This window comes from uncultured Modestobacter sp. (genome assembly GCF_947486615.1).
GTDB lineage: Bacteria > Actinomycetota > Actinomycetes > Mycobacteriales > Geodermatophilaceae > Modestobacter.
This window is the reverse complement of sequence record NZ_CANKUD010000001.1, coordinates 452,730-508,162: the sequence shown is the minus strand read 5'-3', so window position 1 is coordinate 508,162 and position 55,433 is coordinate 452,730. Positions and strand designations below refer to the sequence as shown.

General features: G+C 74.7%; 56 protein-coding genes and 1 riboswitch (1 of these 57 only partly in view). Of the genes, 30 read left to right on the top strand and 26 right to left on the bottom strand.

Annotated elements, in window-relative coordinates:
- Nucleotides 1–20 precede the first annotated feature (20 nt).
- Nucleotides 21–314: a hypothetical protein gene (locus tag Q1A09_RS02450; protein ID WP_299951692.1), complete on the top strand. Its 294-nt coding sequence runs from the start codon at nt 21–23 to the stop codon at nt 312–314.
- A 100-nt stretch (nt 315–414) separates the two neighbouring features.
- Here the strand turns inward: Q1A09_RS02450 and Q1A09_RS02445 are convergent, their stop codons facing one another.
- The 3 genes from Q1A09_RS02445 to Q1A09_RS02435 all read right to left on the bottom strand — a co-directional run bounded on the left by Q1A09_RS02445 (nt 415) and on the right by Q1A09_RS02435 (nt 3,728).
- Nucleotides 415–2,151, bottom strand: a complete 1,737-nt coding sequence (locus Q1A09_RS02445; RefSeq protein ID WP_299951690.1) for a pyruvate dehydrogenase — start codon at nt 2,149–2,151, stop codon at nt 415–417.
- 223 nt (nt 2,152–2,374) lie between these two features.
- Nucleotides 2,375–3,286 (bottom strand): Dyp-type peroxidase, encoded by a 912-nt coding sequence (locus Q1A09_RS02440; protein ID WP_299951688.1) that lies wholly within the window; start codon nt 3,284–3,286, stop codon nt 2,375–2,377.
- A gap of 49 nt (nt 3,287–3,335) precedes the next feature.
- A complete protein-coding gene (locus tag Q1A09_RS02435; protein WP_299951686.1) occupies nt 3,336–3,728 on the bottom strand; it encodes a cupin domain-containing protein in 393 nt (130 codons plus the stop codon).
- A 185-nt stretch (nt 3,729–3,913) separates the two neighbouring features.
- On the opposite strand from Q1A09_RS02435, the gene Q1A09_RS02430 reads away from it, so the two are divergent.
- The 5 genes from Q1A09_RS02430 (at nt 3,914) to murF (ending at nt 8,474) form a co-directional block, all read left to right on the top strand.
- Nucleotides 3,914–4,336 carry a DUF5709 domain-containing protein gene (locus tag Q1A09_RS02430; RefSeq protein ID WP_299951684.1) on the top strand — a complete coding sequence of 141 codons (423 nt, stop codon included), beginning with the start codon at nt 3,914–3,916 and terminating at the stop codon, nt 4,334–4,336.
- Nucleotides 4,337–4,448: 112 nt separating this feature from the next.
- A complete protein-coding gene (locus Q1A09_RS02425) occupies nt 4,449–4,991 on the top strand; it encodes a universal stress protein (protein ID WP_299951682.1) in 543 nt (180 codons plus the stop codon).
- A gap of 4 nt (nt 4,992–4,995) precedes the next feature.
- Nucleotides 4,996–5,649: a methyltransferase gene (locus tag Q1A09_RS02420; protein WP_299951680.1), complete on the top strand. Its 654-nt coding sequence runs from the start codon at nt 4,996–4,998 to the stop codon at nt 5,647–5,649.
- Between the two features lie 172 nt (nt 5,650–5,821).
- Nucleotides 5,822–5,986, top strand: a riboswitch (cyclic di-AMP (ydaO/yuaA leader).
- Between the two features lie 16 nt (nt 5,987–6,002).
- Complete coding sequence (locus Q1A09_RS02415; RefSeq protein WP_299951678.1) at nt 6,003–6,908, top strand: transglycosylase SLT domain-containing protein; 906 nt, start codon at nt 6,003–6,005, stop codon at nt 6,906–6,908.
- 252 nt (nt 6,909–7,160) lie between these two features.
- Nucleotides 7,161–8,474, top strand: a complete 1,314-nt coding sequence (gene murF, locus Q1A09_RS02410) for a UDP-N-acetylmuramoyl-tripeptide--D-alanyl-D-alanine ligase (RefSeq protein WP_299951677.1) — start codon at nt 7,161–7,163, stop codon at nt 8,472–8,474.
- A 62-nt stretch (nt 8,475–8,536) separates the two neighbouring features.
- Here the strand turns inward: murF and Q1A09_RS02405 are convergent, their stop codons facing one another.
- The 7 genes from Q1A09_RS02405 to Q1A09_RS02375 all read right to left on the bottom strand — a co-directional run bounded on the left by Q1A09_RS02405 (nt 8,537) and on the right by Q1A09_RS02375 (nt 15,155).
- Nucleotides 8,537–9,160: a DUF6518 family protein gene (locus Q1A09_RS02405; protein WP_299951675.1), complete on the bottom strand. Its 624-nt coding sequence runs from the start codon at nt 9,158–9,160 to the stop codon at nt 8,537–8,539.
- Between the two features lie 171 nt (nt 9,161–9,331).
- Complete coding sequence (locus tag Q1A09_RS02400) at nt 9,332–10,012, bottom strand: response regulator transcription factor (protein ID WP_299951672.1); 681 nt, start codon at nt 10,010–10,012, stop codon at nt 9,332–9,334.
- The gene (locus tag Q1A09_RS02395) at nt 10,009–11,286 is read right to left on the bottom strand and encodes a sensor histidine kinase (protein WP_299951670.1); all 1,278 of its coding nucleotides are present in this window, start codon (nt 11,284–11,286) and stop codon (nt 10,009–10,011) included. The genes Q1A09_RS02400 and Q1A09_RS02395 overlap by 4 nt, the downstream gene beginning before the upstream one ends.
- Nucleotides 11,283–12,287, bottom strand: a complete 1,005-nt coding sequence (locus tag Q1A09_RS02390) for an acyltransferase (protein WP_299951668.1) — start codon at nt 12,285–12,287, stop codon at nt 11,283–11,285. Before Q1A09_RS02390 ends, Q1A09_RS02395 begins: the two co-directional genes overlap by 4 nt.
- Nucleotides 12,284–13,333 carry a D-alanine--D-alanine ligase family protein gene (locus tag Q1A09_RS02385; protein WP_299951666.1) on the bottom strand — a complete coding sequence of 350 codons (1,050 nt, stop codon included), beginning with the start codon at nt 13,331–13,333 and terminating at the stop codon, nt 12,284–12,286. Before Q1A09_RS02385 ends, Q1A09_RS02390 begins: the two co-directional genes overlap by 4 nt.
- Nucleotides 13,330–14,538 carry an alanine racemase gene (gene alr, locus Q1A09_RS02380; RefSeq protein ID WP_299951664.1) on the bottom strand — a complete coding sequence of 403 codons (1,209 nt, stop codon included), beginning with the start codon at nt 14,536–14,538 and terminating at the stop codon, nt 13,330–13,332. Before alr ends, Q1A09_RS02385 begins: the two co-directional genes overlap by 4 nt.
- Nucleotides 14,535–15,155: a M15 family metallopeptidase gene (locus tag Q1A09_RS02375; RefSeq protein WP_299951662.1), complete on the bottom strand. Its 621-nt coding sequence runs from the start codon at nt 15,153–15,155 to the stop codon at nt 14,535–14,537. Before Q1A09_RS02375 ends, alr begins: the two co-directional genes overlap by 4 nt.
- 277 nt (nt 15,156–15,432) lie before the next feature.
- Between Q1A09_RS02375 and Q1A09_RS02370 the strand changes: the two genes are divergently transcribed.
- Both Q1A09_RS02370 and mftD read left to right on the top strand, forming a co-directional pair.
- Nucleotides 15,433–16,032: a YceI family protein gene (locus Q1A09_RS02370; RefSeq protein WP_299951660.1), complete on the top strand. Its 600-nt coding sequence runs from the start codon at nt 15,433–15,435 to the stop codon at nt 16,030–16,032.
- Between the two features lie 138 nt (nt 16,033–16,170).
- Nucleotides 16,171–17,346 (top strand): pre-mycofactocin synthase MftD, encoded by a 1,176-nt coding sequence (gene mftD, locus Q1A09_RS02365; RefSeq protein WP_299951658.1) that lies wholly within the window; start codon nt 16,171–16,173, stop codon nt 17,344–17,346.
- Between the two features lie 62 nt (nt 17,347–17,408).
- Here mftD and Q1A09_RS02360 read toward each other — a convergent pair whose 3' ends face one another.
- From Q1A09_RS02360 to Q1A09_RS02345, 4 genes are all read right to left on the bottom strand, one after another.
- On the bottom strand, nt 17,409–18,026 hold the full coding sequence (locus Q1A09_RS02360) for an FMN reductase (RefSeq protein WP_299951656.1): 618 nt from the start codon (nt 18,024–18,026) through the stop codon (nt 17,409–17,411).
- Complete coding sequence (locus Q1A09_RS02355; protein WP_299951653.1) at nt 18,023–19,168, bottom strand: LLM class flavin-dependent oxidoreductase; 1,146 nt, start codon at nt 19,166–19,168, stop codon at nt 18,023–18,025. Before Q1A09_RS02355 ends, Q1A09_RS02360 begins: the two co-directional genes overlap by 4 nt.
- A 148-nt stretch (nt 19,169–19,316) precedes the next feature.
- Nucleotides 19,317–20,456, bottom strand: a complete 1,140-nt coding sequence (locus Q1A09_RS02350; protein ID WP_299951651.1) for an acyl-CoA dehydrogenase family protein — start codon at nt 20,454–20,456, stop codon at nt 19,317–19,319.
- A gap of 7 nt (nt 20,457–20,463) precedes the next feature.
- Nucleotides 20,464–21,639: an acyl-CoA dehydrogenase family protein gene (locus Q1A09_RS02345; protein WP_299951649.1), complete on the bottom strand. Its 1,176-nt coding sequence runs from the start codon at nt 21,637–21,639 to the stop codon at nt 20,464–20,466.
- Between the two features lie 242 nt (nt 21,640–21,881).
- Between Q1A09_RS02345 and Q1A09_RS02340 the strand changes: the two genes are divergently transcribed.
- Nucleotides 21,882–23,996 (top strand): bifunctional diguanylate cyclase/phosphodiesterase, encoded by a 2,115-nt coding sequence (locus Q1A09_RS02340; protein ID WP_299951647.1) that lies wholly within the window; start codon nt 21,882–21,884, stop codon nt 23,994–23,996.
- Nucleotides 23,993–24,823, top strand: a complete 831-nt coding sequence (locus Q1A09_RS02335) for an HDOD domain-containing protein (protein ID WP_299951645.1) — start codon at nt 23,993–23,995, stop codon at nt 24,821–24,823. The genes Q1A09_RS02340 and Q1A09_RS02335 overlap by 4 nt, the downstream gene beginning before the upstream one ends.
- A gap of 212 nt (nt 24,824–25,035) precedes the next feature.
- Here the strand turns inward: Q1A09_RS02335 and Q1A09_RS02330 are convergent, their stop codons facing one another.
- A complete protein-coding gene (locus Q1A09_RS02330; protein WP_299951644.1) occupies nt 25,036–25,980 on the bottom strand; it encodes a LysR family transcriptional regulator in 945 nt (314 codons plus the stop codon).
- A gap of 135 nt (nt 25,981–26,115) precedes the next feature.
- Between Q1A09_RS02330 and Q1A09_RS02325 the strand changes: the two genes are divergently transcribed.
- The 3 genes from Q1A09_RS02325 (at nt 26,116) to Q1A09_RS02315 (ending at nt 28,316) form a co-directional block, all read left to right on the top strand.
- Nucleotides 26,116–27,126: an NADP-dependent oxidoreductase gene (locus Q1A09_RS02325; RefSeq protein ID WP_299951642.1), complete on the top strand. Its 1,011-nt coding sequence runs from the start codon at nt 26,116–26,118 to the stop codon at nt 27,124–27,126.
- 1 nt (nt 27,127) lies between these two features.
- Entirely contained in the window at nt 27,128–27,601 is a 474-nt protein-coding gene (locus tag Q1A09_RS02320; protein ID WP_299951640.1) for a nuclear transport factor 2 family protein, read from the top strand.
- A 265-nt stretch (nt 27,602–27,866) separates the two neighbouring features.
- Entirely contained in the window at nt 27,867–28,316 is a 450-nt protein-coding gene (locus tag Q1A09_RS02315; RefSeq protein WP_299951638.1) for an ASCH domain-containing protein, read from the top strand.
- A 52-nt stretch (nt 28,317–28,368) separates the two neighbouring features.
- Here Q1A09_RS02315 and Q1A09_RS02310 read toward each other — a convergent pair whose 3' ends face one another.
- A complete protein-coding gene (locus Q1A09_RS02310; protein WP_299951636.1) occupies nt 28,369–30,090 on the bottom strand; it encodes an amidase in 1,722 nt (573 codons plus the stop codon).
- Nucleotides 30,091–30,227: 137 nt separating this feature from the next.
- On the opposite strand from Q1A09_RS02310, the gene Q1A09_RS02305 reads away from it, so the two are divergent.
- Nucleotides 30,228–31,073 carry a hypothetical protein gene (locus Q1A09_RS02305; RefSeq protein WP_299951634.1) on the top strand — a complete coding sequence of 282 codons (846 nt, stop codon included), beginning with the start codon at nt 30,228–30,230 and terminating at the stop codon, nt 31,071–31,073.
- 1 nt (nt 31,074) lies between these two features.
- Here the strand turns inward: Q1A09_RS02305 and Q1A09_RS02300 are convergent, their stop codons facing one another.
- On the bottom strand, nt 31,075–32,151 hold the full coding sequence (locus tag Q1A09_RS02300) for a DUF3616 domain-containing protein (protein ID WP_299951632.1): 1,077 nt from the start codon (nt 32,149–32,151) through the stop codon (nt 31,075–31,077).
- Between the two features lie 135 nt (nt 32,152–32,286).
- Between Q1A09_RS02300 and Q1A09_RS02295 the strand changes: the two genes are divergently transcribed.
- Complete coding sequence (locus tag Q1A09_RS02295) at nt 32,287–33,354, top strand: SDR family oxidoreductase (RefSeq protein ID WP_299951630.1); 1,068 nt, start codon at nt 32,287–32,289, stop codon at nt 33,352–33,354.
- Between the two features lie 16 nt (nt 33,355–33,370).
- On the opposite strand, the gene Q1A09_RS02290 is transcribed toward Q1A09_RS02295, so the two are convergent.
- On the bottom strand, nt 33,371–34,210 hold the full coding sequence (locus tag Q1A09_RS02290) for a hypothetical protein (RefSeq protein ID WP_299951628.1): 840 nt from the start codon (nt 34,208–34,210) through the stop codon (nt 33,371–33,373).
- Nucleotides 34,211–34,315: 105 nt separating this feature from the next.
- Here Q1A09_RS02290 and Q1A09_RS02285 point away from each other — a divergent pair, with 105 nt between their 5' ends.
- Together Q1A09_RS02285 and Q1A09_RS02280 are read left to right on the top strand one after the other, a co-directional pair.
- Nucleotides 34,316–34,978: a hypothetical protein gene (locus Q1A09_RS02285; protein WP_299951626.1), complete on the top strand. Its 663-nt coding sequence runs from the start codon at nt 34,316–34,318 to the stop codon at nt 34,976–34,978.
- A gap of 23 nt (nt 34,979–35,001) precedes the next feature.
- A complete protein-coding gene (locus tag Q1A09_RS02280; RefSeq protein ID WP_299951624.1) occupies nt 35,002–35,352 on the top strand; it encodes a hypothetical protein in 351 nt (116 codons plus the stop codon).
- A gap of 1 nt (nt 35,353) precedes the next feature.
- On the opposite strand, the gene Q1A09_RS02275 is transcribed toward Q1A09_RS02280, so the two are convergent.
- Complete coding sequence (locus tag Q1A09_RS02275) at nt 35,354–36,871, bottom strand: acetyl-CoA hydrolase/transferase family protein (protein ID WP_299951622.1); 1,518 nt, start codon at nt 36,869–36,871, stop codon at nt 35,354–35,356.
- Nucleotides 36,872–37,030: 159 nt separating this feature from the next.
- Nucleotides 37,031–38,824, bottom strand: a complete 1,794-nt coding sequence (locus tag Q1A09_RS02270; protein ID WP_299951620.1) for an alkaline phosphatase — start codon at nt 38,822–38,824, stop codon at nt 37,031–37,033.
- Nucleotides 38,825–39,070: 246 nt separating this feature from the next.
- Between Q1A09_RS02270 and Q1A09_RS02265 the strand changes: the two genes are divergently transcribed.
- Nucleotides 39,071–40,495, top strand: coding sequence for an NADP-dependent succinic semialdehyde dehydrogenase (locus Q1A09_RS02265; RefSeq protein WP_299951618.1), 1,425 nt, complete (start codon nt 39,071–39,073; stop codon nt 40,493–40,495).
- A gap of 39 nt (nt 40,496–40,534) precedes the next feature.
- On the opposite strand, the gene Q1A09_RS02260 is transcribed toward Q1A09_RS02265, so the two are convergent.
- Genes Q1A09_RS02260 through Q1A09_RS02245 form a run of 4 tightly spaced genes read right to left on the bottom strand, consistent with a single transcriptional unit; the run spans nt 40,535 to nt 42,635 of the window.
- The gene (locus Q1A09_RS02260) at nt 40,535–40,936 is read right to left on the bottom strand and encodes a hypothetical protein (protein WP_299951616.1); all 402 of its coding nucleotides are present in this window, start codon (nt 40,934–40,936) and stop codon (nt 40,535–40,537) included.
- On the bottom strand, nt 40,933–41,094 hold the full coding sequence (rpmF, locus tag Q1A09_RS02255; RefSeq protein WP_222195170.1) for a 50S ribosomal protein L32: 162 nt from the start codon (nt 41,092–41,094) through the stop codon (nt 40,933–40,935). Before rpmF ends, Q1A09_RS02260 begins: the two co-directional genes overlap by 4 nt.
- Before the next feature lie 3 nt (nt 41,095–41,097).
- The gene (locus Q1A09_RS02250) at nt 41,098–41,349 is read right to left on the bottom strand and encodes a type B 50S ribosomal protein L31 (RefSeq protein ID WP_299951613.1); all 252 of its coding nucleotides are present in this window, start codon (nt 41,347–41,349) and stop codon (nt 41,098–41,100) included.
- Nucleotides 41,346–42,635 (bottom strand): ribosome hibernation factor-recruiting GTPase MRF, encoded by a 1,290-nt coding sequence (locus tag Q1A09_RS02245; RefSeq protein WP_299951611.1) that lies wholly within the window; start codon nt 42,633–42,635, stop codon nt 41,346–41,348. The genes Q1A09_RS02250 and Q1A09_RS02245 overlap by 4 nt, the downstream gene beginning before the upstream one ends.
- A gap of 84 nt (nt 42,636–42,719) precedes the next feature.
- Between Q1A09_RS02245 and rpmB the strand changes: the two genes are divergently transcribed.
- The 12 genes from rpmB (at nt 42,720) to Q1A09_RS02185 (ending at nt 53,881) form a co-directional block, all read left to right on the top strand.
- Nucleotides 42,720–42,989, top strand: coding sequence for a 50S ribosomal protein L28 (gene rpmB / locus Q1A09_RS02240; RefSeq protein ID WP_299952063.1), 270 nt, complete (start codon nt 42,720–42,722; stop codon nt 42,987–42,989).
- On the top strand, nt 42,989–43,156 hold the full coding sequence (gene rpmG / locus Q1A09_RS02235; RefSeq protein WP_299951609.1) for a 50S ribosomal protein L33: 168 nt from the start codon (nt 42,989–42,991) through the stop codon (nt 43,154–43,156). Before rpmB ends, rpmG begins: the two co-directional genes overlap by 1 nt.
- A gap of 1 nt (nt 43,157) precedes the next feature.
- On the top strand, nt 43,158–43,460 hold the full coding sequence (gene rpsN / locus Q1A09_RS02230) for a 30S ribosomal protein S14 (protein WP_299951607.1): 303 nt from the start codon (nt 43,158–43,160) through the stop codon (nt 43,458–43,460).
- Nucleotides 43,457–43,681, top strand: coding sequence for a 30S ribosomal protein S18 (gene rpsR, locus Q1A09_RS02225; RefSeq protein ID WP_299951605.1), 225 nt, complete (start codon nt 43,457–43,459; stop codon nt 43,679–43,681). Before rpsN ends, rpsR begins: the two co-directional genes overlap by 4 nt.
- 134 nt (nt 43,682–43,815) lie before the next feature.
- The gene (locus Q1A09_RS02220; RefSeq protein ID WP_299951603.1) at nt 43,816–43,953 is read left to right on the top strand and encodes a hypothetical protein; all 138 of its coding nucleotides are present in this window, start codon (nt 43,816–43,818) and stop codon (nt 43,951–43,953) included.
- Nucleotides 43,954–44,012: 59 nt separating this feature from the next.
- On the top strand, nt 44,013–45,578 hold the full coding sequence (locus Q1A09_RS02215; RefSeq protein ID WP_299951601.1) for an ABC transporter substrate-binding protein: 1,566 nt from the start codon (nt 44,013–44,015) through the stop codon (nt 45,576–45,578).
- A 3-nt stretch (nt 45,579–45,581) separates the two neighbouring features.
- Nucleotides 45,582–46,538 (top strand): ABC transporter permease, encoded by a 957-nt coding sequence (locus tag Q1A09_RS02210; RefSeq protein WP_299951599.1) that lies wholly within the window; start codon nt 45,582–45,584, stop codon nt 46,536–46,538.
- Nucleotides 46,535–49,006, top strand: coding sequence for an ATP-binding cassette domain-containing protein (locus tag Q1A09_RS02205; RefSeq protein WP_299951597.1), 2,472 nt, complete (start codon nt 46,535–46,537; stop codon nt 49,004–49,006). Before Q1A09_RS02210 ends, Q1A09_RS02205 begins: the two co-directional genes overlap by 4 nt.
- Nucleotides 49,003–49,806: a class I SAM-dependent methyltransferase gene (locus tag Q1A09_RS02200; protein WP_299951595.1), complete on the top strand. Its 804-nt coding sequence runs from the start codon at nt 49,003–49,005 to the stop codon at nt 49,804–49,806. Before Q1A09_RS02205 ends, Q1A09_RS02200 begins: the two co-directional genes overlap by 4 nt.
- A gap of 93 nt (nt 49,807–49,899) precedes the next feature.
- Nucleotides 49,900–50,505, top strand: a complete 606-nt coding sequence (locus Q1A09_RS02195; RefSeq protein WP_299951593.1) for a PadR family transcriptional regulator — start codon at nt 49,900–49,902, stop codon at nt 50,503–50,505.
- Nucleotides 50,502–51,230: an ABC transporter ATP-binding protein gene (locus Q1A09_RS02190; protein WP_299951592.1), complete on the top strand. Its 729-nt coding sequence runs from the start codon at nt 50,502–50,504 to the stop codon at nt 51,228–51,230. Before Q1A09_RS02195 ends, Q1A09_RS02190 begins: the two co-directional genes overlap by 4 nt.
- Nucleotides 51,227–53,881, top strand: a complete 2,655-nt coding sequence (locus tag Q1A09_RS02185) for an FtsX-like permease family protein (protein WP_299951590.1) — start codon at nt 51,227–51,229, stop codon at nt 53,879–53,881. The genes Q1A09_RS02190 and Q1A09_RS02185 overlap by 4 nt, the downstream gene beginning before the upstream one ends.
- 108 nt (nt 53,882–53,989) lie before the next feature.
- On the opposite strand, the gene Q1A09_RS02180 is transcribed toward Q1A09_RS02185, so the two are convergent.
- The gene (locus Q1A09_RS02180) at nt 53,990–54,868 is read right to left on the bottom strand and encodes a metal ABC transporter permease (protein WP_299951588.1); all 879 of its coding nucleotides are present in this window, start codon (nt 54,866–54,868) and stop codon (nt 53,990–53,992) included.
- Nucleotides 54,862–55,433, bottom strand: the 3' portion of a protein-coding gene (locus tag Q1A09_RS02175) for a metal ABC transporter ATP-binding protein (RefSeq protein ID WP_299951586.1). It continues 139 nt past the right edge of the window; the window shows 572 of its 711 coding nt (coding positions 140–711); the start codon falls outside the window, past its right edge; its stop codon occupies nt 54,862–54,864. Before Q1A09_RS02175 ends, Q1A09_RS02180 begins: the two co-directional genes overlap by 7 nt.

Below are 55,433 nucleotides of genomic sequence, written 5' to 3'. Positions count from 1 at the left end.
CCTCTGCCGATAAGAGCAGCGTGACCCGTCATCACCTGGCAGAGGGCTCGTCGCGGAGCCCGCAGTGGTTCGACTCGGCGCACCAGGCCGACATCCTCGCCGCGTTCGACAGTCAGCTGGCTGCCGGGCTGCACGACCGTGGTCCGCACAGCCCGCGACCGGAGCGGGTGCGTGAGCTCGGCCAGCTGGCCGCGGCGAGCGCCCTCCCGGCCCGCGCCGCGCTGCTCCGCTGGGGTGCGCTGCCCGGATCGGTCCGCGCGCACCTGCTGACCAGCTGGTACGGCACCCCGATCGCCCGGAGCTCGGCCGCCTGAGTCGCCACCGGCGGCCTCCGGGCCATCGGGGTCAGTGCCGGCCCTACGTGTTGGCTGCCGGACCCGGCGCCGCAGCCGGCGCCGACTGCGGGCGCTCGTCTCAAGGGCGGGGCACGTTGCGCAGGTTGGCGCGCGCCAGGTCGATCATCTTGCCGACGCCGCCGCCCAGCACCATCTTCGACGCCGAGGTTGCGAACCCGCGGATCTGCTCACCGGTGATCGCCGGCGGGATGGACAGCGCGTTCGCGTCGGTCACGAACTCCATCAGCACCGGCCCCGGCCGGGAGAGTCCCTCGGCCAGCGTGTCCCGCACCGCGGCCGGGTCCTCCACCCGCATCGACGGGATGCCCACCGCCGCCGCGATCGCGGCGAAGTCCGTCGGCTCGTGGTCGGTCTCGAAGTCCGGGATGCCGTCGACCAGCATCTCCAGCTTCACCATGCCCAGCGAGGCGTTGTTGAACAGCACGATCTTCACCGGCAGCCGGTGCAGCCGCACCGTGATCAGCTCACCGAGCAGCATCGCCAGCCCGCCGTCCCCGGACATCGACACCACCTGCCGGCCGCGGTCGGCGAACTGCGCGCCCACCGCGTGCGGCAGCGCGTTCGCCATCGACCCGTGCCGGAACGAACCGATCACCCGTCGCCGTCCGTTCGGGGTCAGGTAGCGCGCCGCCCACACGTTGCACATCCCCGTGTCGACGGTGAACACGGCGTCGTCCGCAGCCAGGTCGTCCAGCTGCGCGGCCACGTACTCGGGGTGGATCGGGCGCATCTTCTCCACCCGGTCCGTGTAGGCGTCCACCACCTTCTCCAGCGACTCGGCGTGCTCGCCCAGCATCTGGTCCAGGAAGCTGCGGTCGGTCTTGCGCTGCAACAGCGGCAGCAGCGCCCGGATGGTCTCCCCGACGTCCCCGTGCACGGCCACCTCGATCGGGGTGCGCCGGCCCAGGTGTGCGGCGTCGGCGTCCACCTGCACCGTCCGTGCCTGCGGCAGGAAGTTGACGTAGGGGAAGTCCGTGCCCAGCAGCACCAGCAGGTCGGCCTCGTGCGTCGCCTTGTGCGCGGCCCCGTAGCCGAGCAACCCGCTCATCCCGACGTCGTAGGGGTTGTCGTACTGGATGACCTCCTTGCCGCCCAGCGCGTGCCCCACCGGCGCCAGCACGTGCCCGGCCAGCTCCATCACCTCGTCGTGCGCGCCCGCGCACCCGGCACCGCAGAACAGCGTGACCGTGCCCGCGGCGTTGATCGCGTCCGCCAGCGCCTGCACCTGCTCGGCCGGCGGCCGCACCGGGGAGGGCGCGGACACCATCGCGCTGGGCACGGTCGGCCCCCCGGACTCCTCCGCGGCCAGGTCACCGGGCAGCACGACGACCGAGACGCCGCGACTGCCGATCGCGGTCTGGATCGCCACCCGCAGGTTGTGCGGCATCTGCTTCGGGGTGACCACCTCGCACCAGTGCGAGCACTCCTGGAACATCCGCTCGGGATGGGTCTCCTGGAAGAACGCCATCCCGATCTCCTGGGACTGGATGTGCGAGGCGATCGCCAGCACCGGCGCGCCGCTGCGGTGCGCGTCGAACAGGCCCTGCACCAGGTGCGTGTTGCCCGGCCCGCACGAGCCCGCGCAAACAGCGAGCTTCCCGGTGACCTGCGCCTCGGCCGCGGCGGCGAACGCGCCGCCCTCCTCGTTGGCGACGTGCACCCACTCGATCCCGTCGGTGTGCCGGACGGCGTCGACGATCGGGTTCAGGCTGTCGCCCACCACCCCGTAGATCCGTTCGACGCCGGCGTCCCGGAGCATCTCGACGAGCTGCCGGGCAACGGTGGGGTGGGCCATGGGGACTCCTCAGCTCGGCGGTGGTCGTTCACTGCCCTCCTACCCGACGGAGGTGTCCCAACCCTGGGAGCTCAGTCCCAGATCTCGCCGCACGCTGCGCACCGGCCGTCCGCCGTTCGCTCGGTCAGCCGGCCGCAGACGGGGCACACCTGGTCCAGCCAGCACGCCGGGTCGCCACCCTCCGGCTCGGGCGGGGAGCGGTCGGGTTCCTGGTCCACCGCGGTCAGTCCCCCTCCTGCGGGGCGAATCGGGCGAGCGCGTCGACCGACGGGCACGTGTAGTACGCCCCGCTCAGCGGCGTGAGGTAGCTGGTGAGCCCGTCCCGGATGCCGTCGGTCGCCCCGGCCATCCGGCGGAGCATCTCGTGCAGCCGCCAGCGGTCCTGGGCGAAGCCGACGAACGCCGTCCCGTGGTCGGTGACGCCGCCGTAGGCGACGTTGCGCCGGAAGACCTGCTTCTCCTCGCCGTCCACCTCCAGGGTGGTGCGGGCGACGTGCGCGCTGGGCAGCATCACATCGGCGGGCAGCTCCACGCTGTCGGGCTTGGTGCGGCCCATGTTCATCTCCTGGCCGTACGTGCCGAGCGACTCCCAGGTCGCGCTGTCGTGCCGCCACACCTGGTAGAGCACGATGCTCGCCCCGGCGCCGGGCGCCCCGTCGGGCACGGCAGCCACGCGGGCGGCGGTCAGCAGCGAGGGGTTCTCCGTGCCGTCGACGAAGCCGGTCAGGTCGCGGTCGTGCCGGTACAGCCAGCCGGTGACCTCGGTGGCCACGGCGGCTGTCCCGGACAGCGCGGCCAGCACCGCGCGGGCGTTGTCGAACACCGCCGTCCGGTTGCCGCCGGCGACCCACACCCAGGCGTCGTGCTGGGTGGCGGGCATCCGGTAGCGCCCGGCGCCGACGACGTCCTCGGCGAACCCGGCCGCGTCGGCCGGGGAGTCGGCGGGAGCGACCGAGGCCCAGAGCTCGGGACGGAAGCCGACGACGAGGTTGACCCCGCCGGTCGACGACAGCGGCCCGGTGAGCCCGGCCACCCCGCGGACGAGGTCCTCCGCGGTGCGGCCGGGCTCGAGGTCGAGCTCCAGGTAGCAGTGCTCGGGGGTGCCGAGGGCGTAGATGCCGGGCTGCGAGCTCACGCCCGACACCCTGCCCGACGCCCTGCCCGTCGACCTCGTGGCGCTGCTGTCAGTCGGAGGTCGGCGGCTCGTCCTTGCCGGCCTCCTCGAGGGCGTCGGCCTCCTCCTTGGTCTTGTGCACCGCCTTGTCGGCGTGCTCCGGCGGGCCGTAGACGGTGTAGAGCACCAGCGGGTTGACCCCGTCGTTGACGAAGTTGTGCTTCTTCCCGGCCGGGACCACGACCAGGTCGCCCTGGGCGACCTTCTTCTCCTGGCCGCCGACCTTGGCCTTGGCGGTCCCGCTGACGAAGGTGAGGATCTGGTCGACCTCGTGCACCTCCTCGCCGATCTCCCCGCCCGGCGGGATCGTCATGATCACCAGCTGGGTGTGCTCGCCGGTCCACAGCACCCGACGGAAGTCGGCGCTCTGCTCGGCGACGGTGGCGATGGTGAAGTGCTCCATGGCTGCCGTTCCTCCTCGATCACTCGTTGCGCTGCCGGCGCGTGCCGGCTCATGATCATTCAAGGCCAGACCGGCCCACGGCGCGATCCGAGACCCCTGGTCGCCGGGTGGCGCGGGGAGCAGACTGCGCCGGCGGGCTCACCGGGGTGCCCGGGTCAGCAGCGTGGACGACGGAGGAGCACCAGATGCGCAGCCAGCACGACGGCACCGACCCGCAGACCCTCGCGTCGGTCTCCGACACCCTCGAGGTGGAGACCGACGACGACGCGGCCGGCTTCTCACCGGCCGACCGCCCCTGGGCCTCGGACGACTGGGGCACCACCGAGCGCGAGGAGGAGGCCGGCGAGAGCCTGTCCGGCCGGCTGGCCCGCGAGCTCCCGGACGGCAGACGGGACGACGGGGACGGGCTGGGCGACGCCAGCGACACCGACGGCGAGCTGCTCGACGACGAGGTCGGCGACGACCGGGCCGGCCGGCTGGCCGACGGGAACACCTCCGACGACGGGGGCCTGACCGACCGCGAGGCGGAGCTGTACGCCGAGGACGAGGGGGTGGACGGCGGTGCGGCGTCGGCCGAGGAGGCCGCCGTCCACGTCGTCCGGGACTGACCCGGTCAGGGGAACCGCCGGTCCGGTCGCGCCGTTCGCCACGGCAGTAGGACAGGCTGTGCGGAGCAGACGGCGTCCTGGTGCCACCGGGACCGAGGAACAGGAGACGGCGTTGACGGACCAGCCAGGCGGAGCGGTGCACTCGGGTGATCTGGACGAGGCGGCGGCGGAGCTGACCGCCGCGGACGGCGACGTGTCCACCCGCGCGGTCGTCCGGGGCGGCGTGGTCGTCGGCCACGACGGTTCCGACTGCGCCCAGCAGGCGCTGCAGTGGGCCGCCGCGCTGGCCGAGCGCGCTTCGTGGCCGCTGCACGTCGTCCGTGCCTGGCGGATCGCCACCGCCCCCCAGCCGGCCAGCTGGGAGCCCGGCTACGTGCCGCCGATGCGGGAGTACGAGCAGGCGGTGCAGGCCGACCTGGAGGCCGACGTGCGTCATGCGCTCGGCGCCGACCGGGCCGCCTCCGCCACCTGTCACGTGGTGCACGCCGCGCCGGTGCGCACCCTGATCGAGGCGGCCGAGGGCGCCGACGTCCTGGTCGTGGGGGCCCGCGGCCGCGGCGGCTTCGCCGGCCTGCTGCTCGGGTCGGTCAGCGACCAGGTCACCCACCACGCGCCCTGCCCGGTGACCGTGGTGCGCACCGACCGCGAGCACTGAGCCGGTGCCGGTGCCGGACCAGCCCACCCGGATCACCTCGGACTTCCTCCGGGCGCACACCCGGCTCGCCCGGCCGACGCTCGTGCCCGAGGTGCAGCTGCACGTCGCCGACGACGTCGTCGCGCTGTGGGAGGCGATGGAGACCGAGGGCGGGGGAGCGGGGCAGGACCCGCCGTTCTGGGCCGCGGCCTGGCCCGGCGGGCAGGCGCTGGCCCGGCACGTCCTCGACCACCCCGTGCTGGTCGCCGGCCGGCGGGTGCTCGACCTGGGCGCCGGCAGCGGGCTGGTCGCGGTCGCCGCACTGCTGGCCGGCGCCGCCTCGGTGCTGGCCAGCGACGTCGATCCGTACTCGCACGCCGCGGTCGCGCTGAACGCCGAGGTGAACGGGGTCTCCGGCATCGAGATCGCCGGTGACGTGCTGGACGAGGAGCCCGCCGTGGACGTCGTCCTGGCCGGGGACGTCTGCTACGACCGCGAGATGACCGCCCGGGTGCTGCCCTTCCTCGGTGCGGCCTGGCTGCGCGGGGCGACCGTGCTGCTCGGCGACCCGGGCCGGGCCTACGTGCCCAAGGAGGGCCTGCTCGCCCAGGCCGAGTACGACGTCCCGGACGCGGACGGCGGCCAGGTGCGCCGGACGACGGTGTGGCGCCTGCCCTGAGCCGGCCGACCCACCCGTCACACGGGTCACACGAGGCGTTCCACACCTCGCCGTCCTGGGCAACGCGTGTCAGGTCACGACGAAATCCGGCCCCGAGCATTGTCACGCCCCGGTAACGGCCTCTACGTTGGCCAGGTCCGGTCGGACGTCAGGTCCCCAGCCGGGGAGCCCGCACCGGATGCCGCCGAGTCGTTGCGTGCAGGAGTCGCTGCCCGCAGTGAGCCGGGGACCCACCGCACCACTGGGGTGAATCCCGTCCGGGCACGTGCCCGGCCGGGTAGGGCGACTTCCCGCCCGAACCCGTCAGCTGACCCGGTAGGCGGCCACGGAAGACCCACGGAGCCCTTCTCTCAATGTCCCGTCGCACCACCGCGCACACGTCGTCCTCGCCGGAACCGGTCACCGAGGTCCTCGCACCGGCCGCCGAGCTGCCGACCGAGGTCCTGGCGGTCCCGTCGGGCAGCGCACCCCGCCGCCGGCTGACCCCGGGCGGGCTGCGTCGTCCGACCCTGTACCTGTCGGTCGCCGCGGCCGGCGCGATCGCGGTCAACGTCGTCCTCGGCGGTGGGCCGGACGCCCAGGCCGAGCCCGCCGCGCAGTCGGTGGTCATCGCCGACCGGCTCGGGCTGAGCTCGCAGCAGACCGAGACCGCGGTCGCCGACGGCGCGCTCACCGAGCGGCTGGGCGAGATGGCTGCCAACCGCAGCCAGCGGGAGGCCGAGCAGGTCGCCGCCGCCCAGGCCCAGGCCGCCGCCGACCAGGCCGCGCTCGAGGCGAAGGCCGCCGAGGAGGCGCGGCTGGCCGCCGAGGCGAAGGCCGCCGAGGAGGCCCGGCTCGCTGCCGAGGCAAAGGCCGCCGAGGAAGCGCGCGCCGCCGAGCAGGCCGCCGCCGCGGCTGCAGCGGCCGCCGCAAAGCCCGCCGCACCCGAGCCCGCCGCACCCAAGCCCGCCGCCGCGGCGTCATCGGGCAGTGGCTCCTTCCAGGACTACGCGCTGGGCAAGCTCGGTGGGGACACCAGCGAGTTCTCCTGCCTGGAGAGCCTGTGGGGCAAGGAGAGCGGCTGGAACCCCGACGCGCAGAACCCCCGCAGCACCGCCTACGGCATCCCGCAGTTCCTGGACTCCACGTGGGCCGGCACCGGGATCGCCAAGACCTCCGACGGCTACCGGCAGATCGACGCCGGGCTGATCTACATCGACAACCGCTACGGCTCGCCGTGCGGCGCCTGGTCGCACTCGCAGTCCACCGGCTGGTACTAGGGCGGTCACCTGGGTGAGAGCCCAGGTCACGACGACATGAGTGAGGCTCCGCCCGATTCGGGTGGGGCCTCACTCATGTCCCCCAGGGGGACGGCGGCGGCGCGGGGTCGCTGCGCCGGGTCACGGGAGCAGCCCCGGTTGCGGCCGGTGCACCGGGGGTCCACCTGGGGTACCGGGCGCCTGTCCGTCCGGCTCGTCCTGCGCCACCTGCGGTGGATCCCTGAGGCCGGTCGCGGGGGAGAAGCTGCTGCCATGCTGCCGATGACCCTCGCCGAGATCGCCGCGACCGTGGGTGGGCGGATCGACGGCGACCCCGCCGTCCTGGTGACCGGCCCCGCCTACCTGGACAGCCGCCGACCGGTGGACGGCGGGCTCTTCGTCGCCCTCACCGGTGCCCGGGTGGACGGGCACGACCACGCCTCCGCAGCGCACGCCGTGCTCGGCACGCGGCCCACCGGCCGGCCCGCGGTGCTGGTCACCGACGCCGTGGTCGCGCTGGGCCGGCTGGCGCGGCACGTCGTCGCGACGGTGCGGCCGCGGGTCGCGGTGGTGACCGGCTCGCACGGCAAGACGACGACCAAGGACCTGCTCGCGGGCCTGCTGCCCGGCGCGGTGGCCACCGAGGGCAACCTGAACAACGAGCTGGGGGTGCCGCTGACCTGCCTGCGCCTGCACCGGGGGGACCGTGACCTGGTGCTGGAGGCGGGAGCCCGGGGCGTGGGGCACCTGTCCTACCTCGCCGACCTGGCCCGTCCGCACATCGCGTGCGTCACCGGTCTGGGGTCGGCGCACCTGGGGGCCTTCGGCTCAGCTGCCCTGCTCGCCGAGGCCAAGGGGGAACTGGTCGAGGCACTGCCCGCCGGCGGGGTGGCGGTCCTGCCGGCAGAGGAGCCCCGCGCAGCGGCGATGGCGGCACGCACCCAGGCCGACGTGCTGACCTTCGGCCGCGACCGGGGCGAGGTGTCGGCCGGTGAGGTCACCCTCGACGACCTGGCCCGCCCGGCCTTCCTGCTACGCCACGACGGACGGACCGCCCCGGTGCGGCTCGCCCTCGTCGGCGTCCACGCGGTGCACAGCGCCCTGGCCGCCGCGGCCTGCGCCCTCGCCGCGGGGCAGGCGCTGGAGGACGTCGCCCATCGGCTGACCGACGCCCGGCCCGGGGCGGCGCACCGCCTGCAGCCGCGCCGCCGTGCCGACGGGCTGCTCGTCCTGGACGACACGTACAACGCCAACCCCGAGGCCGCTCTCGTCGCGCTGCAGGCGCTGGCCCACGTGGCCCGGCAGCGAGGTGGACGGGCGGTGGCGGTGCTGGGCCCCATGCACGAGCTGGGGCCCAGCTCGGCGGCCGCCCACGCCGCGGTCGGGCGCGCCGCGCGCTCGCTGGGGGTGGCCGTCCTCGGCGTCGGCGCCGGAGCCGACGGCTACGGCGGTGAGTGGGTGGCCGACCAGGACGGCGCGACGGCCCGGCTGCAGCACGTCGGGTCCACCGACACGGTCCTGGTCAAGGCGTCCCGCAGCGTGCGGCTCGACCTGCTGGTCGAGGAACTCCTGCGGGACGCCGGCTGAGTCGTTGCTCGGGACCGCCCAGGGGCCGGTCGACCCCCGGTGCCCGGCGCGTCAGGGGCGGGTCACTCGAGGAGCAGCCCCACGACCGCATGTCCGGCTGCCCCGGCGACGAGGGCCGGCACCAGCCACCGCGCGAGAGCGGGGTACTGGCGCCGGTGCCACCCGAGGCCGACCGCCAGGAGCAGGGCGATGGTGCCGAACAGCCACGCTGACGAGGTGTAGCCCAGCCGGAAGTGGTACGCGACCACGGCCTCACTCGCATACGCCGCGACCAGCAGCGCCGCACCCAGACCGGCCGGCGCCGCGCGCCGCCAGGCGTGGCCCGCTGCCCCGAAGACCGGGCCACCCACGACCGCGCACAGCGACCAGAAGACGACGTAGGTCATCGAGACGCCGAAGCCGCGCAGGTCTGCGGTGACGTAGTAGGCGACGACCTCGAGCGCGGTCGCGGCGACCCCCGCCAGCACCGCGGTCGAGAGCCGCGCCTGCAGGGCGCCCGCGACGAAGGCGGTCGTCACCCACGGGCTCGCGGCGTTGACCAGCGCCAGCCACGGGTAGTCCAGGTGTGCCTGCAGCAGCGACGTGAGCACACCGACGACGACTCCCAGGCCGAGGGCGAGGAGCACCGGACCGAGGCGGCGTCGTCGTTGCAACGAGTAACTCCCGGGATGAGTCAGCGCCTGCATGAGGCGAACGTAGTGAGCTGCCGCCCTCGTGGGGCCCCGCATGTGCGGGACACGCCCTGCGGGCGGCGGCTGTGGGGCGGGTGTCGACAGGAGTGGTCGAGCCAGCGGACGAGCCGGTGCTCGGCTGCCCCGCGGGTCGCGCGACGTCGTGCGCGGGCTCGCGTGGACGGCTCAGACGAGGTCGTGCGCGTGGGCGAAGACGACGATCTGCACCCGGTCCCGGAGGGCGAGCTTGCGCAGGATCGCCCCGACGTGGGTCTTGACGGTGGACTCCGAGAGGAAGACCTGGCCGGCGATCTCGGCGTTGGACAGCCCGTGGGCGACGGCGGCGAACACCTCCCGCTCCTTGTCGGTGAGGCCGAGGTAGGCGGCCGGCGCCGGCGACCGGGCCGTGAGGTGGCTGTTCAGCAGCGTGCCGAGGTCAGCCGGGGCAAGGACGGCGTTGCCGGTGTGCACGGTGCGGATCGCATCCCGCAGCCGGGCCGGGGTGGTGTCCTTGAGCAGGAACCCGCTGGCGCCGTGGCGGATCGCCGTGGCGGCGCGGTCGTCGAGGTCGAAGGTCGTCAGCACCACCACGCGCACCGGCCGGGCACGCCGGACCACCCGCTCGGGGTCGAAGAGGCGGCGGGTCGCCTCCACCCCGTCCAGCTCCGGCATCCGGATGTCCATCAGCACGACGTCGGGTTCGAGTTCGTCGACCAGCCGGACCGCCTCGTGCCCGTCCCCGGCGACGCCGACGACGTGCATGCCCTCCTGGGCGTCCACGATCACCCGGACGCCCTCGCGGAAGAGCTCCTGGTCGTCCGCCAGCAGCACCCGGATGCTGCCGGCTCCGTCGACGGCCGCGGTCATCGGCGGACCGGCAGCCACGCCGTGGCGGTGAACGAGGTGGGCGCGACGACCACGTGCAGCCGCCCGCCGACCGACGTCAGCCGGTCGCGCATCCCGGGCAGGCCCCGCCCCCCGTGCTCCCTGGCGCCATGCTCCCTGGCGCCGTCCTGCGTGGCGCCGTCCTGCGTGGCGCCGTCCTGCGTGGCGCCGTCCTGCTCCGCGGGCGACGTCGTCCCGACCACCTCGTTCACCACCTGGATCCTCAGCTCCTCGCCCCATGCCCGGTCCACGACGACGGGGGTGTCCCGCCGTCCGTGCCGGATGGCGTTGGTCAGCATCTCCTGCAGCACCCGGTAGGCGACCTGGGCCAGTTCAGGAGGCAGCGGTTGCGGCCGGCCGGACTCGGTCGCGACGACCTGCTGGCCGCTGCGGCGGGCCCCCTCCAGCAGCTCCTCCAGCGAGCGGGAGCGGTAGGCCGTCGCCCCGGTGGCGTCTGCCGGGGCCAGCACCGCGCGCACGTCCTGCAGCGAGGACCGGGCGGACGTGGCGATGGTCGCCAGGGTCTGCTTGAGCCGCGCCGGGTCGTCGTCCGGGAGGTACTGGCCCGACTCGGCCTGCGCCAGGACGACCGCCAGCGAGTGCCCGACGACGTCGTGCACGTCGGCGGCCAGCCGGGCCTGCTCGCTGCGCAGCCGGGCGATCTCCGCGGTCTGCGCCTCGCGTTCCTCCGCCGCCAGCTGAGCGGCCCGGGAGGCACGCGCCCGGGTCTGGTACCGCACCGCCAGACCGGCCAGCCACGGTGCGCCGAGCAGGAGGAACCCGAGGCCGAGGACGCCGAGCCGCAGAGCGTCCAGCACTCCGGCCAGCGGGTCCAGCAGCACCCCCAGCCGGTCGCCGATGGCCGGTACGTAGCGCCCGCCGTACAGGGCGAGGAAGCCGATCAGGATGCCCAGCGGGACCGAGGCGCCGCTGATCAGCACGGTCGGGGTGCGCCCCCACCGGGCGCCGCCGTAGAACACCAGCGCCAGCGCCAGCTGGACCAGCAGCGGAGGGAGACCGGCCAGCAGCTGCCACGTGCCGATCAGCCAGACCAGGGCCAGAGCTGCGGCCGGCGCCCGCCGGGAGAGTGCCACGGCCGCCGCAGTGACCAGGGCCAGGACGGCCAGCTCCGGGCCGAAGCCGGGCAGTGCGGTGTCCGACCGGGCGACCTCCAGCAGGCCGAAGACGGCGACCACCAGGCCGACCGCCCCCTCGGGGCCGACCTCCCGCAGCCGGGCAGATGCCGACGTGCTCACCCGATGACCCTGCTGCGCAGCCGGCCCAGGGGGCGCTCGACCCACCGCCAGCTGGCTGCCGCGGCGAGCACCGTCAGCACCGCCGCGAGCGTCTCGCCCCACGGGACCGGGCGCAGCCACAGCGTCAGCGGGTAGTTCCAGAGGTAGGCGCTGTAGGAGACGGTGCCCAGGCGCACCAGCCAGGTCAGCGGCACCGGTCGCACCTCCGTCCACGACGTCCAGGCCAGCAGCAGCACGACGGTCAGCCCGGCGATCACCGGCCCACCCACCAGGTAGGTGAGCGAGTGCCCGCGTAAGGGGATCACGGACAGCGCGCCCAGGGCGAGCAACGCGGCCGGTACCGCTGCCCGCGGGATGCGCAGCCGGTGTCCGTACAGCCGGGACGCCGCGCCGATGACGAAGCACACCGCCCAGGAGGTCGGCAGCGCGTAGGCCACCTCGGGTGCGTCCGCCGACCACACGACGGTGGCCAGCAGCACCGCCCCCGTTCCCGCGGCCGCGGCGCCGACCGCCCGGCCCGGCCGCGCCCGACCGATGCAGAGCACCAGCAGCACCGGCCAGAGCAGGTAGAACTGTTCCTCCGTGGCCAGCGTCCACAGGTGGAACGTCGCCCCGTTCGGGGTGAGGTGCGGCAGGTTGCCGGTCCAGGTGAGGGCGACCAGCAGGTCGCGCGGCAGGGTCGCCCGATCGCCGAGCGGGTCCAGCCACCAGGTCACCACGGTGACCGCGGCCAGGACCACCAGCAGCGGGGGCACGAGCCGCCACGCCCGCCGTGCGTAGAACCGGCGGAGGTCGACCCGACCCGTCCGGGTGTGCTCCTCGGTCAGCAGGCCGGTGATCAGGTGACCGGACAGCGCGAAGAACATGACCACGCCCACGACCCCGGCGCCGGGGAAGACGTCGGGCAGGGCGTGCCGCAGCATCACCAGGCCGACGGCCACGCCACGGAGCAGGTCCAGCCCCTGGACCCGGAGCCGGTGCTCCACCGTCACCTGCGTCATGCCGGCACCGGGGTCCGATCCGGCCGGCCGAGTCCGGCCACGGTCCAGAGGGCGGCGGTCCCGGTGGGAGCCGTCCCGGCGACGGCGTCCCCGATGAGCAGGTCCAGCAGCGCCGGGTAGGGGAGGCCGGCAGCGGCGAACATCCGCGGCACCTGCGACGCAGGCGTGAAGCCCGGCGTGGTGTTGACCTCATTGAGCACCGGCCCCTGCTCGGTCCAGAAGAAGTCGACCCGGGCCACCCCCCGGCAGCCCAGGGCGTCGTACACCGCGACGGCCGCCCGCTCCAAGGTCGCCGCGACGTCCGTGCCGAGGTCTGCAGGCACCCGGAAGTCCGCGGTGCCGCCGTACTTGGTCCCATGGTCGAACAACCCGTCGCACACGATCTCCAGCGCGGGCGAGACGAGTCGGGTGCCGTCGGGCCGGCCGACCACGGCGATGTCGACCTCCCGCCCGACCACCGCCTCCTCGACCAGCACCCTGTCGTCGACGGTGAACGCCGCGGTGAGTGCTGCCGGGAGCTCCTCCGGTGCCCGGACCAGGGACACCCCGTGGCTGGACCCCGCCGCCACCGGCTTCACCACCACCGGGCGGTCCACGGTGTGCCCCGCCGCGGTGGCGGCGGTGAGGAGCACCCCCGGAGCGACCCCCAGGCCCAGGGCGGCGGCGACCAGCTTGGTCACCCACTTGTCCATCGCGACCGCGCCGGCGCCCACGCCGGACCCGACGTAGGGCACGTCGGCGAGGTCGCACAGCGCGGCCAGTGTGCCGTCCTCCCCGGCGGGCCCGTGCACCATCGGCACGACGACATCGCAGCTGCGCAGCGTCGCCACCGCGCCGGCCAGCCCCACCGGGCGGCCCTCCCGCTCCCGCCAGCCGCCGTCCCGGTCGATGGTCAGCCGGACGACGTCGTAGCGGGCGGGGTCCAGGGCTGCGGCGACGGCGGCGGCCGAGGCGAGGGACACCTCGTGCTCGCAACTGCGGCCACCGCCGACGACGGCCACCCGGGTGCGGGTGGTGGAGAGCGGCGAGGTGGTCGGCGCGGTCATCGGGTGCTCCTGGGAGAGGTGGGCGAGGCAGCGGGGGACGGGGCAGTGGTGGGTGGGGTGGTGCGTCGGAGCACTCGCGCCGGCGCGGAGCCGAGGCCGGTGACGACCTCGTGCTCGAGCGTCTGGGACCAGGCGGCCCACTCGGCCGCGGTTGGGGCACCGCCGGCTCCGGTGCCCAGGACGGTGGCGGTCTCCCCGACGGCCACCGTGCGGTCGGGGCCGACGTCGACGACGACCTGGTCCATGGAGATGCGGCCGACCACCGGGCAGCGCCGGCCGGCCAGCAGCACCTCGGCCCGGCCGGAGGCCACCCGCGGCAGCCCGTCGGCGTAGCCGACCGGCAGGAGGGCCAGTGTGGTCGGCTGCGGTGCGACCCAGGTGTGCCCATAGCCGACGCCGGTGCCGGCGGCGACCCGGCGAACGCTGACGACCGGCGCGGTGAGGGTCATCGCCGGGTGCAACGTCGTGCTGCCGGAGGGGTCGATCCCCACCAGGCCGGCGCCGACGCGCACCATCGTGTGGTGGGCCAGCGGGTCGGCCAGGGTCGCCGCGGTCGCGGCGAGGTGCCGGTGCACCGGGCGCAACCCCAGCGCCCGGGCGATGCGCAGCCCGCGGTCGAAGGCCGCCCGGCCGGCGGCGTTGGCCGGGTGGCCGGGCTCGTCGCTGCGCGCCAGGTGGCCCATGACCCCCACCACCCGCAGTTGCCCCCGCGCCTCGGCCAGCCGGGCCGACCGGCACAGCGCCGCCCACTCCTCGGGCGGGGCGCCGTCCCGGGCGAGGCCGGTGTCCAGGTGCAGGTGCACCCGCGCGGGCCGGTCGGGGTAGGCGCCGGCGATGGCGTCGAGGTGGGCGATCGAGGGGACGGCGAGGTCTATGCCGGCCTGGACGGCGGCGGCGAAGTCCGCGCCGAGCGGGTTCAGCCAGCTCAGCAGGGGAGCGGGCAGGCCGGCCTCGCGCAGCGCCAACCCCTCCGACAGGGCGGTGACCCCGAGCCAGGTCGCGCCGTTGTCCAGCGCGGTTCGGGCCACCGCGGCGGCGCCGTGGCCGAAGCCGTCGGCCTTGACCACGGCCATCAGCTCACCCGCCGCGCGAGCGGCCAGCAGGCGGCAGTTGGCCGCCACGGCAGCGAGGTCGACCGACAGCACGGCCGCGGCGGCACCCAGGTCGGTGTCCGGCTGCTGGCGGATGAGCGCCGGCGCGCTCATCGGTCGACCTCGGGCACCGGGCCGTAGAGCCCCGCCGGTGCGCCGGTGGACAGCGCCCAGTACCGGTCGCCGAAGCTCCAGTGCCACCACTCGGTGGGGTAGTTGACCAGACCGGCCTCGCGCAGCACCGACGCGAGCAGCTCGCGGTGCGCCCGGGCCGCCGGGCTGATGTCGGCTGCGTCGGTGAAGCAGCGGCCACCCGACTCCTCGGGGGTGGCGTCGATGGCGGTGCCCAGGTCCAGCTCCGCGCCGGTGCCGGCGTCGGCCAGTGTGAGGTCGACCGCGGCACCGGCCACGTGCGGGGCCACGTCGACAGGGGAGACGAAGCGGCTCACCAGGTGTCGCTGCTCCTCGGCCGAGGCATCCGGGTGTGCCTGGGCGACCGTCGCCGCATAGCCGGAGATGATGGCCCGCTGGCGGGTGACCGGGCGGTGCCCCTCGACGACCTGCAGCCGCACGGCCGGGGGGAGCAGCGCTGCGGCGGTGGCGAGCCGATCGGCCAGTCCGGTGCGCACCCGGGCCCTGGCCGGACCGAACCGGGCGTCGAGGGTGCACAGCCGGTCGTCGCTCCGGGCGAGGGGAACGGCGGCGACGCGGGGGTCGCTGAGCAGGATCACGAGATCACCCTCGGTCTCGACCAGCGTCCTGCGGATCCACCTCGGGTACCGGGTCACTGCCCGCTGGGCTCGTCCTGCGGTACCGGCGGCGGACCCCCGGGTGCCGGGTCGAGGCGCCGGCGCCCCCTGTTCGCCGCCCACCTCGCTGTCTCGGGTCCACCGGTGCGCCGGGCCACCGGACGGGGCCGTCCGCACTCGACGCGACACCTCCCGCCCACCCGGGCGGGGTGATCGGGCACCATCGAGGGGTTGCACCCCGAGAGAGGAGCGTTGAACCGTGGGCAAGCACCGCGCACCCGAGAGTGCCTCGACGGACTTCGACGCCGCCACCACCGCACTGGCCGACGTCACGGGCGACTACACCGTCGACGCCGCGCACACCCGCATCGGCGTCCGCGCCCGGCACGCCATGGTGACCACCGTCCGTGGTGCGTTCACCGAGTTCGCCGGCGCGGCGCACCTGGACACCGCCGACCCCGGTGCCAGCCGGGTCAGCCTGCGGATCGCCACCGCCAGCATCGACACCGGCAACCAGGACCGGGACGGCCACCTCCGCTCCCCGGACTTCCTGGACGTCGAGCAGTACCCCGAGATGCTCTTCAGCTCCACCCACGTCGAGCAGGTCGACGCCGACGTCTACCGGGTCACCGGCGACCTGACCATCAAGGCCGTCACCCGGCCGGTGTCGGTCGACTTCACCCTCACCGGCTCGGCGCTGGACCCCTTCGGCAACACCCGGGTCGGTTTCGAGGGCGCGCTGGCGATCAAGCGCAGCGACTGGGACCTGACCTGGAACGCCGTGCTCGACACCGGCGGGGTGCTGGTCAGCGACCGGATCCAGATCGAGTTCGACGTCTCGGCGATCAAGCAGGGCTGACCCGGCAGCTGTGCGCTGCGCCACGTCCCCGCGGCTAGGGTGGCACTCGGTGCCACGCCCCGGTGCACGCCGGGTCGCGGACGCCCCGGCCGGGCGACGGCGCCCGGCCGGACGGGGCGAGCAGCAGGGGGTCCGCAGGTGGCGAACGCGTGGTTCGAGTCCGTGGCCGAGGCGCAGCGGCGCGCGAAGCGGCGGCTGCCCAAGGGGGTCTACGGGGCGCTGGTCGCCGGTTCCGAGCGCGGGCTCACCGTCGACGACAACACCGCCGCCTTCGCCGAGCTGGGGTTCGCCCCGCACACCGCCGGGCTGAGCAACGAGCGCCGGCTCGGCGTCACGGTGATGGGCCAGCAGGTCTCGATGCCGGTGCTGATCAGTCCCACCGGCGTCCAGGCGGTGCACCCCGACGGCGAGGTCGCCGTCGCCCGGGCCGCCGCGGCCCGGGGAGTGGCGATGGGGCTGTCCTCCTTCGCCAGCAAGCCGGTCGAGGAGGTCGTCGCCGCCAACCCGCAGACCTTCTTCCAGATGTACTGGGTCGGCACCCGCGAGGAGATGCTGGGCCGGATGCAGCGGGCGAAGGACGCCGGGGCGGTCGGCATGATCGCCACGCTCGACTGGTCGTTCGCCTACGGCCGCGACTGGGGCAGCCCGTTCATCCCGGAGAAGATCGACTTCGAGGCCGCGCGGCGGTACGCCCCGCAGGTGCTCGCCCGGCCCCGCTGGCTGCTGGACTTCGCCCGCACCCGGGCGCTCCCCGACCTCACCGTGCCCAACATGGTGGCCACGCCCGGCGAACCGGCGCCCACCTTCTTCGGCGCCTACGGCCAGTGGATGAACTCCCCGATGCCCTCCTGGGACGACGTCGCCTGGCTGAGCGCGCAGTGGGACGGGCCGTTCATGCTCAAGGGCGTCATGCGGGTCGACGACGCGAAGCGCGCCGTGGACGCCGGCGTCTCGGCGATCTCGGTGTCCAACCACGGCGGCAACAACCTGGACGGCACCCCGGCCTCGATCCGCGCCCTGCCGGCGGTGGCCGAGGCGGTCGGTGACCAGGTCGAGGTGCTGCTGGACGGCGGCATCCGCCGGGGCGGGGACGTGGCCAAGGCGCTGGCCCTGGGCGCGAAGGCCGTGATGATCGGCCGGGCCTACCTGTGGGGACTCGCCGCGAACGGCCAGGCCGGCGTGGAGAACGTGCTGGACCTGCTGCGCGACGGGCTGGGCTCGGCGCTGATCGGCCTGGGGCACGAGTCGGTCGACCAGCTGCGGCGCGAGGACGTCGTCGTCCCGCCGGGGTTCGAACGGCGACTGGGTGCCTGATCCCAGGCGTCGGCCGCGGTCCCCGGGGCGGCCATGTTCGCGAACATGACCGCCCCGAGCCGTCAGTTGCCCTTGAGGAGCTCCTCGAAGGACGTCGTCGGGTCGGCGAAGGGGTCGTCCGGGCGGGTCGCCGCGGGGCGGCCGGTGACGACGTCGGCCAGCTCCCCGGCTGCCCGGTCGATCCGGCCGGACAGGGCGCCGCTGCCGCCGCCGGCCCAGTCCTCGGCCGCCGCGAACACCCCGGTGGGCACCGGCAGCGCCCGCAGGTAGGCGAACAGCGGGCGCATGGCGAACTCGATGGCCAGCGAGTGCCGCGCCGTCCCGGCCGTGGCGCCCAGCAGTACCGGGGTGCCGATCAGCGCGTCCTTGTCCAGGACGTCGAAGAACGTCTTGAACAGCCCGCTGTAGGAGGCGGAGAACACCGGGGTCACCGCGATCACCGCGTCGGCGCCGACCACCGTGTCGATCGCCGCCTGCAGCTCGGTGTTGGGGAACCCGGTGACCAGGGCGTCGGCGAGGTCGCGGGCGTGCCCGCGCAGCTCCACGACCTCGACGGTCGTGTCGTCGCCGCGGGCCCGCAGCGCCTCGACGGTGGCGGTGGTGAGCCGGTCGGCCAGCAGCCGGGTCGAGCTGGGGTTGCTCAACCCGGCGCTGACCACGGCCAGCGTGCGGGTGGTCACGCCTGCGCCGCCGTCTCGACGGTCCGGCCGGTGACGTCGTCGGCGGCGTGCACGGTGCTCATCCGCCCGCCGCCGGCGGCGGCCACCAGGCTGGCGTGGGTCGGGGCGTCCGGCACGTGCGCCGGCTTGAGCGCGGCGAACTCGCGCCGGAGCACGGGCACGACCTCCTCGCCGAGGATGTCCAGCTGCTCGAGCACCGTCTTCAGCGGCAGCCCGGCGTGGTCGATGAGGAACAGCTGCCGCTGGTAGTCACCGACGTAGTCGCGGAAGCCCAGCGTCCGCTCGATCACCTGCTCCGGGGACCCGACGGTCAGCGGGGTCTGGCTGGTGAACTCCTCCAGCGAGGGGCCACCGCCGTAGACCGGGGCGTTGTCGAAGTAGGGCCGGAACTCCCGGACGGCGTCCTGGCTGTTCTTCCGCATGAAGACCTGGCCGCCCAGCCCGACGATCGCCTGGTCGGCGCTGCCGTGGCCGTAGTGCTCGAAGCGGCGGCGGTAGTACTCCACCATCCGCTGGGTGTGCTCGGCCGGCCAGAAGATGTGGTTGTGGAAGAAGCCGTCGCCGTAGTAGGCCGCCTGCTCGGCGATCTGCGGGCTGCGGATCGACCCGTGCCAGACGAACGGCGGGACGCCGTCCAGCGGGCGCGGGGTGGAGGTGAAGCCCTGCAGCGGGGTGCGGAACTGGCCGGTCCAGTCGACGACGTCCTCGCGCCACAGCCGGCGCAGCAGCTGGTAGTTCTCCACCGCCAGCGGGATGCCGTCGCGGATGTCCTTGCCGAACCACGGGTAGACCGGGCCGGTGTTGCCGCGGCCCATCATCAGGTCGACGCGGCCGTCGGAGACGTGCTGCAGCGTCGCGAAGTCCTCGGCGATCTTCACCGGGTCGGTGGTGGTGATCAGCGTCGTGGACGTCGACAGGACCAGCTTCTCGGTCTTGGCGGCGATGTAGCCCAGCGTCGTGGTGGGGGAGGAGACCACGAAGGGCGGGTTGTGGTGCTGGCCCTGGGCGAAGACGTCCAGGCCCACCTCCTCGGCCTTGAGCGCGATCGCGATCAGCGACTTCACCCGCTCGGCCTCGGTGGGCGTGCGGCCCGTCGTCGGGTCGGGCGTGACGTCGCCGACGGTGAAGATCCCGAACTGCATGGCGTGCTCCCTCTCGTCTGAGCCGCACTGGTTGAGAGTGCAACTACTGGCCGGTGGAACCGTACCCGACCACGGTCCATTCCCCGGCCCCCGGAGACGACGAACGCCCCTCCGGTCGGGGAACCGGAGGGGCGCTCGTCGCCTGCGTTCAGGACCGCAGCGGGTCGACCGTCTCGTGCTCGCCGACGGTGCGGGAGAGCCGGGCCAGGGCCCAGTCGCCGTCCCCGAGCAGGTGGTCCAGCGCGGTGAGCCGGGAGGTGTAGTGGCCCACCGAGTACTCGGCGGTCACCCCGATCCCGCCGTGCAGCTGGATCGCCTCCTTGCCGATGTGCCGGCTCGCCCGGCTGGCCTGCAGCCGGGCGCGGTCGGCGGCCGCGACCACGTCACCGTCGGCGTCGACCACCAGGGTGGCCCACATGACGGTGCTCCGAGCCAGCTCCAGCGACACGTACATGTCCGCGGCCCGGAAGGTGAGCGCCTGGAACTTGCTCAGCGGGACGCCGAACTGCTTGCGCGTCTTGAGGTACTCCGCCGTCGTGGTCAGCGCCGTCTCCATCGCCCCCAGCGCCTCGTGGCCGTAGGCCACCCGGGCCCGCGCCTGCGCCTTCTCGATGGCCGCCGCCTGGTCGCCGGCGCCTTCGCCCAGCGGCTGGGCGGGAGTGCCGGCGAACTCGACCCGGGCCGACCGGGTGCCGTCGTGGTTGCGGTGGCCGGTGCGGGTCAGGCCCGCCGCGTCGCCCTGCACCAGGAACAGCCGGGTGACGCCCTCGGCGACCGCGCTGACCACCAGCAGGTCGGCGCGGGCACCGTTGGGCACCGGCTCCTTGACCCCGGTCAGCGTCCAGGACCCGCCGTCCTCGGTCGCGGTCACCGCACGGGCCGACGGCTCCCAGCGGGTGCCGACCTCGGCGTGCGCGAAGGCCGGCAGGAGCGTGCCCTCGGCGAGCGCCCCGAGCACCTCGGCCCGCTGCGCGTCGGTGCCCAGGTCGGACACCAGCCCACCGGCGAGCACGACCGCCTCCACGAACGGCTCGGGCGCGAGCACCCGGCCGATCTCCTCGGCGACGATGGACACCTCCACCGGGCCGGCCCCCATGCCGCCGTCCGCCTCGGCGAACGGCAGGCCCAGCAGGCCCATCTCGGCCAGCCGGCTCCAGGTCTTCTCGTCGAAGCCGGGGTCGGTGGCGACCACCCGCCGGCGCTGCTCGCTGTCGGAGTAGGCGCGGGCCAGCAGCCCGCTCACCGCCTCGCGCAGGCCGTTCTGCTCGTCGTCGTAGCTGAACTCCATGGTCAGATCACAACCCCAGGATCGAGCCGGCGATGATGGTGCGCTGCACTTCGTTCGAGCCCCCGTAGATGGAGACCTTCCGGTAGTTCAGGTACGACGGCGTCGACACCTGGGCCCACTCCGGGACGTCGGACCCGTCACCGGTGAACGAGGGCACCGACAGCGGCCCGGCCACGTCGACCAGCAGCTCGGTGGCCGCCTGCTGCAGCTCCGACCCGCGGAGCTTGAGCACCGAGGACGCCGGGTGCGGCTTGCCGCCGACGGAGTTGGCCACCACGCGCAGCGCGGTGAGCTCCAGGGCGAGCAGCTCGTTCTCCAGCTCGGCGATCCGGGCCCGGAAGAACGGGTCCTCGGCCAGCGGGGCGCCGCCGGAGGTGATCTGCCGGGCGTGGGACTTGGCGTCGGCCAGCATCCGCTTGGTCGAGCCGATCCGGGCGATGCCGACCCGCTCGTTGCCGAGCAGGAACTTGGCGTAGTCCCAGCCGCGGTTCTCCTCACCGACGAGGTTCTCCGACGGCACGCGGACGTCTTCGAAGAAGACCTCGTTGACCTCGAAGCCGCCGTCCAGCAGCTCGATCGGCCGCAGCGTCACCCCCGGGGTGTCCATCGGGAACAGCAGCAGCGAGATGCCCCGCTGGCGCTTCTCCGCGGTCGGGTCGGTGCGCACCAGGCAGAAGATCCAGTCGGCGTGCTGGCCCAGCGTCGTCCAGGTCTTCTGGCCGTTGACCACCCAGTCGTCGCCGTCGCGCACCGCGGTGGTGCGCAGCGAGGCGAGGTCGGACCCGGCGTCGGGCTCGGAGAACCCCTGGCACCACCAGATGTCCAGGTTCGCGGTGGCCGGCAGGAACCGCTCCTTCTGCTCCTGCGAGCCGAAGGTGGCGATGACCGGGCCGATCATGCTGGTGTTGAACGCCAGCGGCTCGGGCACCGCGGCCAGCTGCATCTCCTCGCGCCAGATGTGGCGTTGCAGCGGCGTCCAGTCGCGGCCACCCCACTCGACCGGCCAGTGCGGCACGGCCAGGCCGGCGGCGTTGAGCCCGCGCTGGGCCTCGACGAACTGCTCCTTGGTCAGCTCCCGGTGGGCCGCGACCGCCTCCCGGATGGACTCGGGCACCTGGGTGGTGAAGAAGGTGCGCATCTCGTCCCGGAAGGACTGGTCCTCCGGCGACAGCTGCAAGCGCATGGGACCTCATTCCTGACGGCAGCTCTGCCGTCTCGACGTGGATGCGACGAACATCCCACATTCCCTACTCGGCGGTAACCCGGGGTCCGGGGACGCGCCGTCGGTGACCGCGCGTGGTCGCCAACGGGCCACCCGCCCCGTTGGGGGGAAGTACCCCGGATCGGCTGGAGAGCGGGAGGTCGGGGGTCGACGCTGTGGTCGGGACGCGCTGTCGCGCCCGGTGGACGACGGAGGAGGTGGGCGTGGCTGCACGCACGCGGACGGTCAGCGAACCGTCGGCCTCCCCGGAGGTCGTCGCCGCGGTCTTCCACGGGGTGAGCGTCAGCGACGCCATGGCCATCCTCGTCGTCGAGCAGGTGGACGGCGTGCTCCGGGTGAGCTGGAGCAACGAGCGGACCGGAACGCTGCTCGGCTACGGCGGAGCCGACCTGCTCGCCGTGCCGGTGGAGCAGCTGCTGCCCTCGCTGCGCGGCGGTGAGCTCAAGCTGCTGCTGCGCCGGGAGCGCACGGTGCACATGACGCTGCCGGTGCGCTGCGCCAGCGGTGCCCTGCTGGACTGCGCGGTCTCCGCGGTGCCGGTGCCGCCCCCGGCCGGCAAGCGCTGGACGGTGCGGCTGCACGCCACCGCCAACGAGGCCGAGCAGGCGCTGCGGGCCACCGCCGATGCGCACGAGCGCCGCTTCGCCACCCTCACCGAGCGTTCGCCGGTGCCGACCCTGCTGTCGGAGCAGGGCATGCGGCTCGCGCACGTCAACGACGCCTTCTGCGCCCTGGTGGGCCGGCAGGCCGAGCAGTTGCTGGGGACCGGGTGGCTGGACGCCGTGCACGCCGAGGACCTGGAGCAGGTGATCGAGCAGGCCATGGCGGTGCTCGAGGGCGGCGACCGGGAGGTGCGTGCCCGGCTGGTCCGGGACGACGGCACCGAGCGCTGCACGGTGATCCGCTTCGCCCACGTGTTCACCCCGGGGGTCGGTGCCGGCTTCGTCGGCACCATCGAGGACATCACCGACCGACTGGCCTTCGAGGCCCGGCTGGCCTACCAGGCCAACCACGACCCGCTGACCGGGCTGCCCAACCGCACCCTGCTGGCCGAGCACGTCGCCGAGCGCTTCCGGCCCGGTGCCGGCGGGCTGGCCTGCATCTTCCTGGACCTGGACAACTTCAAGGTGGTCAACGACTCGCTCGGGCACACCGCCGGGGACGCGCTGCTGGTGGAGATCGCCGACCGGCTGCGGAGCACCGTCCGCCCCGGCGACCTGGTGGCCCGCTTCGGCGGTGACGAGTTCGTCGTCGTCTGCCAGCACGTCACCGAGGACGACGCGGTGGCGCTGGCCGAGCGGATCGGGGTGGCGCTGCACCGGCCGCTCACCCTCTCCGGGGTCGAGCTGCACCCGCGGGCCAGCGTCGGGGTCACCGTGCAGACCGCGGAGCACCGGGCGGCGGAGGAGCTGATCCGGGACTGCGACATCGCCATGTACCAGGCCAAGGCCGGCGGCAAGGGCCGGATCACCGTGCTGGACTCCGAGGCCCGGGCCCAGGCGCGGGACAAGCTGCGGCTGGTAGCCGACCTCCGCGAGGCGATCGACCGGCGCGACATCACGCTGATGTACCAGCCGATCTTCAGCACCGCCGACGGCTCCGCGGTGGCCGTGGAGTCACTCGCCCGCTGGCACCACCCCGAGCGTGGCGCGATCAGCCCCAGCACCTTCGTCCCGCTGGCCGAGGAGAGCGGCCTGGTCTCCGCGCTGGGCCTGCTGGTGCTCGACGAGACCTGCCGGCAGCTGGCCGCCTGGGACGACCGGCTGGGCACGGCCGCCCCGCAGCAGGCCAACGTGAACGTCTCGGCCCTGCAGCTGGACGTGAACCTGCCCGGCCACGTGCAGTCGGCGCTGCTGCGCCACGGGCTGGAACCGAGCCGGCTGTCCATCGAGATCACCGAGTCGGCCCTGATGAAGGACCCCGCCTCGGCCCGCGCCGTGCTGCTGCAGCTGCGCGACCTGGGCGTGCAGGTCTCCATCGACGACTTCGGCACCGGCTACTCCTCGCTGGCCTACCTGCGCCACCTGCCGGTCGACTGCCTCAAGGTCGACCGCTCCTTCGTCGCCGAGCTGGCCGACGGGCACGCCGAGATCACCTCCGCGGTCATCGCGCTGGCCCGCAGCTTGGGCCTGTGCACCGTGGCCGAGGGCGTGGAGACCCGGGAGCAGGCCGAGGAGCTGGCCCGGCTCGGCGCGACCTACCTGCAGGGCTTCAGCCTCGCCGCCCCGCTCACCGGTGACGACGCCGCCACCTGGTTCGCCGACCGCCCGGCGACCACCCACCCGTCCGACCGACACCCCGACCTGGAGCTGACGTGACCCCGTCCGCCGCACCGTCCCTGACCGTCGCCCCGGTCTTCGACCTGGAGCGGGTGCTGGCGAGCATCGACAGCATGGCCGCCCAGCGACCGGTGGCCGCCCAGATCGTCTCGGAGGCCAACTCCGACCGGGTCAGCGCCAAGGAGCTGTCCCGGATGCTCGGCGCCGACGTGGCGCTGGCCAGCCGGGTGATGAAGCTGGCCAACTCCGCCTTCTACGGCATGCGCGGCCGGGTCACCTCGCTGCAGTTCGCCGTCACCGTCGTCGGCTTCGCCACCGTGCGCACGATGGCCACCGTCGCCCTCACCGACCTGGACGACGAGTCGCGGCTGCCCGAGGACTTCTGGGAGGTGAGCACCAGCCTGGCGCTGGCCGCCTCCACCCTCGCGCCGCGGTTCGCCGAGCGACCGCAGGACGCCCTGTGCCTCGGGCTGCTGGCGCAGATGGGCGTGGCGCTGCTGCACCACAACGACCCGGACGGCTACGCCGAGCTGTGGACCACCCAGCGGTCCTTCGCCGGACGCCGGACGGCGGAGGTGCACCGGTACGGCATCTCCGCTCTCCGGCTGACCGCGGTGGCCCTGGAGCAGTGGGGCTTCCCCGCCGGGATGCTGGTGCCGCTCACCCAGGTCGACGACGGTGCCTCCTTCGCCGGCGCGCTGCTGCGGTCGGCGTTCGAGGTGGCCGGCCGGCTCACCGACGGCGACCACCAGGAGACCGCGATCGAGCGGGTCAGCTGCGGCCAGCTGCGGGAGCGGGACGTCGCCCCGATCCTGTCCCAGGTGCGTGCCGACGCCGAGGAGCTGCGCACCGCGCTGCTGGGCTAGCCGTACTGATGGGACAGCCCGGTCACGCGGGTGACGGGTGGGCGGCCTCCGGTCGCGGTGATGGTCGTACTCGTGAAGCCGGGCCGGCCGTGCTCGGCGGCGTGCTGACCTGCTGAGGAACATGCGGGTGGGAGGCCCAGCCGCCGGCAGACGTGCGGCTTGTCAGGTGAGCACATCGACTGTCCTCGCGGCCCGACGGTCCGGAGGGCGGGTCACTCCGACGTGCTGACGGGGACCCCTCGATCGCCTGCCGTCCGGTCCCGGAGCGGACCGGCGAGGTGGCTGGCGGCAATCGCTGAGAACGCTCCGACCAGCGGGTTGCGGTCGTCGACCCGACCCGCCAGGACGACCTCGCTGTCCGGGGCACCCACCAGCGGGACGGTCGTGATCCCGGGGTGCAGCACGGTGCGCCGGTCCCCGGCCGGCTGGATGCCGATGGCTCGCCCACTGGCGACGAGTTCCAGCCTGTCCTCGAAGCTCTCGGGCGTCTGGTCGCGGTCCATCGGTTCGCGTCCGAGCAGGCGGTAGGCCGTCCACCCGTCGGCCGGGAGGCCGTCGGCGATGGCGCAGGCGTAGGGCGTCTCGAAGGTCAGCTCGTCGACCGACACGGACGTGCGCGCGGCCAGGGGATGCCCTGTCGGGACCACGAGAAGGCGGGCCTCCCGGTAGAGGACCTTCGTCCACACGTCACCGGTCGGGAAGGGGAGGGGTGTGCGGGCCACCAGGAGGTCCACCCGGCCGTCCTCGAAGGACGACAACCCGCTGCACGTGAGGTGGCGGGTCTCGACCACCGCATCCGGGCGGTGCGCCCGCAGTTCCCGGACTGCGGTCGTGATGATGAGGTCGTCGACGTAACCGATGGTGATGTGCCCTCGGGAGGAGTGGGCACGAGCCGTCTGGGCGGCCCGGTGGGCTGACCTCAGCAGCGCTCTGGCCTCGGGCAGGAACGCCGCGCCGGCGTCGGTGAGGTGGTTGCCACGAGGAGTGCGCTCGAGCAAGCGCACGCCGAGGCGCTTCTCCAGGCGCTGGATCTGCCTGCTCAGCGACGGCTGCGCCAGGTGGAGCTCCTCGGCGGCCTTGGCGAAGCTGAGGTGCTCGGCCACGACGGTGAAGTACCGCACCAGCCGGAGTTCCAGGTCCATCCCGAGGTCGTTCACGCCGCCACCCTAGGCCGGCCCATGCCGTTCTGGCATGGGGTCGTGCAGACCAGGTCTTGGACGCACGTCGACGACCGGGGTTCCACTCATCGGACAGCGCGTTGCGACGTCAACAGACCAGGAGCGGGAACCCAGATGCTGCCGAAGACCATGAAGGCCGTCCAGATCCACGAGTTCGGTGGTCCTGAGGTACTGCGCTACGAGGAGGTGCCCGTACCCCGGCTCCAGTCGGACGACGTCCTCGTCCGGGTGCACGCCGTCGGGCTGAACCCGCCGGACTGGTACCTGCGTGAGGGCATGACCGCCCTGCCGCCGGAGATGCGACCCCAGCTGCCCTTCCCCTACGTCCTCGGCACCGACGTCTCCGGCGTGGTGGTGGCGGTCGCCGAGGGAGTGACCCGCTTCGCGGTCGGTGACGAGGTCTTCGGCATGCTGCGCTTCCCGCAGCTCGGGTCCGCGGCGTACGCCGAGTACGTGACCGCACCGGTGGACGAGCTGAGCCTCAAGCCCGCCGCCGTCAGCCACCAGCAGGCCGCCGCCGTGGCCATGTCGGGTCTGACCGCCTGGCAGTACCTCGTCGAACAGGGACACGACCACCCCAACCCGCTCCAGGGGCACCAGCACACGCCGGTCCCGATCACCCCAGGGACGACCGTGCTGGTCAACGGCGCCGCCGGCGGCGTCGGACACCTCGCACTGCAGCTGGCGAAGTGGCGGGGCGCACGGGTGATCGCGGTGGCCTCCGGCCGCCACGAGACCCTGCTGCGCGAGCTGGGGGCCGATGAGTTCATCGACTACACCCGGGAGAGGCCGGAGGACGTCGTCCGCGACGTCGACCTGGTGGTGGACAACGTCGGGGGGCCGCGCAGCGGGCGGTTCCTGCCCACCCTGAAGCGGGGCGGGGCGCTCTTCCCGATCTTCCTGGCCCAGGTCGATCCCGCCGAGGCGGCGGAGCGCGGGGTCACCGTCTCGGCGACCCAGGTGCGCACCAACGGCGCCCAGCTCGGCCGGCTCGGGCGGCTGTTGGCCGACGGAACGCTGCGCATCGCCATCGACAGCACCTTCACGCTGGAGGACGCCGCCGCCGCGCACGAGCACGCCGAGCAGGGCCACCTGCAGGGCAAGATCGTCCTGGAGGTGGCCTGAGGTGACGACCACCGCGAGGCCGGGGTGGGGCAGGTCCCACCTCCCGGCGATCACCGCACCCGACCCGCTCGAGCAGGCTGCTGTCCAGCAGACCCTGAACCGCTACGCCTTCGCCCTGGACCAGCACGACCTGGCGGCGCTCGGCGACGTCCTGACCGCGGACGTCACCTGGCAGTTCACCGTGGCCGACGCCGTCGTCCTCGGTCCGGTCACCGGCCGCCGGGCCGTCCTCGACTTCGTCGGGCAGTCGATGAGCACCCAGACCGACCAGCGTCGTCACCACCTGACCAACGTCACGGTGCACGACGTCCAGCACGACACCGCGCAGGCCCAGGCCTACCTGCTGATGACGAGCAACGCGGATGGCAACCCCCGCACGGTCGCCACCGGCTTCTACTCCTTCGGCCTCCAACGCACCGAGGACCGCTGGTGCATCACGACGTTGCTCCTGGGGATGGACAACGCAGAGGCGTGATCTGTCGTCGACGAGAGGGGCGACGACACCGTTCGTCACCCCTCTCGTCGACCGACGGGCGGTTCACCCGCGTCGACATCTGCACCGACCAGCACGTGCGCGGCGAGCGGAGGTCCTCCAGCGGGGTATGACCCCGCTACGTGCACCTCCTCGTCATCGACGAGGACGGCCGGGTCTCCGGCGCCACCGGAGCCCCCGGTCGTCACGTACGCCGCTCCAGCAGCGACGTCGTGAACGACGTCCGCCGGACTACGGTCATGAACCGATGAGCACCGACGCGCACAGGCCGGCTGTCGCCTCGGGTCTGCCCACGACCGAGTTCGGGTTCCCTGGCCGACTGCGCGACCGGCTGGTCGCCGCGATCCTCGATGGCAGCAAGACCAGCACCACGGCGCTGGCGCTGGCGTACCAGATGGAGGAGGAGCCACTGCCTCAGGCCGGCGACCGCTCCGTGCTGGTCGACTCCGAGGGGCACCCGGTGGCGGTGCTGGAGGCGACGGACGTGCGCGTCGTTCCGCTGGGCGAGGTCGACCTGTCCCATGCGCTCGATGAGGGCGAGGGACATCAGACGGTGGCGCAGTGGCGCGGCGAGCACGAGAGCTTCTGGCACAGCCCCCAGATGAGGGCTGTGTTCGGCGACCCGGGCTTCACAGTGGACGACACGACACCCGTGGTGCTGGAGCACTTCCGCGTCGTGGCGCGCTTGCCCGACTGAGCCGTGCTCGGTGACCCCACGGGCGTACCAGTGGTGGGGCGGGGGCACGTCCTCAGGTGCCGGGCTCGGGGTTGTCCGGCTGCGGGTCGGCGCCGACGGTGGGCAGGTAGCCCGGCGCCTCGCGGGCCGCGGCCTGGTCCTCGAAGTCCGCGGCGATGTCCAGGATCCGGGCGTCGTCCCAGCGGGTGCCGATGAACGAGACGCCGACGGGCAGCGTCTCCCGCGGACCGGCGAAGCCCGCCGGGACGGTGACGTTCGGGTAGCCGGCCACCGCCGCGGGGCCCGAGGTGCTGTAGACGAAGGCGTCGGCCTCGCCGTCCAGGTACTCGTAGCGGGTCTGCCAGGCCGGGGTGTTGGTCAGCCCGACGATCGCGGCGAGGTCGTCCTCCGGGCCGGCGCCCTGGGCCAGCACCTCGTCGATCGAGGCGCGGGCCAGCGTCCGGATCCGGTCGCGGGTCTCCCGGATCGCCGGGTCCTCCGCCGGCACGGTGGCCGCCTGCGCCTGCTCGAACAGCTCCTGACCGAAGTAGGCCAGCTCCACCGGGTCCTGCTCGTTGAAGGCGATCAGGCCGGCCAGGTCGGTCGGGTGGTCGCCGGGGGTGGCGGCCAGGTAGGCGTTCAGGTCGCGCTTGAACTCCGCCAGCAGCGCCGGGGTCTCCCCGGCGCCGACCTCCTCCAGATAGGGCAACGTCACCGGCACCGCGGTCGCGCCGGCGGCCTCCAGCTGCTTCACCGCCGCGGCGAACACCGCCTCGGTCTGGTCGTCGACCGCGGCGGACTCCTCGGGCGACAGCGTCCAGACCCCGATCCGGGCGCCCTCGAGGGCGTCGAGCTCGAGGTCGGCGAAGTCGGTGGTCAGGTCGGCGGGGATCTCCGCGGTCGCGGCGTCCTCGTCGTCGGTGCCGGCGAGCACCTCCAGGGTCAGCGCGGCGTCGATCGCGTGCCGGGCCATCGGGCCGGCGGTGTCCTGCTCGGCGGAGATCGGCACGATGCCGGTACGGCTGACCAGGCCCAGCGTGGGCTTCACGCCGACCACGCCGTTGGCGCCGGCCGGGCAGACGATCGAGCCGTCGGTCTCGGTGCCGATCGCCACCTGGGCCAGCGAGGCGGCCACACCCACCGCCGACCCCGACGAGGAGCCGCAGGGGTTGCGGTCGAGCACGTAGGGGTTGGCGGTCTGCCCGCCGACCCCGCTCCAGCCGCTGGTGGACGCCGCACCGCGGAAGTTGGCCCACTCGGACAGGTTCGCCTTGCCCAGCACGATCGCGCCGGCGTCCCGGAGCCGCTGGGTGATCACGGCGTCGTCCGGCTCGCTGTCCAGCAGCGCGCGGGAGCCGGCGGTGGTCGGCAGCTGCTCGGTGTCCACGTTGTCCTTGAGCAGCACCGGGATGCCCTCCAGCGGTCCCCGCGTCTGGTGACGCTTGCGCGTCTTGTCGCTCGCCGCCGCGTCGGCCAGTGCCTCGGGGTTGACGCTGAGCACCGCACCGAGGTCGTCGTTCAGGTCGTCGATCCGGTCGAGGTAGGCCTGGGTCAGCTGCACCGAGGTCAGGCTGCGCTGGTCCATCCGCTCCTGCAGCTCGGGGATGGTGAGCGCGTCCAGGTCCAGCCCGCGCAGCGGCAGCGTGCCGGAGCCGGCGCCGTCCGGGCGGCCTCGTTCGGCGCCGGCCTGGTCGGCCGGGGCGGCGGCGACGGTGCTGGCCGGGACCAGGAGGGCGGCGGCGAGGGCGGCGGTCACCGCGGCCCTCCGGCGCAGGGGGTGGACGGCGACGCGCATGGGCTCCTCCGAGCACTGGTGGGGCTGCGGTGCAAGCACGCTAGGCCCGGCGCTCAGCGGGCGCTCGGTGAGCGCACAGCGGCGCGCGCGTCGCGCCCGACGCGCCGCGCGCCGTGACGGAGGGGCATGGTGGAGGGGTGCTCGACAGCGACTTCGGCCCCGATCTCATGGCCCTGCTCAGCCGCGAGGTGCTCCGCGAGCGCGCGGCTGCGCTCATCGCCGAGGCGTGCGCCTGGGCGGTGGGGCTCTCCGACCACCCGCACCACACCCGGCTGCGCGGCCGGGTGGTGGCCACCGGGCTGACCATCGGCGCCCGGGCGGCGACCGGGCAGCCGCTCAGCGGCGAGGAGGACGGCCGGCTCGAGCTCGGGGACGCCCGCCCTGGCAGCTTCCAGGACGCGCTCAACACGGTGACCGCCGAGGGCACCCTCTACGCCGAGCGGTTCGACCGGGAGGTGATCGACCCCTTCGTCCGGGACACCTGCGTGCGCGCCGCCGAACGGGCCCGGCAGACCCGCCCGCGCGACTGGGCCGAGCTGCTCGACGAGCTGGGGGAGGACGGCGCCGACCTGGTCGAGGTGGTGCGCGTGGGGGAGTGGGAGGCCCCGCTGCGGATCGACGCCGAGCACCTCGTCCTCGCCGCCCTGGGCGGCGCCCCGCTGGTCGAGGTGGAGGCCGAGGGGTTGCCGCTGTCGCTGGTCCGGGCGGCGGAGGCGGTGACCCGGGCGGCCGCGCCACCCGCCGTCCCGGAGACCGGACCGGGCGTCGACGAGCTGGCCGGGGCGCTGTTCCTCGCCGAGGCCGCCATCGGGGCCGCCGGGCTGCCCCGCCCGGTGCCGGTGGCCGCCGCGGACCGGCTGCTGGACGTGCTGCTGGCCGAGGGACTCCTGCCCGAGGAGGTGCCCGCGCTCCTCCCGCACCTGCCGGTGGAGCCGGGCACCGCCGCCGAGGTGCGGGCCACCATCGCCGCCCTGGGCCTGTGACTCAGCGCGCGGGCAGCCGGACGACGTCGGCGTCCACCCCGTGCTCGTGCAGCCGCTGCGGCGCCGGGCTGTCGTAGACCACCAGCAGCCGCGGCCCGGCCGGGTCGTCGTCCAGCAGGCCGATGCCCTCGGCGTGGTCGGTGCCCAGCCCGAACGGCAGGTCGACCTCGCGGGTCAGCAGGTCACCGCGCACCACCTGCGGGGTGTCGGCGCCCAGTGCGTCGTGCCAGCGGAACACGTGCACCGGGCCGTCCAGGTCCATCGTGGGCCCGGCCAGCACCAGCAGGTCCTCGCCGTGCGGGCACAGGTCGCGCACGCCGAGCCCGGCCAGGTCCAGCACGTGCTTGCGGTACGGGCGACCGTCGTCGAACGTGCCCAGCACCAGCCGGCCCGGGTCGGCCGGGTCGACGGCGGGCCGGAGCTCCAGCACCACCGCCCAGCCGCGCAGCACCGGGCCGCGCAGGCCGAGGTACACCCGCTCGCCGGCCACCGCGATGCCCTCGACGTCCAGGCCGTTGTCCTTGCCGGGGATCGGCAGGAACGGCGCCAGGTGCGCGTCGTCGGCCAGCAGGTCGCGCAGGTCCGGGCCGTGCGTGCCGAACACCGCGGCGCGCTGCGGGACGCCGTCGACGGTCAGCTCGCGCACCGGGGTGGGCAGCCCGTCGACCTCGGTGACCGGCAGACGCACCAGCACCTGCCGGTTGACCTGGCCGGTGACCCGGGCCAGCCGGCGCAGCGCCTTCTCGCCGTCGTGCTTGTCCTTGATCCGTCTGCGCCGCAGGCTGTGCGACCCGACCGCCCACAGGAAGTGCCCGTCGCGGGCCAGGCCCTCGATGTCGGCCTCCTCCGCCGCGTCGCCGGGGAGGTCGACCAGCTCGGCCAGCCGGAACGTCGTCTCCTCGCCGTACCGGGTGGGGTGCTGCGGGTCGTCGGCGACCAGCCGCTCGATCGTCGCCGTCTCGTCGCCGGCCACCCACAGCACCGGGCCGTCACTGCGGACGGCGGAGAGGTTGGTGTGCGTCTCGGCCTCGCGGGACGCCGAGCCGAAGGACAGCCGCACGGTGCGCTCGATGGTCACCTGCCCACCCTGGCACGGGAGCCGCCGGTGATCCGGTCCGCCTCGTCGGCCCGCCGACGCGAGATCTCCGGTTCGTCGTCCCGCTGCTGGGCACGGAGGCCCCGGACACCGGACCGGACGAGGGAGAGCAGCGGGATGACGGAGCAGGCAGCGGGCAGCGTGCTGGTGACCGGGGCCGGCGGGGTGATCGGCGCCGCGGCGGCGGCCGAGTACGGGCGCCGTCCCGGTTGGCGGGTGCGGGGGGTCAGCCGCCGCCGGCCCGGGGACTTGGCCGGTGAGCACCTGGCGGTCGACCTGCGCGACGCCGACGCCGCCCGCGACGGGCTGGCGGCCGCCGCCGACACGACGCACCTGGTGTTCGGTGCCTACGCCGAGCGACCCACCGCCGCCGAGCTGTCGGAGGTCAACGTCGGCATGCTGCGGCACACCCTCGACGGGCTGGCCGCCGCCGGCGCGCCGCTGGAGCACGTGACCCTCTACCAGGGCGGCAAGGCCTACGGCGCGCACATGGGGTTCTTCAACACCCCGGCCAAGGAGAGCGACCCGCGGATCGTCCAGCCGAACTTCTACTACGACCAGGAGGATCTGCTCCGCGAGGTCGCCGCGCAGCGCGGCTTCCGGCTGACCGTGCTGCGGCCGGAGGGGGTGATCGGCTACGCCGTCGGCAACCCGATGAACCTGCTGATGGTCATCGCCGTCTACGCCGCGATCAGCCGCGAGCTCGGCCAGCCGCTGCGTTTCCCCGGCAGCCTGGCCGCCTACGACGCGCTCTACCAGGTCACCGACGCCGAGCTGCTGGCTCGCGCCACCGTGTGGGCCGGGGGCGAGCCGGCCGCCGACGGCGAGGTCTACAACGTGACCAACGGCGACCAGCTGCGCTGGCGGCACCTGTTCCCGGCGTTCGCCCGGGCGTTCGGCATGGAGCCCGCCGAACCGCAGCCGGTGCCGCTGGCCGAGGCGATGGCCGGCCGGCGCGACGTCTGGGAGCGGCTGGCCGCCCGGCACGACCTGGTGCGCACGCCGTACGAGGACCTGGTCGGCTGGGAGTTCGGCGAGTTCATCTTCACCTCCGGCTTCGACAACGTGAGCTCCACGATCAAGCTGCGCCAGGCCGGCTTCGCCGACTGCCTGGACACCGAGGCCCGCTTCCTGGAGCTGTTCGAGCAGCTGGCCGCCCGCCGGGTCATCCCGCCGCTGCGGTGAGCGCCGGGCCTCCGGCTCAGTCGCGGTCGGCGCGGCGCCGGTCCCGGCGGGCGCGCCAGACGGCCGCGGTGGTCGCCACCACGGACAACGTCCCGTAGCCCCAGACGTCCTCGACCGGGCCGGCGGTCACGCCGGCAGCTGCCGACCGGACGGCGAAGTAACCGGCGACGATCGCCGGGAGGAGGAACTGCCAGCGGCGGGCCGGGCCGGCCCACGCCGGTTCGGGGACGTCGGCCAGCACGTCCCGGAAGGCACCGGCGCGCCGCAGGCCGGTCACGGCCGGTACGTGCACGGTGCCGGGCGGGGACAGGTCCGGGGACAGCAGAGCGAGCGGTCCAGGGGGCAGGTCCAGCAGCGCGGTGAGCTCGGGCAGCAGCACCACCGGGTCGGGCGCCGTCCGCCGCAGCAGGGCGCGCAACCCCACCTCGCGGTCGGGCCTTCCGGTGAGCTCGGCGATCAGGTGCGCGTCGCCCGGCTCGTCGTGCTCCGTCGCGGTCCAGGTGTGGCCGGCCACGGGGGAGCCGCGGTGGCACACCACCAGACCGGCTGCCGGCTCCGGGACCTCCCCCTCGTCGAGCTCGCGGTCGTCGTCGGGATCCGCCCACAGCACCACCCCGACCGGTCCAGCCGCCGTCTCGCTGACCACGGCGGCGACCGCGACCATTGCCGGCAGGTCGCCGAGGACGAGCACGTCGTCGCCGTTCCACGGCACCAGCCACCCCTGCTGGCCCGCGAGCCGGAGGGCTGCGGACGCGGCGGGCCGGGCGACGGCGGCCAGCAGCACCGCGCGCCCGGACGGCGGGGGGACGAGCGCGCCGCCGTCCGTCGGGTGCAGGTCGGGGAGCTCGCTGGCCACCGGTGCATGCTGCTGCCTCGGATCGGTCGGTCGACGGCGACGCGCGGGCGCCGCAGCCCGTTGCCGTCGGATCCGACGGCGAGGCCACCCCGTACGGTCGGCGCCGTGGCTGACGACGACCTCACCCAGTTCACCCGCGCCGGCGCCGAGCGGCTGCGGGCCGCCGCGGCCGAGCTCGCCGCGGCGGTGACCGCGCACGCCGAGGCGGTCGCGTCGGTGACCGGCGAGGCCGGGATGCCCGAGGTGTTCGCCGCCAGCGACCGGCTGCTGCCGGCGGTGCTCGGCTACGCCGACGCGCAGTTCGACCTCACCGGCAACGACTTCCCCTTCGGCGTGCTGCACAGCTACGCCGAGGACGACGAGACCGACGACGAGGAGGCGGTGCCGGAGGGCGCCGCGGACCCCGGCGAGGACGACGCACCCGGTGCGGCCACGGAGGTCGCCGTGCTGCAGCGCCACGACCTGCTGGTCACCGACGCGGCGGCGGTGCTGGCCGCGGGCCGCCGGGCTCTGTCCCGCACCGCCCCGGACGGCGACGATGCGGTCGTCGGCGATGAGGCAGACCTGGGCCGGGCCCTGGCCCAGCTGGCCGCCGCCGACGGCTGGGACTCCCTCGGCGACCTGCCCGGTCTGCGGTCGACCGGCCGGTCGGTCCTGGTGGTCGGGCGCGCGGCGCCGGCCGGTGCCGCCGAGGACGAGCGCGCGGACCTGGTCGAGGACGAGGCGGGCGAACTGCTCTTTTCCCAGCACGACGTGTTCCCCGGGTGACCTCTGCGGGGTAGGGCGGCGGCATGCCCACCTACCGAGTCAACGACGCCGCCGTCACCCAGGCCGAGAAGCTGATCGACGCCGGCGAGTACGACGACACCACCGAGTGGTCCGAGGCGGCGCCGTCCACCGCCGAGCAGAACGACGACCGCGAACGCGAGGGCCAGGAGGGCTACGGCGAGTGGCACCTGGCCGTCGACCAGGACAAGGGCGAGGGCACCAAGGGCCGGTACCGGTTCCCCTACGGCGACTTCTCGAAGGTCAACCGGGCGGCGCTGATCCACGCCAAGCAGCGGGCCAGCCAGAACGACCACCCGGAGATCGAGCAGGCCGCCGACGAGCTGCTGCAGCGGCTGGACGCCAAGCGGTCCTGACTCAGTCGGGCAGCATGCTGCCGGTCTCCAGGTAGCGGGTGTGCCAGCTGAGCGCCTCGGTGAGCAGGTGCGGGGTGTGCCGGCCGTGGCCGTCGCGCTCGGCCCGCTCGTAGTAGTCGGTCAGCAGGGGCCGGTAGTCCGGATGGGCGCACTTCTCGATCACCAGCTGGGCCCGCCGCCGCGGCGGCAGGCCGCGCAGGTCGGCCAGCCCGTGCTCGGTGACGACCACGGACACGTCGTGCTCGGTGTGGTCGACGTGGGACACCATCGGCACGATTGCCGAGATCGCCCCGCCCTTGGCCGTCGACGGGCTGAGGAAGAAGGAGACGTAGGCGTTGCGGGCGAAGTCACTCGACCCCCCGATCCCGTTCTGGATCCGGCTGCCCATCAGGTGCGTGGAGTTGACGTTGCCGTACAGGTCGGCCTCGATCATCCCGTTCATCGCCAGCACGCCCAGCCGCCGCACGATCTCCGGGTGGTTGCTGATCTCCTGGGGCCGCAGCAGGATCCGGTCGCGGAACTCCTCGATCTGCGACTCGAACCCGGCGATCGCCCCGGGGCTGAGCGAGAAGGCGGTGGCCGAGGCGGAGACCAGCGTGCCCGAGCGCAGCAGGTCGAGCATGCCGTCCTGCACCACCTCGGTGTAGGCGGTCAGCTGCTCGAACCGGGACTCCTGCAGCCCGGACAGCACGGCGTTGGCCACGTTGCCGACGCCGGACTGCAGCGGCAGCAGCTCGACCGGCAGCCGGCCGCGGGTGACCTGGTGCTCCAGGTACTCGATCAGGTGCCCGGCGATGGACCGGGCGACCTCGTCCGGCTCGCTGAACGGGGTGTTGCGGTCCGGGGCATGGGTCTCCACGACGGCGACGACCTTGTCCGGGTCGACCCGCAGGTGGGGCACGCCGATCCGGTCGTGCGGGCGGGTGAGCTGCACCGGCCGGCGGTTCGGCGGCAGCGCCGTCCCGTAGTAGACGTCGTGCATGCCGTCCAGCCCGGCCGGCTGCCAGCTGTTGACCTCCAGCACCACCCGCTCGGCGAGGTCCAGCCAGGTCTTGTTGTTCCCGACCGAGGACGACGGGATGAGCTGGCCGTCCTCGGTGATCCCGCTGACCTCGACGACGGCGACGTCCAGCGGGCCGAGGAACCCCTCCCAGGCCAGCTGGGCGACGTGGGAAAGGTGGACGTCGACGTAGTCGATGTCGCCGGCGTTGATCTTCTGCCGGGCGACCGGGTCGGACTGGTAGGGCAGTCGCAGCCCGATGCCGTCGGCGGCGGCGAGCGCGCCGTCCAGCTCGGGAGCGGTGGAGGCCCCGGTCCAGAGGTCGATCCGGAACGGGTCCCCGGCGGCGTGCGCGGCGGCGATCCGCTCGGCGAGCAGCGGGGGAACCGCCTTGGGGTGCCCTGCGCCGGTGAACCCGCTCATGCCGACGGTGTCACCGGGCCGGATCAGCGCGGCCGCCTCGGCGGCCGGCACCACCTTGCGGGCCAGTGCGGCGTTGCGGATCCGCGCGGTGCTCATCGTCCTCCGACCTCGTCGTGGCGGGCCGATCCGGCCCACCCGCCCGACGCTAGCCGCGGGACCATCGTCCTGCCCGAGGGGGCCGGACGACCCGGCTGCGGGTCCGGTGACACCGGACCCGCAGCCGTCTCACCGTCCAGGGCTCAGGCGGTGCGGGGCTCAGGAGGTGCGGGGCGAGTCGGAGCGCGCCCCGAGCTCGGCCACCGGGCCGCTCACCTTCCGCAAGCCCTTGACCGTGGCGAACGACGTCTCGTAGCCGACCGTCGCCTGCGGGTCCAGCCGCGGGTCGACGGCCAGCCCCTTGTCGCCGTTGCTGCGGATGAACCAGAAGTCGGCCTGCACCCGCTCCGGCGTCACGTCCAGGACGACGTAGCCGTGGCCGATGCCCTCCAGGTAGCGCACCCAGGGATTGGTGGCCTGGAAGGCGGCGGTGGTCGCGGTGGCGGCGGCCGCGGAGCCGACGGCCTCCTTGAACCCGTTGCTGGTCACCGACGGGCAGACGAACTCCACGCCGACCGAGTTGCCGTCGGCGGGGTAGGCGGCGAAGTCCGTGGGCAGGTCGTTGGCCCACGAGGAGTGGATGTCACCGGTGAGCACCACCGGGTCGGTGCCGCCAGCGGCCATGGCGTCCAGCACGGTGCGCTGGTCGGCCTGGTAGCCGTCCCACTGGTCGGTGTTGAACACCGAGCCGGGCACCGTGCCCGGCCGTGGGACGGCGAACACCCGGGCGAACACCGTCTGGTTGCCGACCAGGTGCCAGTCGGTCTGCCCGGAGCTGATGCCCTTCGTCAGCCAGTCCATCTGCGGCGGCTCGGGCAGGTGCCGGCGGGTGTCGGTCAGCGCCGGGTTGAGCTCGCCGTCCACGGTGCCCGGCACCTGCTCGCTGCGGTTCTGCCGGGTCTCGATCACCGACAGCTCGGCCAGGTCGCCGAAGCCGAACCGGCGGAAGAACTGCCGGCCCTTGCTCGGCCGCGGCTGCCACATCGCCGGCTCGCGGATCGGCATCCACTCCAGGTAGGCCTGGAACGCCTTCGCCCGGCGGAACAGGAAGTCGCCCTCGGGCCGCACGCCGTCCGGCTTGCCCGGCTCGGTGTAGGCGGTGTCCGGGTCGTCGTCCCGCTCGTGGTTCTCCGCGCCGGTGTCGTAGGCGTCGTTGGTGATCTCGTGGTCGTCGAAGATCACGATCCACGGGTGCTGCTGGTGCGCCCGCTGCAGGTCCGGGTCGGTCTTGTACAGGGCGTGCCGGATCCGGTAGTCCTCCAGCGACACCATCTCCACGGCCGGCTCGTGGTCGCGGATGCCGATCAGCGCGTTCGGGCCGTACCGGTCACCGGAGCCGGCGACGCCGGCCACCCGCGGGGAGTTGCCGTACTCGTAGAGGTAGTCGCCCAGGTGCAGCACGAAGTCGAGGTCGTCGCGCGCGGCGATGCCGCGGTAGGCGGTGAAGTAGCCGCCGGTGTAGTTGCTGCAGGACACGAAGGCCATCCGCAGCGCGTGGGTCTGCCCCGGCTCGTCCGGCGCGGTCTGGGTGCGGCCGACCGGGGAGGTCTGGCCGGCACAGGTGAAGCGGTAGAAGTAGCGCGTGTAGGGGGTCAGCCGGTTCACCACGACCTTGACGGTGTGGTCACGGCTGACGTCGGCGACGACGTTCCCGCTGCGCACGATCCGGGTGAACGCCTCGTCGGCGGCGACCTCCCAGCGCACCGGCACGGCCGGCCCGCGGCGGCTGCCGGGCAGCGACTCCGGGCTGGGCGTCACCCGGGTCCAGAGCAGCAGCTCGGTGGCCGTGGGGTCGCCGCTGGCGACGCCGAAGCCGAAGACGCCGGAGCGGGCGGTCTCGGCGACGGTGGCGCGGGCGGCCTCGGCGGTGAGCCCACCGAAGGTCAGGGCGGCGGCCGTGACGGCCCCGCCCTTCAGCACGGTGCGGCGGGACAGGGGTGCATCAAGCGGCATGGGGGCACTGTGGTTGCGCTGGGCGACGACTGGGCGGTGCGGACGTGAACGGCCGGCGTCCCACGCTCGGCCGTTTCCCCTGCCGGCTGCGTCACGGCAACCGTGCCGTTTCCGCTCTCCGGGTCGCGGGCAGGTGCAGAGGGCAGGCGAGCCGTGCCGGACCGCCCGAGCGCCCACTGGCGACCAGGACCGTCGAGCGCCGCCGTCCGGCACCGACCCGCGACACGGACGACGACGGGAGACCCCATGGCCATCGCCACGATCAACCCCACCACCGGGGAGACGCTGAAGACCTACGACCCGCTCTCCGACGACGCGTTGGAGGAGAAGATCGGTCGGGCCGCCACCGCCTACCGCAGCTACCGGCTCACCTCGGTGGAGGACCGGGTGCGCTGGCTGCGCGCGGCGGCCGACGCGCTGGACGCCGACACCGACGGCGTCGCCGAGCTGATGACCACCGAGATGGGCAAGACGCTGTCCTCGGCGAAGGCCGAGGTCGGCAAGTGCGCCAAGGCGCTGCGGTACTACGCCGAGCACGGGCCGGCGATGCTCGAGCCGCAGCAGCTGGACTCCGACGCCGTCGGTGCCCGGCAGGCGTACGTGACGTACCAGCCCCTCGGCGTGGTGCTGGCGGTCATGCCGTGGAACTTCCCGCTCTGGCAGGCGATGCGGTTCGCCGCACCGGCGCTGATGGCCGGCAACGTCGGCCTGCTCAAGCACGCCAGCAACGTGCCGCAGACCGCGCTGTACCTGGAAGAGCTGTTCCGCAAGGCCGGCTTCCCCGACGACGTCTTCCAGACCCTGCTGATCGGGTCCGGGACGATCGAGCGGGTCATCCGCGACGACCGGGTGGTCGCCGCGACGCTGACCGGCAGCGCGCCGGCCGGCCAGTCGGTCGCCTCGATCGCCGGGGACGCGCTCAAGCCCACCGTGCTGGAGCTCGGTGGCTCCGACCCGTTCATCGTGATGCCCTCGGCCGACCTGGAGGCTGCGGCCGGGGTCGCGGTCACCTCCCGCAACCAGAACAACGGGCAGAGCTGCATCTCGGCCAAGCGGTTCTTCGTGCACCGGGACGTCGCCGAGGAGTTCACCCGGATCTTCGCCGAGAAGATCGCTGCGCTCACCGTCGGTGACCCGATGGACCCTGACACCGAGGTCGGTCCGCTGGCGATGGAGTCGGGCCTGCAGGACGTGCACGACTACGTCGAGGACGCCCGCGCCAAGGGCGCCACCGTCGTGGTCGGCGGGCAGCGGGTCGACCGGCCGGGCTGGTTCTACGAGCCGACCCTGCTCACCGGGATCACCCCGGAGATGGACCTGTACGCCGAGGAGGTGTTCGGGCCGGTCGCGGCGCTGTGGACCGTCGACTCCCTGGACGAGGCGATCGAGATCGCCAACAGCCACCCCTACGGCCTGGGCTCCAACCTGTGGAGCGAGGACGAGGGGGAGCGGGCGCAGTTCGTCCGGGACATCGAGTCGGGGATGGCCTTCATCAACGGCATGACCACCAGCTACCCCCAGCTGCCCTTCGGCGGCGTGAAGCAGAGCGGCTACGGCCGGGAGCTCACCGAGCTGGGCATGCGCGAGTTCATGAACGCCAAGACCGTCTGGGTCGGGGCACCCAGCAGCGAGCAGCGGGCCGGGGACTCGGCGGGCTCGGCGAACGAGTGACCGGTGGCGGGGCGGGGACGACGTCCCCGCCCCGCCGCGTCACGCCGGTCGCAGCGGCGGGCCGACGCCGGCGACCGCGGTGCGCAGGCACTCGGGCAGGTCGGTCGCCGTGCCGGCGACCCCGGGCCCGCCGGCGGTGACCCAGGCGACCAGGCCGGCGGTCCGCTCGGGGGTCTGCACCTCCGACACCCAGACCGCCGGGCCCGGCCGGCCGGTGCCGGGGGAGCGGTGGGACAGCGCGGCCAGCGCCGCCCGGTCGCAGCGGCCCAGGCAGCCGGCGGTCACCAGCACCGCGCCGGTGGTGTGCCGCACGGCCTCGGCCACCTGCTCCACGCCGTCCGCCGTGCCGGCCAGCCGCCGCAGCGCCGCGCAGCGGTGCCCCACGCACAGCGCGACCATCGGCCCGCCGGCATCCCCGCCCGGCACCGGGCGGCGCCTCACGGCAGCAGGCCCCGCTCGGCCGCCTTGCGCAGCTTCTGCGGCACCAGCCGGACGACGCCGTCCACGGTCACCGGCACCAGGGGCACCGGCGTCGCCTTCCACTGCGACCGGCGGGAGCGGGTGTTGGACCGGGACGTCCTCCGCTTCGGGACGGCCATCGGTCAGCCCCGCTTCCGGGCGCCGTAACGCTGGTTGAAGCGCTCCACGCGGCCCGCGGTGTCCAGCACCCGCTGGTTGCCGGTCCAGAACGGGTGCGACGCCGCGCTGATCTCCACGTTGACCACCGGGAGCGTCTCGCCGTCCAGGTCGATCGTCTGGTCGGTGCTGATGGTGGAGCGGGTGCGGTAGGTCGCGCCGCTGGAGGTGTCGCGGAACACCACGGTGCGGTACTCGGGGTGGATGCCGGCTCTCATCGGGAACGGTCCTCTCGGTCGGTGGTGCTGGTGTGCAGGTCTGCCTCGTCCGCGGGGCCGGCGGCCTCGCAGGGGTCCTCGTGCCACTGGCCGAACGGGTCGGGCAGCGTGCGCCAGACGTCCTCGCCGGCGGCCAGCTCCTCGTCGGTCAGCAGGGCGGCCGACAGGGCGGCGGTGATCAGCTCGGCCGGCTGCCGGTGGGTGAGCACGACGATCTCGACGTCCCGGTCCCCGTGGAGGGGGTCCCAGCGCAGCGCGGCGGCGGCGGAGCGCTCCGGGTCGACCTGGCTCCACAGCTCGGCGTCGTCGCCCAGGGTGGCCAGCCACGGGCCGGCGTCGCCGATCCGCAGGCCACCGCCGGCGGACTCCAGCCAGATGGCCCGGTCGGGCTGGCTGGCCAGCCAGAGCCGGCCGCGGCTGCAGACCACGCCGCTCATCAGGACGTCGATCGCCTCGTGCAGCCGCTCGGGGGAGAAGGGCCGCGTGGCGGAGAAGTGCACCAGCTGAACGTCGGCGACGGCGTCCAGCGGCGGCTGGCCGGCGAGCAGGGCGTCGTGCGGGGTGGGCATCCGGCCGCGCGTGGCGGTGGACGGCAGCGTGGCCAGCAGCTCGTCGGGGTGGGTGGCGCCCAGCCGGCCCCGCGGCGCGCCGGGCAGCAGGCGGTCGAGCACGGCGGTGAGCCGGACCGCGGCCCATCCGTCGTCCGGTTCACCGGCGAGCAGCACGGCGTCGGCGGCGGTGACCTGGCCGACGGCGACCTGGGCCAGCGTCCGCTCGTCGTCCACCGTCGCCGCGAGGCCGTGGTCGGCCATCGTCTCGTCGCCGGTGGCGGCGTCGAACCAGCGGGCGGCGTCGACGGCGACGAGCACCCCGGCCACCTCGATCCAGTCGCCGGCGGTCTCCTGGGCGTCCTCCTCGGCGTCCTCGTCGAGGACGACCTCCTCCAGCGCCCAGCACAGGTGCTCGGGCTCCAGCGCGGGGTCCAGCTGCAGCACGATCCGGTCGACGTCGTCCCGGCGGGCCAGGGTGCGCAGCAGCGGCAGCAGGTCGAGACGGAGCGTGCAGGACAGGCAGCCGTGGGCGAGCTCGATCGCGGCGGTGGACTCGACGACCCCGTCGCCGCGCCGCTCGCGGGCGGTGCGGACGACGACGCCCTGACCGAGGCCACGGACGTCGTGGTGCACCACGACGGTGCCGGGCCGGTCGAGCAGGGGGGTGGCGGCCTGCGCGGTCAGGTCCCGGTCCAGGCCGCTGACGAGCACCAGGGGGGTGCGGCGGGAGGTCATGACCCCACCCTAGCTGCACACGGGAATCATGTTCATCTACTGTCTGTGCTGCTCCCGCCCACCGACTCCTGGAGGCGCACCACGATGGCCACCTACTGCGAGGTGACCGGACGCACGCCGAGCTTCGGCAAGTCCGTGAGCCACTCGCACCGCCGCACCAACCGCCGCTTCGACCCGAACCTGCAGTCCAAGCGCTTCTTCCTGGCCAGCGAGAACCGGTGGATCCGGCTCACCGTCTCGACCAGGGGGATCAAGACCATCGACGTCCAGGGCATCGAGGCCGTCGTCGCGCGCATCCGGGCCACCGACCCCGACGCGCGCCGTCGGCTGGGTGCCGGGCGGGGCAACGGCTGATGGCCAAGGGCAACGACATCCGGCCGATCATCAAGCTCAAGTCGACCGCCGGCACGGGCTACACGTACGTCACCCGGAAGAACCGGCGCAACGACCCCGACCGGCTCGTGCTGAAGAAGTACGACCCGAAGATCCGCAAGCACGTCGACTTCCGCGAGGAGCGCTGAGATGGCCAAGACCTCCAAGATCATGAAGGACCGGCAGCGGCGCGAGGTCGTCGCCCGGTACGCCGAGCGCCGCGCGGCCCTCAAGGAGCAGGCGCGCACCGCTGCCACGCCGGATGACCGGGCCGCCGCGCAGACCGCGCTGCAGCGCCTGCCGCGCGACTCCAGCCCCACCCGGCTGCGCAACCGGGACGTCGAGGACGGCCGGCCCCGCGGGCACCTGCGGAAGTTCGGCATCTCCCGCGTCCGGTTCCGGCAGATGGCGCACAACGGCGAGCTGCCCGGCATCACGAAGAGCTCCTGGTGAGCCCCGCACCGCGCCCGCCGCGGCCCCGCAAGAAGCGCAAGCTGGACGGTCCGGTCGACTGGAAGGACGTGCAGCAGCTGCGCACCTTCATCTCCGACCGCGGCAAGATCCGCGCCCGCCGGGTCACCGGGCTGACCCCGAAGCAGCACCGGCAGGTGGCCGGGGCGATCAAGAACGCCCGCGAGATGGCCCTGCTCCCGTACCCGTCGAAGGGCCGCTGAGCACCACGCTGCCGCTGAGCCCGGCGTTGCCGCCGAGCCCCGTGTTGCCGCCGAGCCCGTCATCGGCGCCCGAGCGCCCGCCGCGCACGGATCTGCGCCCGCTGCTCCGCCCGACCCCTGATCGAGGAGACCCCATGTCCGACTGCTGCTCGCCGAGTGGCTGCAACGCACCGGCCACCGCCACCGGACAGCCCGTCGCGCTGCCCGTCGGCGTGCCCGACCGGCGCAACCGCGCCGAGCGTCGCCGGGACGCCCGGCAGTCCAAGCGCTGACCGCCGCCCGCGCCACCGATCCACCTCCACCGCACCGACCCCTGAGAGAAGGCACCACCATGTCCTCGTCCCGGTCCCGCCCACTGGCCGCGCTCGCCGCCGGTGCGCTGGCGCTCACGCTGTCCGCCTGCGGGCTCTCCGACGGCAGCGACGACGCGGCGTCGGCGGGGGAGCAGGTGCTCCGGGTCGCGCTGGGCGACCCGGAGGCGTCGCTGTCGGTGCAGGACTACACGACCTCGTCCTTCACCGTGCTCGACCAGGTCTTCGAGCCGCTGGTCCGGTACACCGCCGACGGGACCTTCGCCCCGGCGCTGGCCGAGTCCTACGAGATCAGCGACGACGGCCTGACCATGACCTTCCGGCTGCGGCCGGGCGTCACCTTCACCGACGGGACGCCGTTCGACGCCGAGACCGCCCGCACCGACCTGCTGCGCTGGGTCGAGGACCCGGACAACAGCTTCCTCGGCCTGACCGGGGTGACCGAGTCGATCGAGGCGACCGACGAGGCGACGATCACCTGGCGGCTGAGCCAGCCGTACTACTCCGCGCTCAACGAGCTGGCCCTCACCCGCCCGGTGCGGTTCACCAGCCCGGCTGCCGCGGGCGAACCGGTGGGCACCGGCCCGTACCGGGTCGAGTCGCTGGACGAGCAGCAGGTCGTGCTCGTGCGCAACGACGACTGGTGGGGCGGCACCCCCACGCTGGACCGGGTCGAGTTCGCCGTCATCCCGGACGCCACCGCCCGGGTGGCCGCGCTGCAGGCCGGTGAGGTGGACGTGATCGGCGGGGAGTACACCGCCCCGCTCGCGCTGGAGGAGGCCGCGGCGCTGGAGTCGACCGAGGGGGTGGAGGTGCTCACCACCGAGTCCACGACCAACCTGCTGCTCACCGTCAACGCCGACACCGGCAACCCGGCGCTCGCCGACCCCGCGGTCCGACGGGCGATGGACCTGGCGGTGGACCGGCCGGGCATCGCCGAGGGCCTGTTCGAGGGCCGGGCCACCGCCGCCACGACCGTCTTCCCGGCCAACGTGCCCTACGGGCCGGACCCGGAGCCGGCCACCGCCGCCGACCCGGCCGCCGCCGGGGAGCTGCTGGAGCAGGCCGGCTGGACCGGCGACGGGGTGCGCAGCAAGGACGGCGTCCCGCTGCAGCTGGACCTCGTCCTGGATCCCGGGCTGCTGCCGCAGGCCACCTCGCTGAGCCAGGCCGTCGCCGACCAGCTGGGCGAGGTGGGCATCGGGGTGACCATCACGCCGCTGGACAGCACCGCCTACGGCACCACCGTCTCCGCCCGGGACTTCGACCTGCGCTTCTACTCCACCTACGGGGCGCCCTACGACCCGTACAGCACGCTGACGGCCAACTTCCGCAGCGTGCAGGAGGGGCACCTGTTCGCCTCACCCGAGCTCGACGCGCAGATCCCGGTGGCGCTGGCGGCGCCGGACGAGGACAGCCGGCAGGCCGCCTTCGACGCGATCTGGACGACGCTGGCGGAGCAGACCGCAGCGGTGCCGCTGGTGCAGCTGCCCCGCCAGTGGGCGGTCCGCGACACCGTCGAGGGGTTCGAGCTCGGTGCGACCGAGTACGACCTGCCGCTGAGCGACGTCACCGTCACCGGCTGACCGGTGGGCAGCTCCTGGGTCGCGGCGGCCGGCCGGGTGGCCGGTCGCCGCGCCGGGGAGGGCGCCGCGGTGCTGCTCGTGGCCTCGCTGCTGACCTTCGGGCTGCTGACCCTGGCCGCCGGGGACGCGGCCACCGCGATCGTGTTCGCCCGCGACGGGGTGGTCACCGCCGAGGCGGTGGCCCGGGTGCGGGCCGAGCTCGGCCTGGACCAGCCGGTGCCGGTGCGGTACCTGCACGGGCTCGGCGGGCTGTTCACGGGTGAACTCGGTGCCTCGGCGCGCACCGGCCGGGACGTCGCCGGCGAGGTGGGCGCCCGGCTCGGGCCGACGGTCACCCTGGCCACGGCCGGCGCGGTCGTCGCCGTGGTGCTCGGCCTGACCACCGGCGCCCTGGCCGCGCTGACCCGGCGCCGGGTGGTCCGGCTGCCGATCCGGGTGGGCTCCCTCGCGCTGCTGTCGGTGCCGGCCTTCGCCCTCGCCCAGCTCGGCGTGCTGCTGTTCGCCCTGCAGTGGGGGCTGCTGCCCACCCAGGGCATCGCCGGCTGGCCGTCGCTGGTGCTGCCGGCGGCGGTGATCGGGCTGCCGCTGGCCGCGGTGCTCGCCCAGGTCACCGAGGCGCGGCTGAGCAGCACGCTGCGCGAGCCGTTCGCCACCACCGCCCGGGCGCGTGGGCTGTCCCCGGCCCGGGTGCTGCTGGGCACCGCGCTGCCGAACGCGGCCGCGCCGCTGCTGGTGGTCGTCGGCGACGTGGTGGGCACCGCGCTGGCCGCCACCCTGGTCGCCGAGACCGCCTTCGGCTGGCCGGGGCTGGGTGACTACCTGGTGCGGGCGCTGCAGTTCCGCGACTGGTACCCGCTGCAGGCGGCGGTGCTGCTGATCGCGGTCGGCGCCGTCTCCGCCCGCGGCCTGGCCGGGTCGCTGGCCGCGCTCGTCGACGCCCGGGCCGGGGTGCGCACGTGACCGCTGCGCACCTGAGCGCGGCGGCCCGCGCCGCCCTCGGCCTGCTCGGGCTGCTGGTGCTGGCGGTGCTGGTCGGGCCGCTACTCAGCCCCTGGTCGCCCACCGCCACCGACCTCACCGCCGTCCGGGCGGGCCCCTCGGCCGCGCACTGGCTGGGCACCGACCACCTGGGCCGCGACGAGCTCACCCGGCTGCTGGTCGCCGGCCGGACCTCACTGGGCATCGTGGCGCTGACCGTGGCGATCGCGCTGCCCCTCGGCCTGGCGCTCGGGCTGCTCGCCGGCTGGCGCGGGGGCTGGGTGGACTCGCTGGTGCTGCGGGCCAGCGACGTCGTGGTCGCCGTCCCGGCGCTGCTGGTCGGGGTGGTGCTCGCCGGCGTGCTCGGCGGCGGGGCCGGAGGCCTGGTGCTCGCGCTGGCCGCCGGCGGCTGGGCCTCCTACGCCCGGCTGGTGCGGATGGAGGTGCTGCTGCGCCGGCGCGCCCCCGTCGTCCAGGCGCTGACCCTGCTCGGGGCCCGACCCGGCCGGGTGCTGGGCCGGCACCTGCTGCCGGCGGTCGCCGGGCCGGTGCTGGTGCTGGCCGGCACGGACGTCGCCGGCCTGGTGCTGGCGGTCTCCACGTTGAGCTTCCTCGGGCTGGGCGTGCGCCCGCCGACCCCGGAGTGGGGGTCGATGATCGTCGAGGCCCGGCCGTACCTGGCCACCGACCCGCGGCTGTTCCTGCTGCCGATGCTGGTGCTGGCGCTGCTGGTCCTGCTCGTGCTCGTGCTGGCCCGGCACGCGCAGGCCTGGACCACCCACGGCCGGCCGGCCGCGCGCGCACCCGGGCACCGTGCCCGCCCCGACCCCGCCGGGCGTGCCTCCGACGCGCTGCTGTCGGTGCGCGGGCTGACCGTGGAGCTGGCCGGGCCGGACGGTCGGCGCCGGGTGGTGGACGGCGTGGACCTCGACGTCGGACGGGGTGAGGTCGTGGCGCTGGTGGGCGCGAGCGGCTCGGGCAAGTCGCTGAACGCCGCAGCGCTGCTGGGCCTGCTCCCCGAGGCGGCGGGCGCGGTCGCCGGTGGTTCGGTGCGGCTGGCCGGGCAGGAGCTGGTCGGGTGCGCCGAACGCGACCTGCGCCGGGTGCGCGGCGCGCGGGTGGCGCTGGTGCCCCAGGACGTCGGCACCGCGCTGGACCCGCTGCGCCGGATCGGGCCGCAGGTGGCCGAGGCCGCCCGGCTGCACCGCGGGCTCGACCGGCGGGCGGCCACCGCGCTCGCCCGGGAGCTGCTGGTCTGGGCCGGCCTGTCCGACGTGGACCGCGTGCTGCGTGCCCGGCCCGCGGAGCTCTCCGGCGGCATGCGGCAGCGGGTGCTGGTCGCCGCTGCGCTCGCCGGCGGGCCGGAGCTGCTCGTCGCCGACGAGCCGACGAGCGCGCTGGACGCCGGCACCGCCGCGCAGGTGCTGGCCCTGCTGGCACGTGCCCGGGACGAGCGGGGCACCGCCGTGCTGCTGATCAGCCACGACCTCGGGCTGGTCGCCGCGCACGCCGACACGGTCACCGTCCTGGACGGCGGGCAGGTGGTCGAGTGCGGGCCGGTGGCCCGGGTGCTCGAGGCGCCCACGCACCCGGTGACCCGGGCGCTGCGCGACGCCGCCGCCCCGGCGACCGTCGCTGCCCATGCTCCCGCGGGTGCCCCGTTGCTCCGGGCCCGGGACGTCGGCGTGCGGTACCCGGCCGGGCGGTGGCGCCGGTCGGTGGGCCCGCCCGCGCTGGCCGGGGTGTCGTTCACCCTGCCGCGGGGTGGCGGGCTGGGCGTGGTGGGGGAGTCCGGCAGCGGCAAGACCACCCTCGCCCGGGTGCTCACCGGACTGCACCGGCCGACCACGGGCACCGTCGAGCTCGCCGGGGCCGCCCCCGTCGCCGGCTCCGGGCACGCCCAGCTCGTCTTCCAGGACCCGGCCACCGCACTCGATCCGCGGCAGTCCGTCGGCGCCGCGCTGGAGGAGGCCCTGCTGCTGGCCCGCCGGCGCGGCCGGCCCGTGCCCTCCGGCGGTGCCCCGGCGTTGCTCTCCCGCGTCGGGCTGGACCCCGAACTCGCCGGCCGCCGGCCCTGGCAGCTCTCCGGTGGCCAGCAGCAGCGGGTGGTCATCGCCCGCGCGCTGGCCGCGGCGCCCGAGCTGATGGTCCTCGACGAGCCGGTCAGCTCGCTGGACGCCGTCGTCCGCGCCGGGGTGCTGGAGCTGCTCCGGTCCCTGCGCGCCGAGGGCGTCGCACTGGTCGTCGTCTCGCACGACCTGGCCGCGGTGGCCGCGCTGACCGACGACCTGCTGGTGCTGCACCGCGGTGCGGTCGCCGACTGCGGCGGCACGCCCGCCGTCCTCGCCCGGCTGCGCCGGCACCCCACCCCCGACCCTGCGAGCCCCGACCGGGGCCGCGCAGCAACCCCATCCGCAGCACCCCCACCCCTGGAGGAGATCCACCCATGACCGATCAGCTCACCACCACCGACTGGCGCCGGCTGCTGCACGACTGGGACCGCCAGCAGAGCGGCTACCTGCGGCACCGCGAGGAGCGGTTCACCGCCGCCCTCGACGCGCTCGATGAGCTGGTCGGCGACCGGCTCGCCGCCGGCGGCACGGTGCTCGACCTGGCCTGCGGCCCGGGTTCGTTCGGTGCCCGGGTGCTGGAACGCTTCCCGGCCGCGCACGTGGTCGCCGTGGACATGGACCCGGTGCTCGTCGCCGTGGGTGCGGCTGCGCTGGGCGACGCGGGCGGGCGGCTGCAGTGGGTCGACGCCGACCTGCGCGACCCCGCCTGGCCGCAGCGGCTGCCGGTGACCCAGGTGGACGCGGTGGTCAGCTCCACCGCGCTGCACTGGCTGTCCGCCGCCCAGCTGGCCGCCACCTACCGGCGGGTTGCCGCGCTGCTGCCGGCCGGCGGCGTGCTGGCCAACGCGGACAACATGGCGCACGACCCGGGCCAGGTGGTGCTGACCCGGCTGTCCGAGGCGGCGGAGCGGCGCCGGGCGGATCAGGCGTTCGGCGCCGACGGCGTCCCGGACTGGGACGCCTGGTGGGCCGCCGCGCTCGCCGCACCCGAGCTGACCGGGGCCGTCGCCGAGCGGGAGCGGCGCAACGCCGCCGAGCGCGGCCCCGACGACCACGCGCCCGGCACCCGGCTGACCGGGCTGCGGATGCACGAGGCCGCGCTGGCCGAGGCCGGCTTCACCGAGGTCGGCACCGTCTGGCAGGACCACGACGACCGGGTGCTGCTCGCCGTCCGCTGACCGGCGGTCGCGTCCCGCCACCGTCGCCTCGGTGGCGGGACGCAGCGCGCGTCGACTTGGCGAGCACATACCGGGTATGCATACTCCGTTTCCATGTCCATCCGACACGGTCTCCTGGCGCTGCTGGAGCGCGGGCCCAGCCACGGCTACCAGTTGCGCGCCCAGTTCGACTCGGCCACCGGGGCGACCTGGCCGCTGAACGTCGGGCAGGTGTACACCACCCTCGACCGGCTCGAGCGCGACGGGCTCGTCGCCCAGGACGGGGCACCGGACGGCTCCCCGGACGGCGAGGGCCGGATCGCCTACCGGATCACCGACGCCGGCCGGGCGGAGGTCCGCACCTGGTTCGGCTCGCCCGTCGGGTCCAGGGCCGCGCCCCGCGACGAGCTGGCGATCAAGCTGGCGCTGGCGGTGACCACCCCGGGCGTCGACGTCCTGGCGGTCGTGCAGACCCAGCGCTCGGCGACGATGTCCACGCTGCAGGAGCTCACCCGGCTCAAGGTGCGCGAAGCCGCCGACGACCTGGCCTGGTCGCTGGTGCTGGACTCGCTGGTGTTCCGGGCCGAGGCGGAGATCCGCTGGCTGGACCACTGCGAGGCGCGGGTCGCCCGGGCCGCGGCGCGACGTCCCACCGTTCCGCCGGCCGCCGCGACGCCGGCTCCGGAAGCGGCTCCCGCCGGGAAGCGGGGACGGCGGTGAGCGCCCCCGTCCTCGAGCTCAGCGGGGTCACCCGCGAGCACCGGCAGGGTGACCTGGTGGTGCACGCCCTGCGTGGGGCGGACCTCACCGTGGCCCCCGGCGAGCTGGTCGCGGTGATGGGCGCCTCCGGCTCGGGCAAGTCGACGCTGCTGCACATCGCCGGCGGGCTGGACACCCCGACCGCCGGGCAGGTGCTCGTCGAGGGCCAGGAGCTCACCCGGCTCTCCGCCGCCGCCCTCGCCGCCGTCCGCCGGCGCAGCGTCGGTTACGTGTTCCAGGACCTCAACCTCATCCCCGCCCTGACCGCGGTGGAGAACGTCTCGCTGCCCCGGGAGCTCGACGGCGTCCGTGGCCGGCAGGCGCGGGCCGAGGCGCGGGCCGCGCTGGACGAGGTGGGCATCGGCGAGCTCGCCGATCGGTTCCCCGACGAGATGTCCGGCGGGCAGCAACAGCGGGTGGCGATCGCCCGCGCGCTGGTCGGGGAGCGGCGCCTGCTGCTGGCCGACGAACCGACCGGTGCGCTGGACTCCACGACCGGCGAGGAGGTCCTCCGCCTGTTGCGGGCCCGGTGCGCGGCGGGGGCGGCCGGCGTGCTGGTCACCCACGAGGCCCGGCACGCGGCCTGGGCCGACCGGGTGCTCTTCCTGCGCGACGGCGTGGTCGTGGACACCAGCGGCCCGGTCACCGGCGCGGAGTCGCTGCTCCCGGCGGGCGGCGGGGCGTGAGCGGCTGGCTGGTGCGCTGGCGGCTGGCGCTGCGCATCGCCCGCCGGGACGCGCTCCGGGCGCGGGGTCGCAGCGTGCTGGTGCTGCTGATGGTCGGCCTGCCGGTGCTCGCCATCGTCGGCGCGGACACGCTGTACCGGACCGCCGAGGTCAGCGCCGTGGAGCAGCTGCCGACCACGCTCGGTGCCGCCGACGCCCGGATCGAGGGGGCGTCCCGTCAGCAGGTGTGGGCCGACCCGAGGGACGGTGAGCTGCTCTCCTACGAGCCGGGTGCGGACGACGCGCCGTGGACGGCGGCCGAGGTGCGGGACCTGTTGCCCGCGGGCGCCGAGGTGACCGAGGTGCGGATCGGCCCGCTGGCCTACCGGACGGATGCGGGGTACGCGACGGTCGACGGCTACGCAGACGACCTGACCGACCCGCTCCGGGAGGGCGCCGCCGAGGTGGCCGACGGCCGGGTGCCGGTCGCCGAGGGGGAGGTGGCGATCAGCCGGTCGGTGGCCCGCGCCGGCATCGCCGTCGGCGACGAGCTGCTCCTCAGCCGGGACGACGTGCCGGCCACGGTGGTCGGGGTGCTCGCCTCGCGCCCCGGCGGGGAGCCGTTCCTGGTGGTGCCACCGGCCGACGCCGAGCTGCTGAGCCGCTCGGCCGCGGAGTTCTACGCAGCCGTGCCGGGCGGGCTGGGCTGGCCGGCCGTGCAGGAGCTGAACGCGCAGGGGCTGGTGGTGGTCTCCCGCCAGGTCGTCGCCGACCCGCCGGCCGAGGCGGCGTTCAACCCGCCCGGCTGGTCGGAGAGCCGGGGCCTCGGCACCGCCGAGGTGGCCGTGCTCGCGCTGATCGTCACCGGTCTCCTGCTGGAGGTCGTGCTGCTGGCCGGGCCCGCGTTCGCCGTCGGGCTGCGCCAGCAGCGCCGGGATCTCGCCGTGCTGGCCGCCGCCGGCGGCGGACCGGGCGACCTGCGCCGGGTCGTGCTCGCCTCCGGGGTGGTGCTCGGCGGCGGGGCCGCGGTGCTCGGTGCGCTGCTCGGGGTCGGGCTGGCCGCGCTCGCCGTGCCGGTGGTCGAGAGCCGGTCCGACGTGGTGTTCGGCCCGTTCGACGTGCCGCTGCTCGACGTCCTCGTGGTGGTGGTGGTCGGGACCCTCGCCGGGCTGGCGGCGGCCGCCGTCCCCGCCCGGCAGGCCGCGCAGACCGACGTCGTCACCACGCTGACCGGCCGCCGCGGACAGGTGCACAGCTCCGGAAAGCTGCCGGTGCTGGGCCTGGCCGTGGCCGCCGCCGGGGTGGTACTCACCGTCACGGGTGCCCGGGGTGACCAGGGCACCGAGTTCGCCATCGCGGTGGGCGCCGTGCTGCTCGTGCTGGGCACCGTCCTCGCCGTGCCGTGGCTGGTCGGGCTCCTCGCGCCGCTGGCCGGGCGGCTGCCCACCCCGCTCCGGCTCGCGGTCCGCGACGCCACCCGCAACCGGACCCGCACCGCGCCGGCCGTGGCCGCGGTCATGGCGACCGTCGCGGGGATCACCGTGCTGGGCATCGCCAACAACAGCGACAGTGCACAGGGGGAACGCGACTACGCCCCGCGGGCCCCGCTGGGCGCCGCCGCGGTGCAGTTGTACCCGCCCTCCGGGGACGTGGACTGGGCCGACGTCGAGCGGGTCGTGGCCGATCAGCTGCCCGACCGCGAGGTCAGCGCGGTGCGGACGGCGAACTGGACCGAGGGGAGCCAGCAGCAGCTGTTCGCCTCCCGCCCCGGGTGCACGGCCGCGCCGGCGGAGTGCCGGTGGTTCCCCGAGGGGATCGGCGGGTTCGCCCCGGTGCTCGGTGGCGCGGAGGTGGTGGTCGTCGACGCCGATGCGCTCGCCGCCGTCACCGCGCGGGAGCTGCGCGCGGAGGTGCTCGCCGCCTTCACCGCCGGGCAGGCCGTGGTCTTCGGCTCCGGGGCCGTGGACGACGGGCAGGTGACCCTGCACGGATCGGAGTGGACGGGCAGCACCGACCGTCCGCTCGGCAGCGCCGAGCTGCCGGCGACCGAGATCGGGGTCTCGGCCACCGACGACGTCCTGCGGGTGCCCGCGTTGGTCGCCGTGCCCCCGGAGCTGGCCGAGCGGTTGCCGGTGCCGGTGGTGACCGCGGAGCTGGTCGTCGGCGGCCCGGACGCGCCGGTGACCGAGGCGGAGGAGGCGCACCTGCGGGAGGCGCTGACCGCTCTGTCGGCCGGCACCTCGGTGTACGTGGAGCGGGGCTTCACCGACCACCTCGCCATCGGCCGGGTGCTGCTGCTGGTCGTCGGCGGCGCGCTGGTGCTCGTCGCCACGCTCACCGCGACCGGGCTGGCGCTCGCCGATGCCCGGCCGGACCTCGCCACCCTGGCGGCGGTCGGCGCCGCGCCCCGCACCCGGCGGCTCGTGGCGATGGGGTCGGCTGCGGTGATCGGCGGTACGGGCGCGCTGCTCGGCGTCCTGGTGGGGTTCGGGCCCGGCATCGCCATCGCCCACCCGCTCACCAGCACCGACTACGGCATGGGGGCCCGGCCGCTGATCGACGTCCCCTGGCTGCTGATCGGCGCGGTCGCGGTCGTCGTCCCGCTGCTGGCGGTCGCCGGTACCGGGCTGTTCGTCCGCTCCCGGTTGCCGATGGTCGGCCGGCTCCGGTGACCGGGCCGGCCGAGCGGGCCTCCGTCGTCGCCGCGGCGCAGCTGGCGCGCGAGGCGCACGAACGCCGCCGGGAGCAGCGCGCGCCCCGGCGACCGACCACGGCCGCCCTCAGCCGCGTACGGGCAGCGGCGCCCCCTCCGCCGGGTGGCCACCGGTGACGACGCCCACGGCGGACCGGTCGCGGCGGGCGGTCCGGCGGGCGGTCCTCGCGACGCCGAGCACGGCGTAGGCGGCGACCGCCATGAGCACGATCGTGCCGCCGGAGGGGGTGTCGGCGTAGAAGGAGACCGCCGTGCCGCTGACCGACACGGTCACCCCGATCAGCGCCGCGATCACCAGGCTGCTGCGGAAGCTGCGGGCCACCAGCTGCGCGCAGCCGGCGGGCAGCACCATCAGCCCGCTGATCAGCAGCAGCCCGAGCACCCGCATCGACAGCGTCACGGTGACCGCGGTGACCACCGCGAGCAGCAGGTTCAGCCGCAGCACGGGCAGCCCACTGGCCCGGGCGTGCTCCTCGTCCAACGCCACGGTGAACAGCGACCGGCCCAGCCCGATCGTGACGCCGAGGACGACGGCGGCCATCGCGGCGAAGACGACGAGGTCGGCGCGGGTGGTGGTGGTCAGCGCGCCGAACAGGTAGCCGTCCAGCGTGATCGGGGTGCCGGCCGGGGCCCGGGTGACGACGACGACCCCACCGGCCAGGCCGCCGTAGAACATGATCGCCAGCGCGACGTCGGTGCCGGTTGACCGGCGGGCCCGCAGCACCTCGACGACGACCGCGCCGGCCACGGTGGCCAGCAGGGCGGTGAGCACGGGTGCCGACCGGGTGGCCAGCCCCACGGCCACCCCGAGCAGCGCGACGTGGCCGAGCCCGTCGCCGATCAGCGACAGCCGGCGCTGCACCAGGTAGACGCCCACGGTCGGCGCGGTGAGGCCCACGAGCACGGCGGCGGCGAGGGCCAGTCGCATGAACTCGTAGCTCAGCACCGGGTGCCCACCGCCGGCAGCGTCACCGTCCTGGTCACCACCTCGGCCAGTGGGCCCAGCTCGTGCACCACCACCACGACGGCCGCGCCGGTCTCGGCCAGGCCGGCCAGGGTGCTGGCCAGCACCCGCTGGCTGGCGGCGTCCACGCCGGCCGTCGGCTCGTCCAGCAGCAGCAGCTCCGGGTCGCCGGCCAGCGCGCGGGCCAGCAGCGCCCGGCGCTGCTGCCCACCGGAGAGCTCGGCGACGAGCCGGCGGTCGAAGCCGGCCAGCCCGGCGCCCTCCAGCGCGCAGTCGACGGCGCACCGGTCGGCCTCCCCGAACCGCTGCCAGGTGCGCAGCCGGCTCAGCCGGCCGGAGGACACCAGCTCCCGCACCGTCACGGGGACGCCGCCGGCGACGGTGTGCCGCTGGGGCACGTAGCCGACCCGGTGCCAGTCGCGGAACCGCGCCCGGGGGACGTCGAAGAACCGCACGTCGCCGGCCTGCACGTCGCACAGGCCCAGCACGCCGCGGACCAGCGTGGACTTGCCCGCCCCGTTGGGCCCGCGGACCGCGACCACCTCCC

Coding starts and splice junctions, on each gene's coding strand:
- Q1A09_RS02325 (WP_299951642.1), top strand. CDS start 26,116: ATGCTGCCGAAGACCATGAAGGCCGTCCAGATCCACGAGTTCGGTGGT.
- Q1A09_RS02200 (WP_299951595.1), top strand. CDS start 49,003: ATGACCGATCAGCTCACCACCACCGACTGGCGCCGGCTGCTGCACGAC.
- Q1A09_RS02310 (WP_299951636.1), bottom strand. CDS start 30,090: ATGCGCGTCGCCGTCCACCCCCTGCGCCGGAGGGCCGCGGTGACCGCC.
- Q1A09_RS02350 (WP_299951651.1), bottom strand. CDS start 20,456: ATGGAGTTCAGCTACGACGACGAGCAGAACGGCCTGCGCGAGGCGGTG.
- Q1A09_RS02390 (WP_299951668.1), bottom strand. CDS start 12,287: ATGACGCAGGTGACGGTGGAGCACCGGCTCCGGGTCCAGGGGCTGGAC.
- Q1A09_RS02220 (WP_299951603.1), top strand. CDS start 43,816: ATGTCCGACTGCTGCTCGCCGAGTGGCTGCAACGCACCGGCCACCGCC.
- alr (WP_299951664.1), bottom strand. CDS start 14,538: ATGAGCGCGCCGGCGCTCATCCGCCAGCAGCCGGACACCGACCTGGGT.
- Q1A09_RS02295 (WP_299951630.1), top strand. CDS start 32,287: ATGACGGAGCAGGCAGCGGGCAGCGTGCTGGTGACCGGGGCCGGCGGG.
- Q1A09_RS02275 (WP_299951622.1), bottom strand. CDS start 36,871: ATGAGCACCGCGCGGATCCGCAACGCCGCACTGGCCCGCAAGGTGGTG.
- Q1A09_RS02250 (WP_299951613.1), bottom strand. CDS start 41,349: ATGAGAGCCGGCATCCACCCCGAGTACCGCACCGTGGTGTTCCGCGAC.
- Q1A09_RS02435 (WP_299951686.1), bottom strand. CDS start 3,728: ATGGAGCACTTCACCATCGCCACCGTCGCCGAGCAGAGCGCCGACTTC.
- rpmB (WP_299952063.1), top strand. CDS start 42,720: ATGGCCACCTACTGCGAGGTGACCGGACGCACGCCGAGCTTCGGCAAG.
- Q1A09_RS02445 (WP_299951690.1), bottom strand. CDS start 2,151: ATGGCCCACCCCACCGTTGCCCGGCAGCTCGTCGAGATGCTCCGGGAC.
- Q1A09_RS02405 (WP_299951675.1), bottom strand. CDS start 9,160: ATGCAGGCGCTGACTCATCCCGGGAGTTACTCGTTGCAACGACGACGC.
- Q1A09_RS02270 (WP_299951620.1), bottom strand. CDS start 38,824: ATGCCGCTTGATGCACCCCTGTCCCGCCGCACCGTGCTGAAGGGCGGG.
- murF (WP_299951677.1), top strand. CDS start 7,161: ATGCTGCCGATGACCCTCGCCGAGATCGCCGCGACCGTGGGTGGGCGG.
- Q1A09_RS02315 (WP_299951638.1), top strand. CDS start 27,867: ATGAGCACCGACGCGCACAGGCCGGCTGTCGCCTCGGGTCTGCCCACG.
- rpsN (WP_299951607.1), top strand. CDS start 43,158: ATGGCCAAGACCTCCAAGATCATGAAGGACCGGCAGCGGCGCGAGGTC.
- Q1A09_RS02415 (WP_299951678.1), top strand. CDS start 6,003: ATGTCCCGTCGCACCACCGCGCACACGTCGTCCTCGCCGGAACCGGTC.
- Q1A09_RS02385 (WP_299951666.1), bottom strand. CDS start 13,333: ATGACCGCGCCGACCACCTCGCCGCTCTCCACCACCCGCACCCGGGTG.
- Q1A09_RS02355 (WP_299951653.1), bottom strand. CDS start 19,168: ATGCAGTTCGGGATCTTCACCGTCGGCGACGTCACGCCCGACCCGACG.
- rpmG (WP_299951609.1), top strand. CDS start 42,989: ATGGCCAAGGGCAACGACATCCGGCCGATCATCAAGCTCAAGTCGACC.
- Q1A09_RS02400 (WP_299951672.1), bottom strand. CDS start 10,012: ATGACCGCGGCCGTCGACGGAGCCGGCAGCATCCGGGTGCTGCTGGCG.
- rpmF (WP_222195170.1), bottom strand. CDS start 41,094: ATGGCCGTCCCGAAGCGGAGGACGTCCCGGTCCAACACCCGCTCCCGC.
- Q1A09_RS02345 (WP_299951649.1), bottom strand. CDS start 21,639: ATGCGCTTGCAGCTGTCGCCGGAGGACCAGTCCTTCCGGGACGAGATG.
- Q1A09_RS02245 (WP_299951611.1), bottom strand. CDS start 42,635: ATGACCTCCCGCCGCACCCCCCTGGTGCTCGTCAGCGGCCTGGACCGG.
- Q1A09_RS02195 (WP_299951593.1), top strand. CDS start 49,900: ATGTCCATCCGACACGGTCTCCTGGCGCTGCTGGAGCGCGGGCCCAGC.
- Q1A09_RS02215 (WP_299951601.1), top strand. CDS start 44,013: ATGTCCTCGTCCCGGTCCCGCCCACTGGCCGCGCTCGCCGCCGGTGCG.
- Q1A09_RS02430 (WP_299951684.1), top strand. CDS start 3,914: ATGCGCAGCCAGCACGACGGCACCGACCCGCAGACCCTCGCGTCGGTC.
- Q1A09_RS02280 (WP_299951624.1), top strand. CDS start 35,002: ATGCCCACCTACCGAGTCAACGACGCCGCCGTCACCCAGGCCGAGAAG.
- Q1A09_RS02265 (WP_299951618.1), top strand. CDS start 39,071: ATGGCCATCGCCACGATCAACCCCACCACCGGGGAGACGCTGAAGACC.